Genomic DNA, 56,911 nt, shown 5'->3' with positions numbered 1-56,911 from the left:
GGCGGCCATGCGGGTGTGTGTGCGAGCCCGCACACGGCGTTTTGATCTGTGTAAAGTCAAAACGAGTTCAGCGCTGCGCCACGCGCTCGACCACGGGTTGCGGATCGGCGAAGGCCGGCGGGGCGAGGCCGTCGTCGAGCGCGGCGCGCAGGAGGCGCGGCAGCGTCTCTTCGTAGCGGCGGGCCGTGGAGGCGAAGAGAGGCGTCGGCCCGCCCTCGAACGGCGCCCGGTAGGCGGCACGGACCGGATAGAACGGCGTGCCCGGCCCGATCACCGCGGCCCAGAGGCTCTCGGGCATCGCGGCGGGCGGCGCGGGCTTGCGGCGGGCGGCGATCAGGACGACCTCCTGGCCGGCATAGGCGAGCGCCTCGGGCCGGCTGACGTCGCCGACCGGAAAACCCTGGCGGATGCGGTGGGCCCAGAAGGCGTGCTGGCCGCCGTCGGAATAGGTGGTGCGCACCGCCGCCGCCCCCTCCTCGACGATCTCGGCGATGCGGGCGTTCTCGTCCCGGTGCAGGGCCTGCGCAGCGGCCTCCTTGGCCGGGTCCTTCGACGGGGCGAACGCGTAGCGCCCGGCCGTAACGCCGACGACCGGCTCCTCGCCGGTGGCCTCGAAGCGGTCGGAGCCTTCCTTGAGCTGGCGCCAGAAGGGCATGTTCGGGTCGGTGCGGTGGCGGGCCATGTTGGCCGCCGTCATCCGGAACGGAAAGGCCTGGAACTGGAAGGCGCCCTGCCCGCCGGCGAACGCCTCGCGGGCGACGGCGAACAATTCGCCCGCGACCTGATCCGTCATGGCGAAGCACCCCATCGACGAGCAGATGCCGTGGACCATGATCGCCGAGCCGGTGGCGCCGTGGGCCCGGTCGTAGGCGTTGGGATAGCCGATGTCGAAGGAGAGGTAGTAGCGCGAGTTCGGGTTCATCTGGCTCTTGGCCACGGTGTAGAACCCCTCCGGCACCTGCCGGTCGCCGGTCCTCGTCTTCGGCCCGAGCTGCCCCGACCAGCGGCAGATCGGGTAGGTCTTGATCGGCACGTAGCGGCCGGCGCCGTTGCGCTTCCACAGCTCGATCTCGGATTCGCGCTTGTAGGCCCGCAGCAGGATCGGCGCCGCCGCATGCGTGCCCTTGGCCGCCATCTTCGCCAGGGTGTCGGCGGGGATCGGCTGGCTCGCCTTGTCGGCGCGGGCCGGGAGGGCGAGCGCCATCAGCGCGAGGAGGGCCGCGAGCAGGGTGCGGAAGGAGAGGCGCGTCAAGGCAGCGGGTGCGTCGGGAGAGAGCATGCACCGTCTCGGTCGAGACCGGCGAAAAAGGCCGGCGCCGCCCGCGGCGGCGTGGGTCCGATGCCTGCGCGACATTTGAGGCGGATTTACGGGGTGCGGTCACGCCCCGAACGCCTCGCGATCAGGCTGCGGCCTTGCGGCGTCCGCCGGTCTTACGGCCCTCGCCGGTCGCGCCCTTGCGCGGGGCCGGGGCGGGCGCCTCGGAGACGGTGGCGTCGTCGTCGGCGGCCTTGGGCGGAGGCTTGCGGCGCTGCTGGCCGAGGCCGAGATCCTTGGCGAGCGCCGAGCGGGCCGCCGAATAGTTTGCCGAGACGGTCGGGTAGTCGGACGGCAGGCCGTAGCGGCGACGATAGCCCTCGATGTCCAGGCCGTGCGTGGTCAGATGGCGCTTGAGCGTCTTGTAGGGCTTGCCGTCGATGAAGGAGATCAGCGCGTCCGGCGTGATCGACTTCTTGATCTGGGCGGACGAAGCCTTCTCGATCTCTTCTTCCTGCGGCGCCTGCGGCGGCGACAGGCTGGCGAGGGCCGAGTACACCCGCGTGATCAGGGCCGGCAACTCGGCCGACGGGAGAGCGTTGGCTGCGATGTAGTTCGCGACGAGATCGGCGGCGAGTTCGACACGATCGAGCCGAGACACCTGATGGCCGTGATGCGCGAGTGCGGCACGGTCCTGCTTGCGGGCCTGGCGGCGCTGGAGAATGGTCGGCCCGTCCGCGTCGCGCGGTTCGGAGGCGCGGTCGCGCTCCGCGCTCTGATTGAGCCACGAGATCCGCGGGCGCTCCCGTTCTGCCGCGGTGAAGCGATCCTCGGGGCGCAGGAGATCGTCGGAAACGTCGCTGGCCTTCTCGGAGAGCTGGCCGGGAAATGCTTCAAGCACGTTCACGTTCATCGTCTCCTATCGTACCGGACGCCGCAGCGGTCTCCGTCGTGAGATGCCGCGCGATCCGCTCGCGGTGACGCCGATCCGCGAGATTCGCATGACCGAACCAGCCGCTTCCAGAGAGAAGCTCCTTGCCGCAGGACCGGTCGGTCCCGATCGTGAGAGCGGCGAGGTTGTACATCAGGTCGTCGTCGTCGCTCGACTCCGCCACCCGGTTCGCCTCGCGCAGAAGGTACGAACCGGGACGCGCCCGGACGGCCAATGCGAGGTTATCCCGGACATCATCCGGCATGGTTGCGGCAAAACCCAGCCGCGCCCAGACGTATCCGCCGACATCGATGTCGGCGTGGACGTCGATGCGTGTGACGCCCAGCCCGTCATAGGCCTCAAGGCTTGCGCGGAGCATGCGGCGAGCCGCCCCGCCCCTGTGATGTTCGCCCAGCAGGAACAGCGTGTGCTCGACCGTCCAGGGGCTCCGCCGCCGCCGCCGCGAAAAGGTTCGTACGATGTGGACGCCGTCCTGTGCATCCTGGCTTCTAGCCGTCATCACGACCTTTACCGCGTGGCCGGGTCGATCCCACCTCACCGCCAGGGGAACGGTTTGCGGGATGCCAGCCACAAGATAACCCGTGATCCGCCGTGCCTTGGCCTCGTCGTGGAACAATCCACTCTGGAGGGCTTTAGAGGTCACATCGATCGTATCCAGGCCGGTCATAAGATGGCGCGGGGACGAATGCCCTGGCCAAGCCGCTGATGTGTCCGACAATCTGCCCTGCCCCGACCCGTCAAGCAATGATCACTGTGCAATCCGCGCGGCACGAGCGGACGCAATCTAGCTGTCTTGATTTCAGAGCAGTCGATGAAGTCTATTCTGAAAAACATCTATTTTGCTAATGCCGCAAATTTGGATTGTCAAGGCGGCAAGGGGCCGGTCTTGACCGGCGCCGTGTGGATGGCCGATGCGCTGTGGCACGGAGATCGATGGTGTGCCGGGTCATTTGGGCGGTGCAGTCGGCGCCGTCCGGCCGCTGCTCTCAGTGGAAGACACCGTCGGGCTTGGAAGCTTCCCGTCACGAAGCGGCTTCGGACAGCCGCAGGCCGTCGATCCCCGTCACCGTATTCCGCTCCACCCGGATCACCGCGTCGAACGGGGCCTGACGGCGGAGCGTCGCCTCGTCGGGCAGGCAGACGACGAGGCCGGCGCCCGCGCGGACGGCACGCAGGCGACTGATGCGGGCGGCGACCTCGTCGGGCTTGCGCTCGTCGAGCGTCAGGCCGACCACGAGGAGGTCGGGCCGGCGCACGAGGCAGCGCACGAACTCGATCGCCACCCGCTCGCGCGGGCCGATGGCGCCCTCCCCCAGCACCGCGCGCTGGCCTTGCGCCGCGCCCGCCGTCCCCGCCTCAATGCGGGTGGCGAGCCCGAGCCGGTAGACGGTGGGCTCCAGCCCCTGTTCGGCCAGCACCCGGCGCACCAGCGCCCGCACCCGCGCCTCGGCCCCGGCCTCCCCTTGGGTGATGCGGCCGAACAGCAGGTTCTCCTCCAGGCTCGCGGCGGCGGTGAGCCGGGCGGGATCGTAGAACTCGATCTTCTCGCGGTAGCGCGGGGGGAGGAGCGCGGCGAAGCTGTGGCGGGCGGCGACCAGCCGCTCTTCGAGGGCGGCGTCGATGAGGCCGAAGCGGTGGCGGGTCTCGTTGTAGCGCAAAGCCAGCCCGATCAGCCGCTCGCGGTCGCGCTGCCCGGCGGGGCCGCGGCGGAAGCCGCGCGCCTCCGGCTGGCGGGCGACGAGATCCTCGAAATAGCCGCGCTCGGCCGCCGGAAACAGCGAGAAGGTCTCGAACAGCGGATGGTCGTCGGGAAGGTCGGAAAAGATCTCGACGGTGGAGCGGGCGACCTGGAGGCCGACATCGGCCAGCGTCCGGGTCAGGTCCTCCGCCTCCAGCACGGCGCGCAGGTAGGGATGCGCCGCGAGCCGCGCGGGCGAGAAGGCCGGGCCGACCGCCTCGCCGAACAGCAGGTTCTCGCCGAGATCGGCCTGATGGTTGTAGCGGGCGGGGTCGAACGGCTCGACCAGCCGCTCCATGCCTTGTGCCGCCAGAGCCTCGCGCACCGCCCGGCGGGCGGCGACCACGGCGACCGCGGTGGCGGGGTCGTCCTCGGGATCGACCGAGGCTTCGAGGCCGCGCTCGTAGACGAAGGCGTCGAGCCCGGTGAGCTTGAGGATGGCGATGCGCTCGGCCAGCCCCGAGGCCTCGCGGTCGCCGCTGCGGGCGCCGTAGAGCAGGTTCTGCCGCAGCGTCCCCTCGATCAGGATCGCTTCCGAGCCGGCCAGCGCGATGCGGCGGGCCCGCTCGGCGGGGTCGAAGGCGCGCAAGGGGGTGCCGCCGTAGGTGAGCGCCCCCGCGGTCGGCTCGATCTGGCCGGCGAGCAGCGCGGCCAGCGCCCGCACCCCGCTGCCGCGCGGGCCGACGATGGCGATGTGGGCCGGCATCGGCAGGGCGAGGTCGACCCCGGTGAGCCGTTCGCCGCTCGCCGGATCGTAGGCGCCCACGCCCCTTGCCGCGAGCGCGCCCGAGGGCGGGAACGGCGCGAAGTCCCGCGCCTCGCCCGCTTGGCGCGGCTCCAGAGCCTCGACGATGGCCGCGATGTCGCGAAACAGCGGCGCCACCGCCCGGCGCTCGGCCCAGAGCCGCAGGCAGGCCGAGACGAGCAGCGCGGCGATGCCGAAGGCGCCCGCCGCCGCGGCGAGCGCGCCGGGGAGCACGTTGTCGGCCTCTGTCGCCGCCTCGCCCTGCCAGAGCGCCGTGGCGATGAGGAGCGCGGGCAGGATCACCACGAGGGCCAGCGCCGGGGCGCGGGCATAGGCGAGCCGCGCCTCGGCCCGGACCAGGGCGGAGCGGGCGGCGCGGGCGCGCAAGCCCAGGCGGCGGCGCTCGAACGCCGCCGCGCCGTGGGCGCGCACGGCGGGCATCCGGCGGATCAGATCGCGCAGGCCGCTTTCCGTGGCGGCGGTGTCGTCGCGCCGCAAGCCCAGGCGGGCGGCGGCGCGGCTCAGCAGCAGCGCGCGGGCGAGCCCCGTGGCGGCGAGCAGCAGCGCGACCACCGGCACGAGGCGGGGTGCGGCGAGTTCGGCCATCACCAGCGCCAGCAGGATCGCCGCGATCGTCAGCCCCGGCACGACGATGCCGACCGCCGACACCATCCCCATCCGGGCGAGCGCCCGGCCGACCAGAACGGGGAGCGCCCGCAAATCCTCCCGCGCGCCCGGCGGCGAGGCGAGGATGGCCTCCCGCGCCCGCGTCCGCAGCCGGGCGGTCGCCCGCGCCTGGACCGAGAAGCACAGCAGCGCCACGACGCCGCCGAGGGCCGCGAGCGCCAGCGCCGCGACGCTGAGCGCCGAGAGCGCCATCAGCGGCAGTTCGGACGGCGGCAAGAGCCAGCCGGGAAACAGCACCGGCGCCTCGTTGAGGTGATGGCCCGGCAGCGGCAGGGCGATGCGCAGGAACGGCAGCGCGTCGGGGCTCGAGCGGGTCAGCACGGCGATGAGGTCGCGCAGGCAGATCAGCACGAACAGCGCGAGCGGCGTCCCGAGGCCGACCGCGAGCCCGAGCGCCGCCGCGTGGCGCCGCGGCGAGGAGGCCCAGGCGAACAGGATCGGCTCACGCTGCATCGGCGCGCCTGACATCAAAACCGTTTGCGGCTGTTCGAGGGAGCATCGGCGGCTCGCGCGGCGGTTTCGGACAGACGGCGGGGGCGGGGCGCGCCCCTCTTCGCACGGATCGGCGGCGGCGCAAGTCCGGTGCGCCGGACGGCCTCATTGCAATCGGCCATGGCGGTTGCTCTTTGAGGTGCGCCGGGACACATCCCGCGGCGGGTCGCCGGCCCGATCCGTGCGGCTCTCCGTGCAACGCATTGCCATCCATCACCAGAAGAGGTCCGGTCCGGCGGTCATGACGCGGCGTCCGCCCTTCCCTCCCCCCGCGGCGGGTCTCGCCCCCTCGGCGGAGGAGCGCCTGCGCGGGGCGCCGGTCGTGTCGCCTTCCGTCACCGTGGCGGGGATCGGCGCGGCCGCCGCCCGCGCCGTGCTCGCGCCCGCCGGCCGCGCCCGGCGGCTCGCCCTCCCGGTGCTGCTCGCCGTCGTGGTTGCCTGGATTTTCTTCGCCGGGATGTTCCTCGGCGCCCGGGGGGCCCCGTTCGCCGCGGCGGGGTTCGGCTGGTGGGCGGGCCTCGCCTCGGGCTGCCTGACGATCTCGGCGCTGGTGCTGCTCGCCCGCGTCGACTGGCGCTGCGGCATCGGCCGGCTCGCCCAGACCGCCGCGCTCGCGGCCTGCGCCGTCGCGGCCCTGCATCCCGCCTCCGGCGACGGCATCGCCCTCCTGGGGCTCGCGGCTTGCGCCTTCGGCCTGTGGGCGGCGGCGTTGGTGCCCGATCTCGCCGCCCTGCGCGACCGGCCGGAGCTGCGCCGCATTCCCTGGCGGGCCCGGCTCACCCGCCGCGCCGCGATGGGCTGGCACGGCGAGGCGCGGCAATGGCTCGCCTGGGAGCGGGCCTGCCGGGCGATGGCGCTCGGCGGTATCCTCGCGGCCTTCGCCCTCCAGACCGACCTCGCCCTGACGCTCGCCGCGGGGAGCGACCGCCACGACACCCTGCTCCCCGTGGCCCTCGTGGTCGGTGCCGTGCTGTCGGCGTCGGGGCTCATCGCGACGCTCGCCGCCCTGCTGCGGCGCGAGCCCGGCTTCGACGGCTTCGTCACCGGACGCCATCTCGACATCCTCGGGCGCCTGATCCTGGCGCTGGGGCTCGCCGGGCTCTACTGCCACGTCACGGAAGCCGTGGTGGCGGGGCTCTACGGCTCGGCCCCCGAGCGTGCGCTCCTGGCCGAGCGGCTGGCCGGTGCCGGGGCGCCGGCCTTCTGGACGCTGATGCTCGTCGGCCTCCTGCCGACGCAGGCGCTCTGGGTCGGCGCGGCCCGGCGCAGCCCCGTGACCCTCGGCCTCGTCGGCGCGCTGGCCGCCCTCGGCGCGGGCGCCGGCCACGTCCTGATCGCGCCGGCCCAGCCCGTGGCGGGCTGGGCGGACGCCCTCCCCGGCCTGCTCGCGGCGCTCGCCGGGCCCGTCGCCCTGTTCGGGCTCGTCCTCCTCGCCGCCTTCCGCCTCGTGCCGGCGGTCTCGGTCGCCGAGATGCGCGGGCTCGCCCTCCTGCACAACCGAAGGCCCATGGCCCTGCCGGCCGCCCTCCCCTCGGAAACCGGCGGACCGCCGCCGCGGGCGGGGCTCGCCGCCGCCTTCGCCTCCGAGGCCGGGCTGGTCGAGGCCCTGCGCGGCCTCGGGCCCTCCGAAGCCCTGCATCTCGACGCCCACGGCCCCGCGCCGATGCCGGAATCCGCCGCCGCCCTGCACCGGGACGAGCGGGCCGTGCGGGAGACGGCGCTCGTCGGCGCCGCCCTCGCAAGCGTCGGCTTCCTCGGCGCCCACGCCGTGGGGCTCGCCGTGCAGAATCCCGACGGCCTCGCCGGGGTGCCGGTCCTCGCCTGGGCCAGGCTGGCGATCCCGGCGCTCTCCGCGGCGGCGACGGGCGCCGCCCTCGGGGCCGGCGCCGCCCTGGCGTGGCACCTGCGCCGTGCCGCATCCGAGCCCGGACCGCCGCCGGACTGGCGCGAGGTCTTCGTGCTCACCGTCCGGCCCGCCCTCCGGCCCGGCGAGAACGCCCCCTCCCCCGGTGCACTCGCCCGGCGCCTGTCGGCGCTGCCGGAGAAGGCCGGGCGCCCGCTGGCGCTCCGCCGGGCCGGCCCGGATCGGGGGGAGGCCCCATGAGCGTCGACGAGCGCGGCGCCGCCGCCCGCAAGGCGTCGGGGGCCAAGACCGCCCGCGGTTACTTCCTCGACCCGGCCCGGCGCCCGCTGGCCGCCCTCGTCGCCGGCGCCGCCTGCCTCGCGCTGGTCTGGTGGCTCGACGGGCCGGCCCGGCTCGCCCCGTCCTATCTCGCGGCCTGGACCTGCCTGCTCGCCCTGCCGGCGGGCGCGCTGCCCGTCGCCATCATGATCGAGCGGGCCGATGCGTGGCGCCCGCAGCCCGAGACCGCTCTTCTGGAAACCCTGCGCGGCCTGCTCGCCCTGATGCCGGTGGCCGCTTTGCTCGCCCTGCCGATCCCGTTCCTCGCCCCGCTGCTCTATCCCTGGACGCAAGGAAGCGACCCGCACGGATCCTTCGCCGCCCTGTGGTTCTCGGGGCCCGCCTTCGCGGGCAGGCTTCTCCTCTACTTCGCCCTGTGGATCGGCCTCGCGCTGCTGTTCGCCCGGCGCGGCGGCGAGCCCTGGGGCAAGGCCGGGCGGATCGACGACGGGCGGGCGGTGCTCGGGCTAGGGCTTCACACCGTCGTCGGGACGCTCGCCGCCGACGACCTCGTGATGGCGGTGGACGGGCGCTTCCACGCCGCCGCCTTCGGCCTGCTCGCCATGGCGGCGTGGTCGAGCCTCGCGCTCGCCGCCGCGATCCTGATCGCCCCGCCCGACATCGGCCCGGCCCGGCGCCGCCACGACCGGATGACGCCGCTCGCCGTGCTGCTCCTCGTCTCGGCGGGCCTGCACGCGGTGCAGTTCCTGATGCTCGGCTCCGACGCGAGTGCGGCGGCGTGGTACGGCGCCCGCGGCGGGACGGCGGGCCACGTGCTGGTGTTCGCCTCCGGGATCGTCGTGGCGCTCGCCGCCGCGCTGACCGTGCGGCCGGGCGAGAACCGCACCCGGCTCGTCGCGGCGCTGGCCGTCGCGGCCCATCTCGCCGAGATGGCGTGGTTCGTCACCCCCGCCTTCACCGGCGCCTTCCGCATCGGGATGACGGACCTGCTGGCGCTGGCCGGCGTCGCCGGGCTCGCGATGGGCCTGACCCCGCCCCTGCGGCGCCTGTTTCCGGGGCTCGCCGTCACCCCGGCCTGGCCCGGCCGCGAGGCCGCCGCGCGCTTCACTCAGAGGCGTTGAGCGGCTTTTTGCGCGGAAAAACTCTCCCTTTCCGCGGCGCGCGCTCTAAAGTCGCCCTCCCGTCAGGCTTTTCCCGCGCGACACCGAACAGACCCCGGCGACCCATGTGCGAACTGCTCGGAATGAGCGCGAACGTGCCGACCGACATCCGCTTCTCGTTCGCGGCGCTCGCCAAGCGCGGCGGCGAGACCGGCCCCCACGCCGACGGCTGGGGCATCACCTTCTACGAGGGCCGCGGCTGCCGCGCGTTCCACGATCCGGAGCCCAGCGCCCGCTCCGAACTCGCCAAGCTCCTGCGCCGCTATCCGATCAAGAGCCGCATCGTCGTCGCCCACGTGCGCAAGGCCAATCGCGGCCGGGTCAGCCTGGAGAACACCCACCCCTTCTCCCGCGAATTGTGGGGCCGGCGCTGGACCTTCGCCCATAACGGCCAGCTCAAGGGGGTGAAGCGGCTCACCCTCGGCGGCTTCGAGCCGATCGGCACCACCGACAGCGAGCATGCCTTCTGCTGGATGCTGTCGCAGCTGCAGGCACGCTTCCCCAAGCCGCCGCGCCCGGCCCGGCTCGAAGCCGTCATCGCCGAACTCGCCCGCGAGATGTCGGGCCTCGGCGTGTTCAACATGCTGCTCACCGACAGCCGCACCCTCTACGCCCATTGCGGCAAGCGCCTGTGCTACCTCACCCGCCGCGCGCCCTTCGGCACCGCGACCCTGATCGACGAGGACTGGCGGGTCGATTTCGCGCAGGAGACCACGCAGACCGACATCGTCACCGTGATCGCCACCCGCGCGCTCACCCGCGACGAGACCTGGACCGAGCTGTCGCGCGGCGACACCCTGGTCCTCACCGACGGCGACGTGCGGGTGATCGGGCACTGATCGGGGGGCGGCCGTCATTCCGGGGCGCCGCAAGCGAACCCGGACCCGAAGGGGCGCGCCGGAGGCGTGCAATCCACGACGGGCCGCGACACAGCACGCTGCCATGCATCTCGGGTGGGTTCCGGGTTCCGCTCCGCGGCCCCGGAATGACGGCGAGAGGTTCAATGACGGCGAGAGGTCTGGAGACCGCGCCGCTCGCTCGTCCGAGTTCGTGACATCCGCGAATTGACGACAATTCGGTAAAGGTTTCGCGATCCGGCGCCGCCTCGTCCGATTTGCCGCATCCTCGTGCCGGTGCGGCAGGGCCATCTCCTGAAAGGGTGTGGCCTCCACGCCCCAGACTGCGCAAGCGCAGCCGTATTCGGCGGCGCAAGGGTGCGCCGGGGCGTCCGATGCGCTACAACTATGTTAAAGCCGCGCTCGGACCTGCGATTGCCGCCCGAGACCCACGCCGTTCCAGTGATCGCCAGAGCCCGATGCACAACGACACCGACGCCACCCTGGATCGCCCCGCGATGACCGACGGCCGGCCCAAGCTCACCGATTCCATCCGCACCCATCTCGGCGACCACCTGCGCACCGTCTACGAGACGCTGGGTGCGGGCGAGGACACGCCCGTCCGCTTCTCCGACCTGATCGGCAAGCTCGAAGCCGCCCTCAAGGCGCAGGGCGAGCGGGTGGACCCGGAGTTCCGCAACGGCCTGCTCGCCGCCGTGCCGAGCTTGCGCGCCTTTGCCCTGTCGCTGACCTCGAACCCGGCCCGCTCCGACGACCTCGTGCAGGACACCCTGCTTAAGGGCTGGCAGCACCGTGCCCGGTTCCAGCCCGGCACCAACCTCAACGCGTGGCTCTTCACGATCCTGCGCAACATCTTCTACTCGGACCACCGCAAGCGCGTGCGCGAGGTCGAGGACCAGGACGGCTCCTACGCCGCGCGGCTGGCCACCGCCCCCCACCAGGGCGACCGGCTCGACGTGGAAGACCTCCAGACGGCGCTCGCCAAGCTGCCGCCGGACCAGCGCGAGGCGCTGGTGCTGGTCGGCGCCGAGGGCGTCTCCTACGAGGAGGCCGCCACCATCATGGGCTGCAAGGTCGGCACCGTGAAGAGCCGCGTCAGCCGCGCCCGCGGGCGCTTGGCCGAGCTGCTCGGCTACGACGAGGAGGACCTCTCCTCCGACCGGCTCATCCAGTCGGCGATGCCGGACGCCTGATCGGCGCGTTTCCTCGCCGACCCGTCTGCGAACGAGAAGAGGCCGCCTCCGGGCGGCCTCTTCTCGTTCATGCCGTGCTCGCTCCGTGCCACGCTTTGGTCAATCCGCACGGAGGCTGCTGCTTCCCCCTCTCCCCAACCGATCCCCGGCCCGCCCCGGATCGGCAAGCAAAGACCGAAGTCGGGCAGGTCCGACTTCGGGCGGGACAAGGCGGATGCGCATGACGGCGAGGCGATCCAGCGGCGCTACAGTGCCGGAGAGACGACGCGACCGCTGAAATCAGATCGGCGACCGTTGCATTGATCTGCAATTCTTCTCTCTTACGGCTCTCAAAGCACGAGCCGCCCGTCATCGGTTCGTCCCATCGCGATGGCGCGATGGGATGGTCCTTCGATTGGCCGGCGTCGGATCAGGCTGCGGCCTTGCGGCGTCCGCCGGTCTTGCGGCCCTCGCCGGTCGCGCCCTTGCGCGGGGCCGGGGCGGGCGCCTCGGAGACGGTGGCGTCGTCGGCGGCCGCCTTGGGCGAAGGCTTGCGGCGCTGCTGGCCGAGGCCGAGATCCTTGGCGAGGGCCGAGCGGGCCGCCGAATAGTTCGCCGAGACGGTCGGGTAGTCGGACGGCAGGCCGTAGCGGCGGCGATAGCCCTCGATGTCCAGGCCGTGCGTGGTCAGGTGGCGCTTGAGCGTCTTGTAGGGCTTGCCGTCGATGAAGGAGATCAGCGCGTCCGGCGTGATCGATTTCTTGATCTGGGTGGTCGAGGCCTTCTCGATCTCTTCTTCCTTGGGCGCCTGCGGCGCAGAAAGGCCGGTCAGGGCCGCGTGCACCTGCGTGATCAGGGCCGGAAGCTCGGCCGACGGGAGAGAGTTGTTCGAGACATAGGCCGAGACGAGATCGGCGGCGAGTTCGACACGATCGAGCTGAGACACCTGACTGGTTTCTGACATGCTGGAATTCCTGATTTGCCCCTCGTTCTTTGAAGTATAAGGATCAGCGCATAGTGCAAGTGGGTTTCGGGGTGTTTTCCCACGAAGTGACTGCAAAAATCGAGAAATCGTGTGAGGCCGTGCGGTGTTTCGAGCGATCTGCCCGTCCGCATCGGTCGATCCGAGACGTTCAAGGTGATGTGTCAGGTGATGTGCGCAAGCTGAGGTTTGATCGAGACGCGATGGCGACCCGGTTGATTCGGGTGGTTCACAGGATCGTGAAGAGGTCACGCCGAACAGAACCGGTCGAGGCGCGAACCTAGATCCCGAATGTCGATATTGGATGGATCGAGGGCGGTTCGCGACCGCGCGCCGACTGTCGTGGGGCGTCAGAATCCGAACGCGGCCTGCTGCGCGACGCGCGGGTCTCGCGCCTGGCTGTCCGCCGGACGCGAACGGGCTGGACGCGGCGTCTCCGGCTCGGGCAGGCTGCAGCGGTAGACCACGGCGTCCGGCGGTCCCAGCGTGGCGTGGAGCGGCACCGTCACGGTGTCGCCGGAGAAGCGCCAGTGGCGGGTGCCGCGGTCCCAGTAGAGCCACACCGTGGTGTCGTGGCCGCGCACGTCGAACACCGCCGCCCGCTTCGACAGGGCCCGCAGGGTCCGCGGCTCGTACAGGCCCTTGCGCCGATAGGTCTCGCGGGAGGCCGCGTCCTGCCGATCGACGAAGGTGTTCTGCACGATCTGAATCGTCGCCCCGGGCTTGCGCAGGAATTTTTTGAAATCGCTCAGGGACCGCAAGACCACGGGCATCGGCTTCATCCTGTCGTCAAGTCACGGACTCGCTCTTCATTGCGGGACGGAGCTTCAATGACTCGGATGACGGTTGTGTCCCCGGCCGAAAGACTCATGGGAGGGATATCCACCGGAATCGGGCGTCTTCCACAGGAGTCGTTCATTCTTTGCCGCAGGCGTCGGCGGTCGGTCCGCGGCCTTGGCGTGAGGCTCGGCTTGACCCGCGGGCGGGCCTCGGGCGTTTAGGCCGGATGCTGCTGTCCTTCTTCACGAGCCTGCGCGAGGCCCGCGTCCCGGTCACGCTGCGCGAGTACCTCACTCTGCTGCAGGCGATGGAGCGGGACCTGCCCGAGAAGCGCGTCGAGGCGTTCTACGTCCTCGCCCGCACGGTGCTGGTGAAGGACGAGGCCCATCTCGATCGGTTCGACCGGGTCTTTTCCACGGTCTTCAGGGGGTTGGAGACGCTGGACGAGGCGGTGGAGCCCGCGGCCATCCCCGAGGAATGGCTGAGGAAGCTCGCGGAAAAATACCTCACCGAGGAGGAGAAGGCCGAGTTGAAGGCGCTCGGCTGGGACAAGCTGTTCGAGACCCTGAAGCAGCGCTTCGCCGAACAGAAGGGGCGGCACCAGGGCGGCTCGAAATGGATCGGCACCGGCGGCACCTCCCCCTTCGGCGCCTACGGCTACAACCCCGAGGGCATCCGCATCGGCCAGGACGGCAACCGCCACTTCCGCGCGGTGAAGGTGTGGGACAAGCGCGAATTCAAGGACCTCGACGACAGCCGCGAACTCGGCACCCGCTCCATGCGGGTGGCGCTTCGCCGCCTGCGCCGCTTCGCCCGCACCGGGGCGGCCGACGAGCTCGACCTCGACGGCACCATCCGCGAGAGCGCCCGCAAGGGCTTCATCGACGTGAAACTCAGGCCGGAGCGGCGCAATGCCGTGAAGGTGCTGCTGTTCCTCGATGTCGGCGGCTCGATGGACTGGCACGTGGAACTGGCCGAGGAGCTTTTTTCCGCCGCCCGCTCCGAGTTCAAGCACTTCGCCCATTTCTACTTCCACAACTGCCCCTACGAGGCGGTGTGGACGGAAAACCATCGTCGCCACGACGAGCGCATCCCGCTCCTCGACGTGATCCGCACCTATCCGTCGGATTACCGGGTGGTGTTCGTGGGCGACGCCTCCATGAGCCCCTACGAGATCGCCCATCCGGGCGGCTCGGTCGAGCACTGGAACGAGGAGGCGGGCGCGGTCTGGCTCGAACGGGTGCTCGGCCATTTCCCGAAGGCGGTCTGGCTCAATCCCGTGCCGCCGGAGAACTGGCCCTACACCCAGTCGATCGGCATGGTTCGCCGCATCTTCTCCGACCGGATGTTCCCGCTGACGCTCGAAGGCCTCGACGGCGCCATGCGCGCGCTGCTGCGCTAAGTCCGGGTTCCCAAAGGACGAGTCCTTTGGCGGGGCACCGGGGCGGAGCCCCGGTTTCCCTCCCAAACCAGGGCTCTGCCCTGGACCCGCCAAAGGGCTCGCCCTTTGGGAACCCCTTACGAAGTCGATTTACCCCTGTCGCGCCGGGGTCGTCACCGTCAGGCCGTCGAGTTCGGGGCTCACGCGGATCTGGCAGGAGAGGCGCGAGGTGGCGCGCACGTCGGAGGCGAAGTCGAGCATGTCCTGCTCCATCGGCTCGGCCGGGCCGACCTTCTCGGCCCAGGCCTCGTCGACGTAGACGTGGCAGGTGGCGCAGGCGCAGGCCCCGCCGCATTCGGCGTCGATGCCGGGCACGTTGTTGCGGATCGCCGTCTCCATCACGGTCGAACCGACCTCGCCGTCGATCGTGCGGGCCGTACCGGCGTGATCGACGAAGGTGATCTTGGGCATGCCTGGCTCCAGGGGCGTCTTTCGCGCCGCGCGCGTTCCGACGGATGGCGACTGCTTGGGGGCCGACGCGCCAGAATGCAAGCCGTGAGATGGACGCGCGGGCCCGCGGAAAACGCGCCCGGCGGCGTCAGGTGCCGGGGTTCGCGCCGTCTTCTTCGATCAGCGCGAGCGTGGCCGCGACCGCGGCCGCCAGCTCCGGCCCGTCCGGCGCCGTGCCCTCCGCGCGCAGGCTCGCCTCCACGGCCGCGCTCGCGCCGGCGACGCGGCCCGCGCCGACGCCGAGCGCCGCCCCCTTCAGGGTATGGGCGAGATCGGCCCGCTCCGCCGCCGGTCCCTCGGCCAGGATGGCCGGCGTCAGGCGGCGGCACTGCTCGGCGAAGAGGCCCAGCACCTCCCGGGCGAGGTCGGCGTCGCCGAAGGTCTGGGCGGTCAGGTGCTCGCGGTCGATCAGGGGATGGCTCCTCATATCCGGTCTCGCACCGTCTCTCGCGGCTTCCTTGCGGCGGAACTCTTCGAGCCCGCGGCCCATACCCTGTGGGCGGCGGGGCCTATCCACAGCGCAGGGCCGCGCGGGGCGTACCGGTTTAACCTCCGGCGCGTCAGAACTCGATGCGGATACCCCCTGCCGGGCCCCGGCTTGGTAACCATTCCGTTAAGGTTTTATGGGGGCTCCGCCGGGTCCGCCTATCCGGGGCGGGACCCGCAGGACTAAGGTGCCCCGGTCAAACGGGTAATCCGTCTTCGCTGCGGAGGTCGCCATGGATACGTCCATGGGCGCTCCCAAGGCCGGACGGCGATGCGTAACGAGGCGTTCTGCATGGCCACCGACAAGAAGCTGAAAGATCCGGCGGAGGCGGCCCTCTCCGCGATCGAGCAGGCTTTGAATCTGGACATCCCGGCCGCGGGCGATGCCGCCCGCGTCGAGCCGCGGCTGCCCGATGTCGGCGACAACGATCCCCTGTCCGATCCGCTCGCCGAGACGAACGGGCGGCGCATCCCCCATCTCGACCTCGACGGCGCGGGCGATCTGCCGCCGCCCGAGCGCCGTTCCCGCCGCGAGGGCGGCCTCCTGCCGCCCGACCGCTCGCTGGTGGCCAACGACGACCGCCAGAACATCGGCATCCTGCAGCAGACCCTGCGGGTTCGCCCGTCGCGAAAACCCTACGTGTTCGCCGCCATCGCCTCGTTCCTGTGGCTCAACGGCCTCGTGGCGCTCGCCTGGAACCAGTCCGGCGGCGACCTGAAGGCGTTCGTGACGGGGCTCACCGCGCTCCAGGCCGCGGTGGTCGCCACCGCCATCGCCGGGCCGATCGTGCTGTTCCTCATCACCGCGATGCTGGCGGTGCGCGCCCACGAGATGCGCCTCGTCGCCCGCGCGGTCGGCGAGGTCGCCATTCGTCTCGCCGAGCCCGAGAGCTTCTCGACGGATGCCGTGCTGACCATGTCGCAGACGGTGCGCCGCGAGGTCGCCGCCATCGGCGACGGCGTCGAGCGGGCCCTGGCCCGCGCGGGCGAGCTGGAAACCCTGGTGCGCGGCGAGATCTCGACCCTGGAGCGGGCCTATTCGGACAACGAGATCCGCATCCGCAGCCTCGTCGACGAGCTGATCGCCCAGCGCGAGTCGATCGTCGCCAATGCCGATCGCGTGCGCGGTGCCATCGCCGGCAGCCACGAGAACCTGACCTCCGAACTCGACGGCGCGGCCGAGCGGATCGTCGCGGCCATCACCGGCGCGGGCGAGCGCGTCACCGGCGCGCTCGATTCCCGCAGCACTGCCATTACCGCGGCGCTCGGCGAGGTCGGCGAGCGGGTGGTCGGCAACGTCTCGACCCGCGGCGACGACCTCGTGCGCCAGTTGGAGGCCACCAGCGCGGGCGTGCGCGGCAGTCTGGAGACGATCGGCACGGGGCTGACCGCCTCGCTGCAGCAGCGCGCCGACGAGGTGACCCAGGCCTTCGAGCGCACCGGCGGAGCCCTCACCCGGACGCTGGCCGACAACGCCGGCACGGTGGCGAAGTCGCTGGCGGAGACCGGCACGACCCTGATCGAGGCGCTCGACCGCCAGGGCGGCGCCGTGCGCGAGACCTTCGAGCGCTCGGCCAAGGGCCTGGAGGAGACCTTCCTCTCCCGCGGCACGGAGCTGACCGATCGTTTCGCCGAGACCGGCGGTGCCATCACCGCGCGCTTCGCCGAGACCGGCGAGGGCCTGCGCCGGCAATTCGCCGCCACCGGCACCGGCATCGCCGAGGATATTTCCGCCCGCGGCGCCACGCTTCGTGCCGAGATCGAGACCGCCGGCACCGGTGTGTCCGAACTCATCGAGGGCCGCGGCCGCGAGGCTCAGGCCGCCTTGGCGATCGCCGCCGGCAGCGTCGCCCAGGACTTTTCCGCCCGCGCCGAGCGCACCCGCGAGGAACTGCTCGCCGCCGCCGCGAAGGCGGCCGAGACCGTCGACGGCCGCGGCGGCGAACTCGCCGGCCGGATCGAGGCCGCCGCGGGCCGCCTCGACGAGACCATCACGGTGCGCGGCACCGCGCTCGCCGCCGGCCTCGACGGCACCTCCGAGCGCGTCGCCGGCCTGATGACCGAGCGCGCCGCCGAGGCCGCCGGCCGGGTCGAGCAGGCCCTGAGCGGCCTGGGCCAGGCCTTCGCGGCCAATGCCGACCGCACCGCCGAGACCCTGCGCGCGACCGTCGAGCGCCTCGGCACCGATCTCATCGCCCGCGCCGGCAGCGCCGGCGACGGCCTCCGCCGCGGGGCCGAGGAGACCGCCGTCGCGCTGGATGCCAGCGTCGTGGAGGTCGAGAACCGCCTGCGCGCCGCCGCCGCCGCCGCCGCCGCGCTGCTGGCCGCCGGCTCGACCGAATCCGCCGACCGGCTCGTGCGCGTTTCCGACGAGACCTCGGGCGCCGCCCGCGCCCGCGCCGACGAGATGGCCGCCCGCCTCACGGAAGCCGGCGAGGCCCTGCGCCGCGCCGCCGACGAGGCCGCGGGCGCCGTCGCGTCCCGCTCGACCGACGTGGTCGCCGGCTTCCGCGGCGCCGCCGACGGCATCGGCGGCGAGCTGACCGCCCGCGCCGAGGCCACCGTGCAGTCCCTGCGCGACGCCCTGCACCGCGTCTCCGACGAGCTGTCCGCCCGCAGCGCCGAGGCCACCGGCGCCCTGGCACTCGCGGCCGGACACGCGGGCGGCGAGATCGCCACCCGCACCGACCAGTCGCTCCAGGCGCTCCGCGACGCCCTGCGTCAGACGGGCGAGGAGCTGTCCCTGCGCAGCACCGAGGCCACCGGCACGCTCTCGCTCGCGGCCGGTCAGGCCGGCGGCGAGATCGCGGCCCGCACCGAGCGGGCGACGGAGGAGCTGCGCGGCCTGCTGCGGCAGGTCACCGACGAGATCGCCGCCCGCGGCGCCGAGGCCACCGGGGCGCTCGCGCTCACGGCCGGTCAGGCCGGTGGCGCCTTCGGGGATCGCGCCGAGCGCGCGGCCCAGGAGTTGCGCGACCTGCTCCACCGGGTCGCGGGGGAGATCGCCGCCCGCGGCGACGAGGCGAGCGCCGCGCTTGCCCGCACCGCCGAGCAGGCCGGTGCCGAGATCGGCAGCCGCGCCGAGGGCTCGCTCCAGACCTTGCGCGAGACGATCGCCCGCCTCAGCGACGAACTGGCGGCCCGGAGCCACGAGGCGAGCGCCGCGCTTGCCCGCACCGCCGAGCAGGCCGGTGCCGAGATCGGCAGCCGCGCCGAGGGCTCGCTCCAGACCCTGCGCGAGACGATCGCCCGCCTCAGCGACGAACTGGCCGCCCGCAGCGGCGAGGCCAGCGCCGCGCTCGCCCGCACCGCCGAGCAGGTCGGCGGCGAGGTCGGCAGCCGCACCGAGGGCTCGCTTAACGCCATGCGCGACGCGCTCACCCGCCTCGCCGACGAGGTCGCCGCCCGCGGCGAGGCCGTCTCCGGCGGGATCGCCCGCACGGCGCAGGGTGTCGGTGCCGATCTCTCGGCCCGCCTCGGCGAGCTGGAAGGCGCCTTCGGCGACCACGGCCGCGGCGCCGTCGGCCTCATCGGCACGCATTCGGACGAGGCCCGCACCAAGCTGGAGGGGGCCGGCCGCGAGATCGTGCTCGCCATCACCGAGCACGCCGCCCGCGTCGGTGATGCGCTCCAGCGCAGCCACACCGCCTTCGCCGAGACCGCCGAGGGCCGCGCCCGCGCGGTGGACGAGGTGCTCGGCAACCGGCTCTCCGCGCTTCAGGACATCATCGCCCGCGGCGACATCCTCGCCGAGCGGATCGACGGCGGCGCCCGTGCGCTCGGCGAGACGGTCGACGGCCGCCTCTCCGAGATCGACCGCGCCATCACGGTCCAGGGCCAGTCGCTGGTTGCCGCCCTCGGCGACCGCGAACGCTCGGTGGCCGAGACGGTCGCCGCGCGGATCGCCGAGATCGAGACCCGCTCGGCCCGCCAGGCCGCCGAGATCGGCGAGACCTTCGCCGCGCTGGCCGGTCAGCTCGACGCCCGGCTCGGCGAGCGCGCCACCGCCCTCAACGAGGCGCTCGTGCTGCGCGCCGCCGAGATCGCCCGCACACTGTCGGAGGGCGACCGGACCCTCGGCGAGTCCCTCGACCGCCGCGCCGCCGAACTCGGCGGACATCTCGACCGCGCCGCGGGCGACCTCGTCCGCCGCCTCGACGAGGGCGCCGGCCGCCTCGACACCGGCGTGCTCGCCCGCCTCGGGTCCCTCGGCGCCGCCCTGGACGACCGCGCCCGCCAGCTCGACGAGAATTTCGGCCTCCAGGCGCTCGAAGCGGTGCGCCTGATCGAGACCCGCACCCGCGAGGTGGACGAGGCGCTGACCCGCCGCATCCGCGAGCTGGTCGGCCTGATGGAGACCCGCAGCACCGGCGCGGGCGAGGCCCTGACCGGCCAGATCGCGGCGATCGAGCGCCTGTTCGACGAGCGCGCCGAGCGCCTGTCGCGGCTGTTCGACGAGCGCGGCGGTTCGGTCGCGGCCGATCTCGACCGGCGCGGACAGGCCGTCGTGGACGGCCTCGGCACCCGGCTTTCCGAGATCGGCACCGCGCTCGATCAGGGCGGCGCCTCGCTCGGCGAGTTGCTCGACCGGCGCGGCACCACCCTGCTCGCCGGCCTGCGCGACCTCGTCGCCCAGACCGACGGCCTGCTCGGCGACGGCGGCGGGCGCCTGCGCGCCGCGCTCGACGCCCATCGCGACGAGATCCGTGCGCTCCTCGACGGGCGCGGCGAGGAGCTGCGCGGCCTCGTGGTCGAGGGCGCCGAGACCGTGCGCGGCCGCTTCGACCAGGGGCTCGCCGGCCTGCGCTCCGCGCTCGACGAGCGCGCCCACGCGGTCCAGGACGTCCTCGACGGCCGCACCGGCGAACTCCGCGCCCTGCTCGACAGCCGCACCACCGAGCTGCGCGGCCTCGTGGAAGGCAGCGAGGCCGGCATCCGCGGAGGCTTCGACGCGGCGCTCACCGCCCTGCGTCAGGCCCTCGACGAGCGCGCCCGCGAGGTTCAGGACGTGCTCGACGGTCGCACAGGCGAACTCCGTTCCCTGCTCGACAGCCGTACCACGGAGCTGCGCGGCCTCGTCGAGAGCGGCGAATCCGGCATCCGCGGCGGCCTCGAATCCGGCCTCGCCTCCTTCCGGCAGACCCTCGACGAGCGCGCGCGCACCGTTCAGGATCTGCTCGACAGCCGCACCGGCGAGATCCGCACGCTGCTCGACACCCATGCCGGCCACCTCGACGAGGCGTTCCAGGGCCGCATCCTGCCGCTGCAGGACACGCTCTCGGAGCGCACCCGCGCCTTCGTCGCCGCGCTCGAAGGCGGCCTGACCCGCGCCGCGGGCGAGGTCGATGCCCGCACGCAGGGCATCGCCAGCCTGTTCGACCAGCGCCTCGGCGTGCTGGGCGACCTCGTGGACGGCCGCGGCCTCCAGATCGCCCGCACCGTCGACACCCGGGCGCAGGAGCTGCGCGCCCTGTTCGACGAGATCCACGCCACCCTCGACACCCTGGTGGACGACCGCTCGACGGCGCTCACCGGCCGCCTCGACGCCCAGGCCAAGGCGATGGCCGCGGTGTTCGACGAGCGCATGAAGAGCCTCGACGGCTTGGTCGAGGGCCGAAGCAATGCCTTCGCCCAGCTCGTCGCGAACCAGTCCGACCTGCTCGGCCGGTCGGTGGACGAGCGCAGCGCCGCCTTCACCGCCCGCATCGACGCTCGCTTGCGCGCCTTCGCCACCGTGGTGGCCACCCGCGCCGACGCCCTCGCCGAGGCCTTCGACGAGCGCCAGGACGCCTATGCCGCCCTGGTCGACGGCGGCACCGCCCGCATGGTCGCGACGCTGGACGAGCGCACCAAGCGGCAGGCCGAGCTCGAAGCCGGCATGCGCGAGCGCCAGGACGCCTACGCCGCCCTGGTCGAGGCCGCGACCGCCCGGATCGCCGCCGCCCTCGACGAGCGCAGGGCCGGCCTCGATGCCGCCCTGACCGAGCGTCAGCAGGCGCTCGCCGCCCTGGTCGAGACCGGGACCGGCCGGATGGTCACGGTTCTGGACGAGCGGGCCAAGCGTCAGGCCGAGCTGGAGGCCGCCCTGCGCGAGCGCCACGACGGCTTCGCCGCTATGGTGGATGCCGCGACCGCTCGGATCGCCGCATCCCTCGACGAGCGTCAGGTGGGCCTCGACGAAGCCCTCGGCGCGCGTCAGCAGGCGCTCGCCGCCCTGGTCGAGACCGGGACCGGCCGGATGGTCAAGGTTCTGGACGAGCGGGCCAAGCGTCAGGCCGCCGCACTCGAGGACGGCACCGCCCGCATCGCCGCCTCGCTCGACGAGCGTCAGGCCGGCCTCGACGCCGCCCTCGGCGAGCGCCAGCAGGCCTTCGCCGCCCTGGTCGAGACCGGCACCGGTCGCATGGTCGCGGCGCTGGACGAGCGCGCCGAGCGGCAGGCGAGCCTCGAGGCGGATCTCGGCAAGCGCCACGAGGCCTTCGCGGCCCTGGTGGAGACCGGGACCGGCCGGATGGTCGCGGCGCTGGACGAGCGCGTCGAGCGCCACGCCGCCCTGGCCCAGGCCCATGCCGACGCGCTCGGCACGGTGCTCGACCAGCGCAACGCCGCGCTCTCGCGCCTGCTCGACGGCCCGGCCGCCGCGCTCGCCGCCTCGCTCGCCGAGCGCGAGGAGGCGCTGGACCGGCTCATCGCCGAGAAGGGCGCCCCGCTGGCCGAGACCCTGCGCGAGCGCACCGAGGCCCTGACGGCGCTGACCCGCCAATCGGCGGAGGCCCTGCGCGCGGCCCTCGACGAGGGGGCGACGACCTCCGTCGCCGCGCTGGCCGAGGCCGACGAGCGGGTGCGCAAAGGAGCGGGCGGCCTCGTCGCCCGGATCGAGCGCGCCAATGCCGGCCTGAAGGACCTCGTGACCGGGGCCGCCGACAACCTGGGCGCCGTCGAGCAGGGCCTCGGGGCCCGCGTCGAGCAGATCCAGACGGCCCTGGACCGGATCGCCGCCGAGACGAACACCGGCTCCGAGCGGGTCTCGGCCCAGGTCGCGGCGCTCCGCGAGGTCGCGCAGGGCGCGCTGCAGCAGGCGGCGGCGCTCGCCGAGACGCTCGATGCCCGCGGCAAGGCGCTGGCCGAGCGCACCGGCGCCCAGGTCTCGACGCTGACCGGCGCGGCCTCCGAGCTGGAGGCGGTCGAGGCGCGGCTCGCCGAGAGCCTCGCCGCCCGCCAGTCGGCGGTCGAGGCGGCGCTCGCCCGCATCGAGGAGCGCACCCAGGCGATCGAGGCCCATACCGGCCGCTTCGGCGGCGTGGTCGAGGAGACGCTGCGCACCGCCGAGACCCGCGCCAAGGAACTCGGCGACAGCCTGTCCCAGGCGGCCAAGACCGCGGGCGCAGCGGTGGCGGGCGACTTCGAGCGCCTGCGCACCGGCGCGGGCGAGGAGAGCACCCGCACCGCGGGCGCCGTGCGCGAGGCGATCGAGACGGCCTCCGCCCGGATGATGGAGAGCTTCGCCGCCGCCTCCGACCGCTTCGGCGAATCGGTCGCGCGGATGAGCGAGATGGCCGCCGAGATCCGCCGCGAACTCGACGCCACCCGCGCCGACCTCCAGCGCGGCGTGCTGGAACTGCCCCGCGAGACCCAGGACGCGACGAGCGAGATGCGCCGCGTCGTGGCCGAGCAGATCGACGCGCTCAACGAGCTGTCCGCCCTGGTGGCCCGCTCGAACCGCTCCGTCGACGTCGCCCAGCCCCGCGCGGCTGCGCAAGGGCGCACCGAGGCCGTCCGGGCCGCGGCCCCGCAAGCGCCTGCCCCGCAAGCCCCCGCCCCGCAAGCGCCTGCCCCGCAGGCCACGACTCCGCAGCCGGCCCGCGTCCCCGCGGCGCAGGCCCCGGCCCGTCCGCAGGCGGCCCCGGCCCAGGCACCCGTGCGGCCGACCGCGCAGGCGCCGGTCCAGGGTAAGCCCGGCACCCGCGAGAACCGCGGCTGGCTGTCGGATCTCCTGACCCGCGCCTCGATCGACGACGAGGACGCCGCCGCCCCGGCCCAGGCCGCGACGCCTGCCCCGGCTCCCGAGGCGCCGGCGGCGGTGGAGCGGATCTCGCTCGACGCGATCTCGACCGACATCGCCCGGATGGTCGATCACCAGGCCTCGGTCGAGTTCTGGCAGCGCTACCGCCGCGGCGAGTCCGACCTGTTCGACGGTCGCCTCTACACGGCGCCGGGTCGCCAGACCTTCGAGCAGATCCAGCGCCGCTACCGCGCCGACGCCGACTTCCGCCGCACGGTGGACCGCTATGTCGGCGAGTTCGAGCGCCTGCTCGGCGAGGTCACCAAGAACGACCGCGACACCCGCCGCGCCGACGCCTACCTCACCTCCGAGACCGGCAAGGTCTACACCATGCTGGCCCATGCCAGCGGCCGGTTCGACGAGGTGTGAGGCGAGGGCGCAGGTGAGACGACAGGAAGGGGGCCCTCGCGGCCCCCTTCTTCGTTTCGGCCCATGGTCCTCCCACCCACCGCCCTCCTTCGAGGGCGCTTCGCGGCACCTCAGGATGAGGGGGATGGGTGGGAGACGCGCCGGTCGGCGGTTCTCAGATCAACCCGAGCGCCACCAATTCCCGCCGCAGGCTCTCGGGCATGTCGGCGATGTCGCCCGCGCTCAGGCGGTCGAGGTCGGGCGGGGCGTCGGCGGGCTCGAGGTAGCGCCAGCCCTGGAACGGGCGGCAGGGGCGGGGGGCCACCGGCGTCACCGTGGGCTCGAGGACGAGGCGGCAGCGGTCGATGCCGTCGGGGCCGGTGAACGGCTCGATCGCCAGGATCGGCTGGCGGCAGCTCAGCGCGCCCTTCATCACCCAGTAGATCGAGCCCTGCCCGGCGATGGCGGCCGCGCGCTTCGGCACCATGCGGGTGACGTGGGACGGGCGCGGGTCGGCGCCGACGCTCAGGGCGACCTCGCGGTGCCCGGCGATCCGCGCCTCCAACTCCCCGATCGAGGCGGGGCCGACGCACAGCTTCAGGAGATGCAGGGCCATGGCCGGGTCGGTGACGGGATGAGGAAGGTCGGGCAGGGCGCCCGTGCGCTTACCCCGCCGCGATGCGTCCGGGAACCGTCATCCGCGTCGCGGTGGGGGAATGAGCCTGCGCCACGGGGAGTCGGAGTCCGTTGTTCGTCCGCCACCGTCATCCCGGGGCCGCGCAGCGGAACCCGGGATCCACCCGTGATGCGCGGCCATACGAGGCGTTGCGGCCCGTCGTGGATTGCACGCCTCCGGCGCGCCCCTTCGGGTCCGGGTTCGCCTTCGGCGACCCGGAATGACGGTGTGTGAGGTCGACGTGTCGGCGTCGCGTCTTCGAGGCTCCGTCCCGGCACCCCTGCCCTCACGCGAACAGCGCGATCTTCTCCTCGATGCTGAGTTCGTCGAGGTCGAGGAAGGCGGCGGCGAGGTCGTCCACTTGCGCCGGGGCCGGCGCGGAGGCCTTTTCCGCGATGGCGGTCGTCGGCTCGGCGGCCGGTCGGGCGATCTCGGCGGGCGTGTCGAACAGGTCGCCGAGGGCGGCTTCCGCCACGGCCTCTTCCGCGACGGCGACATCTTCGGCGTCCTGCGCCAGCAGCGCTTCGGCCAGGGCCGCCACCGCGCGATCCGCGTCGGTCTCGGACGCGTCCGGGGCCGGCGCAGAGGCCTCGGGCCGTTCCGCTTCGGCGACGACGGTGTCGGCAAAGGGCTCTTCGACCAGGGTCTCTTCGGCAAAGGCCGCTTCGGCCGCGGTCTCGATTTCGACCGCGGCCTCGGCGGCGAAGTCGACCGGAGCCGTCTCGCCCTCCCCGTCGAACGGGTCGGCCGGCACGAAGGCCAGATCCTCGTGCAGCGCCACCGCCGAGAGCGGCGGGCGCGATGGCGCGGATGGGGCCGCCGGGCTCTCCATGTCGAGGAAGCGGTCGACGTCGGTCTGGTCCAGCGCCGCGTTGAGGGTCGCGGCCGTGTCGCGGCGGATGCGGGCCTCGGCGTCGAGGTCCGGCACGCCGGTCTCGGAGCCCCAGATGCCGATCATGGAGGCGATCCGGTCCTCCAGGTAGCGCAGGGTGTGCACGATGCGGCTGGTGCGCTGCGCCGTCAGGTCCTGGAACGAGCAGGCGGTGTAGATTCCCGTCGCGTGCCGGTCGAGGTCGTCGCAGAGCGCGCCGTCGGCCCCGGTCTCGCGCAGCGTCCAGGCGGCCTCCTGCACGGCTTCCGCCGCGCCGAGGATGTCCGAGGTCGCCCGCTCGGTGGCGCGCACGATGGAATCGAGCGCTTCCGAGGCCACCGTCAGGCGGCTCTCGCCGTGGTCGGCGCCCGACAAAGCGGCCACCTCCGCCCGGGTGCGGGCGATGGCGTCGGCCATGTCCATCAGGTCGCCGCGGAAGCGGACCACATCCTCGCCGCCGCCGCGCTCGCCCGTCACCGCCGATTCGAGCCGGTGGATCGCGCCGAGCAGCACGTCGGTGTCGGCGTTGCGGTTGCGCCGCGCGTACTCCTCCAGGAACCAGCGGCCGCGCTCGGTCTCCCGGACGGCGGCCTCGATCAGGTCGTACTGCGACGCATCATGGGGCGTCAGGGAACGGGAACTCGACATCACACCCCGCAAGGACACGGGCACCCGCGAGAACCGCAGGCCCGCGACGATTGACGGACAGGCATGACCTTGACAGGTGTCGTTTAACGGCTGCTTACGCTATCGAAGGCCTCTCCCCCGGGACGCGCATCACGACGGGACCGGCGGCCCTTGTCCTCACCCCCTCCCGCAGAGCCCGATCCCGTGCGGCTCGGCCTGCTCTACGCGGTCGTCTTCGTCGAGATCGGCGTGGCGATGCCGTTCATGCCGGTCTGGCTCGGCGCGCTCGGGCTCGATCCGGGGCTGATCGGCCTCCTGCTGGCCCTGCCCATCGCCACCAAGATCGTGGCGACCCGCCCGCTCACCGGCCTGATCGACCGCGGCATCGCCCCGCGCACCCTGCTGGCGGCGGGCAGCCTGACGCTCGCCCTCACCTACGCCCTGATGCCGGCGGCGGCCGGCCTCGCGGTGTTCCTGCTGGCACTGCTCGTGGTGCTCAACGCCGCGGCGCAGGCGCCGCTGGTGCCGAGCATCGACTACCTGACGCTGGCCGCCGCCCGCCGGGCCCCGAAGACAATCGACTACGCCCGCATCCGGATGTTCGGTTCGGTGGCCTTCCTGCTCGCCAACCTCGCGGGCGGGGCGTTGCTGGGATGGCTCGGCGGGCAGGTGGCGGTGCCGCTGCTGCTGACCGGGCTCGCGCTGATCGCCGCGACCGTGGCGCTCGCGGCGGGCGAGCGGGCGGCGCCGCGCGAACGGCCGCCCGAGCGGATCGGCCCGCCCCCTCGCCTGCCGCGGCGGTTGTGGCTGACGATCGGCGCCGCGGCGCTGATCCAGGCGAGCCACGCGGCGATCTACGCCTTCGGCAGCCTGAGTTGGGCGGCGCACGGCGTCTCGGCGCCGTGGATCGGTGCGCTCTGGGCCATCGGCGTCGCCGCCGAGATCGCCTTGTTCGCCGGCCTCGCGCGCCTGCCCGCGCGCTGGCGCAGCCCGTTCCGGCTACTGGCGCTCGGCGGCATCGCCGCTTTGGTGCGGGCCGTGGGCTTGAGCGTGGCGGAGGGCGACCTCGCGTGGCTGGTGCCGCTGCAGATGCTGCACGCCCTCACCTTCGGGGCGACGCATCTCGGTGCGATGAACGCGGTCTCGGCTTTCGCCCCCGATGGGGCACGGGGGCGGGCGCAGGGCACGGTGGGCGCCTCGACCGCGCTGGTCTCGGCGCTGGCGACGCTCGCCTGCGGGCCGGTCTACGGCGTGCTCGGCGGCGGCGCGACCTTTTTGATGATGGCGCCGCTGGCGGTGAGCGGGCTTATCCTGATAAGGTTCGCTCATATGGACGCTAGTAGATAAATTTTGCAACCGAGCGGATAGCCCCCGTACCGGAAATTTTAAAATTGCGGTGTGCTCTGTGAGAATAAGCAGAAATCGAAATCTCGTATCCGACAGCGCGCTGGCATTTTTCTTGCGTAGCTTTGAGGAAATGACAGGTATAGTTGATGGGAATATTAGATATAGCGGATTTGGATTTAGAGAATTTTTCGAGATATTGCCGGACGCGTTTGTTGTGAGACCCGAAATAAGTCGCTCCGAATCCATAAAATTGTTTTCAAAAGCTTTGCGTGAGTGTCGGCATGCCGGAAAAATGAATGGAGATCATCTTATTGAAAGGGCGGAAGCAATACATAGGAGCTCGCTGGCCGTTCCTCAGGTAAAATTTGCACTTTGGACAAAGTTTAGAGCCACGAATATGGCTTCTCATCCTAGTTTCAGGCTGTGCTGGCACGGTGTTGAAGTCCGCTCCGCTGCGCGACTGCCAAAGCATCTTCGGCATAGCGATTATTTCTTTGGCGGGTTTGGCCGAATTTACCCCGACGAACCGCAAGGATTTGGCCACATAATCATGTACTGCGCTGACAGGACTGAGGCGCGTGCAGTTGAACGTATGATGGATACGCTTCAGCTTGTCACTGGATTGATTAATTTGTATGAGGTTTGGCAAGGGCGTACTCTTTGGGCGGGGCGAAATTGGACTGATGGAAGACTCTGGTTGGGGCCAAATCAGTTTGTGTTTCGCGAAAAAGAATTTCTTAGTGATAAAAATATTTTGTATAATACGGATTATGATGAGGAGTCTTGGAGACAAAATCCACTCTCAATGGATCGTGTCCTAAAAGTTGTACCAATTGTGCGTCGTGCTCTGAGTGCACTCAAAAATCATCCTCTCAATGATATGCTTTCACGTTCAGTGATGTTGCTTCAAGACGGATTTGTTGCTCGCGACAGTAATCATCGCCTCTTGCGGTATTGGTCTGCGCTTGAGCAGATTTACGTTGAATCTAACGACAAAATGCGTTCTAATGAAAAGATTCTTGATCGCGCAATTTTTGCTGAGGCCGAGCCGGAAATATGTAGGTGGAAATTGAGTCACATTGCTCGTCTTCGTAATAATTATGTTCACGCCGGCGGGTCAAGTGACGATTTAAATTATATGTCTCAGTTTTTGCGTGAAATGCTAGCGCGGCATATTAATCATTGGATTTTCAAAGGAATTAATCTAAAAAATCATAGAGAAATGTTGGATCTTGTCAGTATGAGTTCGGATCGAGACATGCTTCTTAATAGAAGAAAATTAATCAATAAGCGTTTAAAATATATCGATGATATAGTAAATACTTTCGAAGTCGATTGACGTTGCAGGTGCTGCGCTCGCGAAGGCCCTGTTCCGAGGGTATTGCGTTTCGATGTTGTCTAAGAGCATCTCTACTGATACGCGGTCCTCTCCTAACTTCATCTATCGCTGCTTGGCCGTTCTCCGCCAATCGAACCCCCGCTCCGCCAACCCCTGGAAGACGACGTAGAGCATCGGGATCAGGAACAGGCCGACGGTGGTGGCCGCGATCATGCCGGCGAAGATCGGGGTGCCGACGGCGCGGCGGCTGATCTCGGCGGCGCCCTCGGCGAAGACGAGGGGCACAAGGCCGAGGATGAAGGCGATCGAGGTCATCGCCACGGCGCGGAAGCGCACCGAGGCGCCGGCCACCGCCGCCTCGCGGATCGCGAGCCCGTCGGCGCGCTGCTTGCGGGCGAACTCGACGATGAGGATGCCGTTCTTGGCCGCCAGGGCCACCAGCACCACGAGGCCGACCTGGGCGTAGAGATCGAGCGAGAGGCCGGCGACCAGGATGCCGGCCAGCGCCCCGAGTACGCCGACGCTGACCGAGAGCAGCACCGGCACCGGGATCATCCAGCTCTCGTAGAGCCCGACGAGGAACAGGTAGGCGAAGACCAGCGACAGGCCGAGCACCAGCCCGGTCTGCCCCTGCGCCTGGGTCTCTTGATACGCGGTCCCGGTCCACTCGAAGCCGTAGCCGTCGGGCAGTGTCGCGTCCGAGACCGCCGCCATCGCCTTGAGCGCGGTGCCCGACGAGACCCGCGCGGCCGGGCTGCCCTCGATCGGGATCGAGCGGTAGTTGTTATAGCGCGTCAGCACCTGCTGGCCGCCGACGAAGCGGGCGGAGGCGAAGGAGCGGAGCGGCACCTCGTCGCCCTTGGCGTTCTTCACGTAGACCTGCCAGAGGTCCGAGACCTTGTCGCGGTCGCCCGCCTCGGCCTCGATGTTGACCTGCCACGTGCGGCCGAAGACGTTGAAGTTGTTGATGTAGGTGCCGCCGAAGGTGGCCTGGAGCGTGTCGAACACGTCGCCGAGGTTGACGCCGAGCACCGCGGCCTTGTCGCGGTCGATGTCGAGGAACAGCGACGGGTTGGCGGCGGTGTAGGTGGTGAACACGTCCGTGAGCCGCGGGTCGGCGTTGGCGGCGGCCATCAGCCCCTGCGCGACGCTGCCGAGTTCCTCCGGGCTCTGACCCTCGATCGCTTCGAGCGCATATTCGAAGCCGCCGCTGGTCGAGAGGCCGATGATCGGCGGCATGTTGAAGGCGATCACCTCGCCGCTGCGGATCGACTGCGATTCTTCGGTGATCCGGGCGATCAAGGCTTGCGCCGAGTCCTCCGGCCCGGTCCGTTCCGAGAACGGCTTCAGGTGGACCAGCATGAACGCCATGTTCGGGGCGTTCACCGTGTCGAGGTAGGAATAGCCGATCACCGAGTAGGTGTCGGCCACCTGCGGCATCGCCAGGATCTGCTTCTCCAGTGCCGTCACGGTCTCGGCGGTGCGCGACACCGAGGCGCCGTCGGGGAGCTGGACCGTGACGAAGAAGGCGCCCTGGTCCTCGGACGGCAGGAACCCGCTCGGCGTCAGCGCCGCGAGCACATAGATGCCGCCGCCGCAGGCCGCCACCAGCGCGAGGCCGACGAGGCTGACCCGGACGAACCGGGCGACGATGGTGGCGTAGCGGGCCTGCGTCCGCTCGATCGCCCGCTGCGTCAGGCCGGCGAGCCCGCTCGCGTGGCCGCCGCGGCGCAGCAGCACGGCGCAGAGCGCGGGCGAGAGCGTCAGCGCCACCAGCGCCGAGATCACCATGCTGGCCCCGATCGTGACCGCGCATTGCCGGAACAGCACGCCCGACAGGCCGGGGATGGCGGCGAGCGGCACGAACACCGAGAGCAGCACCAGGGTGATGGCGAGGATCGGCCCGGTGACCTCGCGCATGGCGAGCTTGGTGGCCTCCGGCACGGAGAGGTCGGGCCGCTCCTCCATCACGCGCTCGACGTTCTCGACCACGACGATGGCGTCGTCGACGACGATGCCGATGGCGAGCACCATGGCGAGCAGCGAGATGGTGTTGGCCGAGTATCCCAAAGCCAGGAGCACCGCGAAGGTGCCGATCAGGCTGACCGGCACGGCCAGCGCCGGGATCAGCGCGGCCCGCAGGCTGCCGAGGAACAGGTAGACGACCAGCACCACGAGCAGGAACGCCTCGGCGATGGTCAGCAGCACCTCGCGGATGGTCTGATCGACGAAGGTGGTGGCGTCGTAGACGACCTTGGACTTCACCCCCGGCGGGAAGCGCTTGCTCACCCGCTTCAGGGTCGCGTCCACCGCGTCCGCCGTCTGGACCGCGTTGGCGCCGGGCGCGAGCTGGATCGCGATGGCGACCGCGGGCTTGCCGTTGAGCCGGGCGATGGCGTCGAGGTTCTGCGCGCCCATCTCGACGCGGGCCACGTCCTTCACCCGCAGCACCGAGCCGTCGGGGTCGGCCCGCACGACGATGTCGCCGAACTCCTCCGCGGTCGAGAGCCGGCCCTTGGTCTGGACGTTGAACTGGAACTGCTGGTCGTTGCTGACGGGGCGCGCCCCGACCCGGCCGGCGGCGGCCTGGACGTTCTGGGCGTTGACGGCGTTGACGATCTCGGACGGCGCCATCTTGAGGTTGTTGAGGCGATCGACGTCGAACCAGATCCGCATCGAGTATTGCTGGTTCACGAACAGCGAGGCCTGGCCGACACCGGGCGTGCGGCTGAGTTCGTCCAGCACGCTGATGGTGGCGTAGTTCGTCAGGAACAGCGGGTCCTGGCTGCCGTCCTCGCTGTAGAGCATCAGGTATTGCAGGATCGCGGTGGCCTGCTTCTGCACCGTGACGCCCTCCTGCCGCACCTCCTGCGGCAGCTGGGCGAGGGCGGTCTGGACGCGGTTGTTGACGTTGACGGTGTCGATGTCCGGGTCGCTGCCGAGCTTGAACGACACGGTCAGGCTGTAGCTGCCGTCGTTGCCGCTCATCGACTTCATGTAGATCATCTTGTCGACGCCGATGACCGCGGCTTCCAGCGGCTGGGCGATGGCGGCCTCGACCACCTCCGCCGAGGCGCCCGGATAGGTCGCGCTGACCTGCACCTCCGGCGGCACGATCTGCGGGAACTGCGCGACCGGGATCTGGGCCATCGCCAGGAGGCCGGCCAGCGTCACGACGATGGCCGCCACCACGGCGAGCCGCGGGCGGTCGATGAAGATCGAGGAGATCATCGCGTGCTCCGAACCGTGTCCCGTCGAGCCGCGCGGCTCACCGGTTCGCGTCCTGCGGGGCGCCCGGCGCAGGGGAGGCGGCCACCGGTTCCCCGGCGCGGACGCGCTGGAGGTTGTCGGTCACGATGGTCTCGCCGTCCTTGAGGCCCGAGGTCACCGTGGTGCGGCTGCCGACCGGCTGGCCGAGGCCGACGTTGCGGCGCTCCGCCTTGCCGTCGGCGGCCACGACGTAGACGTAGTCGCCGCGCTGGTCGGTCAGCACCGCCGCGCGCGGGATCGTCACGAGGCGCACCGGCTCGGGGTTCTCGACGATCACCGTGACGAACTCGCCGTCGATGAGTTCGCGCACCGCGTGCCCGGCCTTGTTCTCCCCACGGGAGGGATTGGCGAAGACCCCGCGGATCGCAAAACTGTCGGTGGAGGAGGAGATGGTGTTGTCGGTGAAGTCGACGCGGCCGGTCTCCCCGTAGGTCCGCCCGTCGGGCAGGACGATCCGCAGCTTCAGGGAATCGAGGCCGCCGACCGAGGCGAGGCGGTGGCGCAGGTCGATCACCGTGCGGGTCGGGATCGTGAACAGCAGGTACATTGGGTCCTGGCTCACCACCGTCGTCAGCACGCCGGTGTCCGGCGAGACGAGGTTGCCCGCGGTGATCGCGGTGCGGCCGACCTTGCCGTCGATCGGCGAGGTGATCGTCGTGTAGCTCAGGTTGATCTGCGCGGTCTTCAGGTCGGCCTGCGCGCCCTGGAGCTGCCCCTGCAGCGAGCCTTCCTGGGATTGATCCTCATCGACCTTCTGCTGCAGGCCGGCGGGGCTGCGCATCAGCGAAGTCGAGCGGCCGAGGTTGAGGTCGGCGAGCTTGAGCTGGGCCTGGATGTTGGCGAGCGCCCCCTTCTTGGCCGCGAGGTCGGCCTCGAACGGCGCCGTCTCCAGCCGGTAGAGCACGTCGCCCTTGCGGACGTCCTGGCCTTCCGTGAACACGACGCTGTCGAGGAACGCGGTGACGCGGGCGACCGCCGAATAGCGCGACACCGCCTGGATGCGGCCGATGTATTTCTCAGACTCGGTCACCGCCTGCGCCGAGACCGACAGCGTGCCGACCGCAGGCGGCGCGCCCTTCGTCTCGGCGGCGAGTACCGGGCCTGAGAGAAGCAGGGCGAGGAGGAGCGTCCCGCGCGCCGAGCGCACGGCAGGGGCACGGCCAGGAACCGACATCGCAACCTCGCACCCGGCGCCTTCGCCGGACTTGTCGGAAGCGCTGGGCCCCCGGATGGCGGGCGTGCAAAGGCACTAGGGTTTATCAAAAGTCAACGAAGCCCACCCCGTTTGGCCCCCGATGCGGCGATGCGGTATAGACGCCGCATACGTAGTCCGACCCGTCCCGCAGGGACGCCAGCGGGAGTGATCCGTGCGGATCGAGAACGGCTCCGGTACGCTCGACGCCGCGGGCGCCGACCTCGACGGTTCCCGCGTGACCCTGCGCGGGCGCTGGACCGCCGACCAGGGGCCGGCGGTGGAGCGGGCGGCGGCCGGCATCGCGGCGCATGGCCGCGACCAGCCTCTGGTGATCGACCTCAGCAGCGTCCTGCGCCTCGACACGCTGGGCGCCTGGGTGCTGGAGCGGACCCGCGCCGAGATCGAGGGGTCGGGCTCGCGTCTCGCCTATGCAGGGGCGCGGCCCGAGCACCGCATCCTGCTCGGCGAGATGGGCCTGCGCGAGGCCGAGCCGAAGGCGCCCGACACCCGCAACTTGGGCGTCCGCGCGCTCGACGGGCTCGGCCGCCGCGTCGCCCGCGGCGGGGCCGAGGTGCTGGCCGGCATCGCCTTCCTCGGCGAAGTCGTCGCGGCCGCCGGGAGGGTCGCGCGCAGGCCAAAAACGTTCCGCACGGCGGCGCTGGTCAACCAACTCGAACAGGTCGCCTTCCGCGGCGTGCCGATCATCGTGCTGATCTCGTTCCTCGTCGGCGGCATCGTCGCGCAGCAGGGCATCTTCCAGCTCCAGCGCTTCGGCGCGCAGAGCTTCGTCGTGAACCTGATCGGCCTCTTGATCCTGCGCGAACTCGGCGTGCTGCTCACCTCGATCATGGTGGCGGGCCGCTCCGGCTCGGCGTTCACGGCCGAGATCGGCTCGATGCGGATGCGCGAGGAGGTCGATGCCCTGCGCGTCATGGGCCTCGACCCGATCGAGATCCTGATCCTGCCGCGCATCCTCGCGCTGGTGATCGGCCTGCCGATCCTGTCCTTCCTCGGCTCCCTCGCAGCACTCGCGGGCGGCGGGCTCACGGCCTCGCTCTACGGCGGGCTGACCGTCGACGGCTTCCTGTCGCGGCTCCAGGAGGCGGTGTCGTTCCACCATTTCGCCGTGGGGCTGATCAAGGCGCCGTTCATGGCGCTCACCATCGGCATCATCGCGACGATCGAGGGATTCGCGGTCGAGGGCTCGGCGGAATCGCTCGGCCGCCACGTCACCGCCTCAGTCGTCAAGTCTATCTTCATGGTGATCGTGCTGGATGGCCTCTTCGCGGTCTTCTTCGCCGCGATCAATTTTTGAACCCGCGCGGACGGACAGCTTGGCAGACATTTCCTCAGCCCGGCCCCAGATCGACGCGAACGAAGTGGACGCGGTCATCCGCGTCCGCGACCTCGTCGTGACCTTCGGCGAGCGCGCCGTGATGAAGGGGCTCGACCTCGACATCCGCCGCGGCGAGATTCTGGGGTTCGTCGGCCCGTCGGGGCAGGGCAAGTCGGTGCTGACCCGGACCATTCTCGGCCTCGTGCCGAAGCGCTCGGGTACGATTCAAATCTTCGGCGAGGACGTGGACGCGATCACGCTGGCCCGCCGCCGTCAGCTCGAGCAGCGCTGGGGCGTGCTGTTCCAGCAGGGCGCGCTGTTCTCGGGGCTCACCGTCAAGCAGAACATCCAGATGCCGATGCGCGAGCATCTGAAGCTCTCCGAGCGGCTGCTCGACGAGTTCGCAAGGCTCAAGATCGAGATGGTCGGCCTGAAGCCGGACGCGGCCGACAAGTACCCCTCGGAGCTGTCGGGCGGCATGATCAAGCGCGCCGCGCTCGCCCGCTCGCTGGCGCTCGATCCCGAGATCCTGTTCCTCGATGAGCCGACCTCGGGCCTCGACCCGATCGGCGCGGGCGAGTTCGACGACCTCGTCTCGACCCTCAAGCGCACGCTGGGGCTCACCGTCTTCATGGTCACCCACGACCTCGACAGCCTCTACACCGCCTGCGATCGCATCGCGGCCTTGGGCGACGGCAAGATCATCGCGGAAGGCACGATCCGGGAGATGCTGGACCACGACCATCCGTGGCTGCGCTCCTACTTCCACGGCAAGCGCGCCCGCGCGCTGGCGCCCGCCGCGCCGGCTCCGCAGCCGGCCTATGCGCATGCTTAGGACCAGCGCGCTCCTTCCGATCGGCGATGCCGATGCATCGCTGATCGCCCCCGCGCAAGGGGACAGGACGTGGGGGCGGCGGTCGTCCGCCGGACGTGCGTCGTCCGGCCATCGGTCGGGAGACGCACAACGCAGTGGAAGTGCGGTGCCGCACCGCCTGACCCCTCCGGATCGGGGAGAGAGCTAGTCCGATGGAGACCCGCGCGAACTACGTCCTGATCGGCGCCTTCACCATCGGCGTCGTGCTGGCCGCCTTCGGCTTCGTGTTCTGGCTCCAGGGCGGATCGCGGGGGCAGGCGAGCCAGGCGCTGCGCATCGTCTTCTCCGGCTCGGTCGGAGGCCTGGCCAAGGGCTCGACGGTGTCGTTCAACGGCATCAAGGTCGGCGAGGCGCTCGACGTGCGCCTGCTGCCGCAGGACCCGCGCCGTGTGGTCGCCGTGGTGCAGGTCGATCCCTCGACCCCCTTGCGCGCCGACACCCGCGCGCGGCTCGATTCCGCGATGCTGACCGGCGTCTCGCAGATCTCGCTGTCCGGCGGCAGCGCCGACGCGCCCCCGCTCAAGCCCGGCTCCGGCGACCAGATGCCGACGATCTTCGCCGATTCGAGCGACATCCAGGACATGATGGCCGCCGCCAAGCAGATCGCGCAGCGCGCCGACGACGTGCTTCAGCGCCTCGACAAGGTGGTGGCCGGCAACGAGGGCGCGATCACCCGCACGCTGGCCAATGTCGAATCCTTCTCGAAGACGCTGGCCGAGGCCGGTCCCTCGATCTCGGGCCTCGTCAAGGCGGTGGACGGGCAGCGCCTCAACCGGGTGATCGAGAACGCCGACACCTTCTCGACCGCGCTCGCCAAGGCCGGCCCCGACATCGAGGCGGGCCTGCACGACGCCCGCCAGCTCGCGGCCAAGCTCAGCGCCTCGGCCGACCGGATCGACGGCGTGCTCAAGGGCGCCGAGGGCTTCCTCGGCTCGGCCTCCGGCCAGCAGGGCGCGGGCACCTTCTCCGAGATCCAGAAGGCGGCGGTCTCGGTCCGCGAGGCCGGCATCGCCTTCCGGAACCTCTCGGAAAACCTCGACAAGCGCACCGCCAACATCTCGACGAGCTTCAACCGCCTGTCGGGGTCGAGCCGCCGCGAGGTCGAGGCGCTGGCGACCGACGGCCAGCGCACCCTCAACACCCTCAGCCGCGCCGCGCGCAGCCTGGAGCGCGATCCCTCGCAGGTGATCTTCGGCGGCAAGCCGTCGTTGCCGGAATACAACGGTGGCCGTTGAGTTGCCCCGGTGCGCCCGATGTGTCGGGACGCACTGCCGCGTTCGAGCGTTGCCGTAAGCTGGGCGTGGTAGGGTGGCTTCCCGCCCCCTGCCCCAGCGACGGACGGTGCCCGAGCGCATGATGCGAGTTCTCCTCCCCGCCTCCCCCGGCCGCGCGGCTGCGGCCGCTCTCGGCCTCGCGATGCTGGCGGCGCTCGGCGGCTGCGGCGGCGGCGCGACGCCGCTCACCTTCGACCTCGCCGCCCTCCCCGGCCAGCCCCGGGCGGGCGGCGCCGCGCGCGCGCTGGTGGTGTCGGAGCCCGTCGGCCTGCAGCCGATGGAGGCCGACCGCATCATCGTGCGCGAGCGCGGCGGCTCGCTGTCCTTCCTCGGCGGCGGCCAGTGGGCCGACCGGCTGCCGCGGCTGATCCAGACCCGGATCATCCAGAGCCTGGAGAATACCGGCCGTCTGCGCTCGGTCTCGCGCCCCGGCGACAAGATCCCGTCCGAATACCTGCTGGTCAGCGAGATCCGCGAGTTCGACATCGATTCCGGCTCGGGCGAGGCGGTGGTGGACCTTTCCGCCAAGCTGATCGCCGAGGGCAGCGGCCGCGTCGTCAACGCCCGCGTCTTCACCGCCCGCGTCCCCGTGCCCAAGGTCGACGCCCAGACCGCCGCCACCGGCCTCGACGCCGCTTTAAGCCAGGTGCTCGGCGATCTGGTGCGCTGGGTGAATTCCGGGCGGTAGGGACCGCCCGAAACGCGGCAGGCCCGGACCTGAGTCCGGGCCTGGAATTCTCCTCCCGTCGTGAGCCGCGTCAGGCGTTCCGCCGGTCCTCGTCCCGCATCTCGTTGCCGGCCTGCGGCGCGACCCAGCGCGGCAGCGCGGGCGCCGCGAGGGTGAGGCGCAGGAACGTCGCGCCGCGGCAGCCGTCCCACAGCGAGGCCGGAAGCAGCGCCGCGCCGTCGGTCCAGCGCGGACCGCCGTCGAACGCGTAGAAACCCTCGTTCAGGCGCGGGTCGTCGAGGGCGACCGTGCGGGCGCCGGTCAGGCCGTCGTCGATCGTCAGCCCGGCGAGCGGCAGGCCGAGGCGGCGCGCGTCGGTCGAGCCCGGCACGACATGGGCCGGCACGCTCGTCTCCGAGACGAGGCGCACGTCGCGGGCCCCGGCCGGCAGGACGAAGCGGGCGGTGAGACCCGCCACGTCCGGGCGGAGGGTCTCGCCGTCGGCGAGAATATGCAGCCCGGCGAAGGTGTCTTCGCGCTTGCGCCAACCGAGCGTCTCGGCGCGCTCCCCGAGCCGGGCGCGCACCAGATCGACCAGCGCGCCGTCCTCGTGGAACGGGCGGCAGTACGGGAGATCGCCCTCCGACCGGGCGTCCGGCGTCGCGGCGAGATCGGTGATGTCGGCCTCGGCGAAGAAGCGGCGGTTGCCGCAATCGAGGTAGCTCTCGGCCGGAAGGCCTTCGGCCAGCAGGATGTCGTGGCTGTCGAGTTCGACGTGCCAGTAGGTGACGCTCTCCACGTCGACTTGCACGATCGTGGTGCCGTTGATCAGCCGGCAGGCCGGGATCAGCACCTCGCCGAGCACGTCGACGGCGACCGCATGAGCCGGCGAGACGAGCAGGTCGCGGGCCGGGCGGCCCTCGCCGAAGGCGTGCGCGGCGATCCGCACGGGCATGAGGTCGGCGCGGCCGTCGCACGCGACGGTGCGGTGGCCGATCCAGCGGATCGGTCTGTCGACACCCGATGTCGTCGCCACGCGATCGCCGATCGTCAGATTCTCAATGGGGATATCGCCAAGATCCGTGTGTATCCGCGTTCCGCTCGCGAAGCACACCGTAAAGGCAGCTGTGCTCGTTGGAATGTTGTATGTGTATCCCGTATAAGTCGCATTGGAAAATGCGACGATATTGCCGTCCGGGACGGTTCTGGCAAAAACAGTAAAATTATTTGTGCTCTTTGCTAAATATACATACTGACTGCCATTGGCAGTGAAGACATCGTTGCCGATATCCCCCAGCTGTGATCGACTGTCGGTCCCGCCATTGCTGCTTCCAGGATCGTCGATGACGAACGGGCCTGCCCCATAAGGCTCGGTGTAGACGGAAAACTGATTGTTCCCATTGTCGGTGGCGCTGAACAATCGAGTGAAGCGATTGGTCGGTGGGGCTGTAGCCATGTCTGTTCTTTCAAAGCCCTAGACGTATTCTTTTGTTATCGGTGGAGCCCGCCTGCCGGCCCCGAATCGTCCATTTCAGGAATTAGCACTGTCTTGAGTTGATCCATGTGGCTGAGCAGCCACACGCGGATCGCTTCGAGATCGCGGGCCGGCGCCCTCGTTTGCCCAAGAGCTGATGGGCAACCGCTGATGGAAATGTCGATCAGGCGTCGATCGTGTAGCCGAGCCGCTCGATCAGCGGCGCCAGGATCGGCAGAGCCGGCTCCAGCTGGCGGCGGTAGTGCCGGTAGCGGTAGCGCGAGCGGTCGTAGAGCTTTTCCGTGACCTGCGCGTAGCTCGCCGTGCGGGCGTAGCGCGGATTGGCCTCGTGGTTGAGCACCGCGGGGTCGAAGGGCAGGCCGACGAAGTCGAACACGCCCCGCACCGTCGCCTTCTGGTCGTCGATCATGTCCTCGTAGCGAACGGTGCGGTAGTTCAGGTCCATGGCCGTTCGGTAATGCGCCACGAGCTCGGCCGAGAGCACGAGGTGCTCGGCGGCCGTCTCCAGGGCCGAGCCGCAATGGGCGCCGTGGGTGAAGGCGTTCGACATCGCCGAGACCATGATGTCGAGCGGGTGGCGGATCAGGTGCAGCAGGGGGGCACCCGGAAACATCAGCCCGATCAGCCCGAGATGGGTCTCGTTGAGCGGCATCTTGTCGGTGAAGAGGCGCGCGCCCTCGCGCAGCACGCCGAGCTGGCGCACCCGCTGGAGATAGTGGTCGCGCAAGGTGTCGAGGGCCTCGCGCCGGTCGCCCATCCAGAGCTCGGTGAGCGCGCCGGGATAGTCCCAGGGGCTGGCGAGCAGCCGGGGCGCCGCCGCGGCGATCTCGTGGACGAGGGTCAGCTCGTCGCCCGCCGCGACCAGGGGGCTCGCGGTGAGCGTCTGCTCCAGGAGCGTCGTGCCCGAGCGCGGGAAGCCGAGGATGAAGACCGGCTGCGGCACGTCGGTGCGCAGGCCCGCCCGCGGCAGCAGGTCGAGCCGCTCGCGGGTGAAGAACGCCCTCAGTTCGGCGGCCATCCCGGCGGCGTCCTCGCGCCGGTAGCCCCCGCCCGCGGCCTCGCGCATCTGCCGCTTGCCGGCCTCGAAATCGGCCCAGGCCTCGTCGTAGCGGCCGAGCCGGTCGAGCTGGCGCCCCCGCTCCAGCCGCTCGGCCGGGCGCAGCGGCCGGGTCCGCTCGGCGCGGTCGAGCAAGGCCACCGCCGCATCGGCGCGCTTGCGCCGCCCGAGGATCGCCGCCCGGACGAGCAGCATCGCCGGGCTCGGGGGCCCGAGCCGCTCCAGGCGGTCGAGCAGGGCGTCGGCCTCGTCGAGCCGGCGGTCGGCCTCCTCCAACTGCGCCCAGGCCAGAAGGGTCTGGCGGTTGTCGGGGGCGAGCGCGTCGGCCTCGCGGTAGAGGGCACGGGCCTCCTCGACCTTGCCCTGGTTCTTCAGGCAGGTGGCGAGGTTGGCGAGCACCAGGGGGATGCGCCGCCCGGCCAGTTCGAGGGCGCGGCGGCAATGGTACTCGCCGAGCGCCGGGCGATGCGCCTCGGTCATCGCCATGCCCATCAGGTTGTGGGCTTGGGGGTTGGCCGGGGCGAGGCGCACGCCCTGGCGGGCATGGCGCTCGGCCGCCTCGACGTTGCCGCGCCCGAGTTCGAGCAGGGCGAGCTTGTTGACCGGCCAGAAGTTGGCGGGCTCGACCGCGGCCAAGCGCTCCAAGAGCGCCGCCGCCGCTGCGTTTCCGCCCTGGCCGAGGCGGATCTCGGCCAGCACCGCCAGCGCCTCGGGCTGGTGCGGGGTCCGCTCCAGCACGGCGAGGCTCATCCGCTCGGCCCCCGCCCGGTCGCCGCCCCGCAGCGCCTGCGCCGCGGCCTGCGCCTCGCCCGCCAGCGCCGGATCGTCGGGCGGTCGCGTGCCCTCGGCCTCGGGCACGTAGGCGCAGCAGCGGGCGGCGGAGAGGCCGCTGCCGCAGTCGCAGGCGGGGTGATCCATTCGGCCGATCCGGTTTCCGAGCGGTGGCAGGAAGGGCCGGTCTAGGCGGTCCGGGCCGCCGGTCAATGTTCTTCCGCGCCGGCCGCGGCCGGCTTCGTCAGAACGACAGCTTCATGCCGGCCACGAAGGTGCGCGGTGCGCCCGCGTAGATCGAGCCCACCGTCGAGGCGAGCGCACCCCGGCCGTTCAGCAGGCCCGTGTCGCGGTTGAGCGTGTTGGCCAGCGGGTTGGCGGAGGCGACGTAGACCGTGTCCAGCACGTTGCGAACCTCGCCGTAGAGGTCGATCCGCTTGGCGTAGCCGTCCGGCAGCAGCGCCGAGTAATGGAGGTTGAGGTTGACGATCGCGTAGCCCGGAACCTTCAGGAGATTGGAATTGTCGGCGTAGTAGCCGCCCTGCGCCACCACCTCGGCGAAACCGCCGAGCCCCGCGAGCGGCCCCGTCGGCACGTCGTAGCCGAGGCGGGCGAGCAATTGATGGTCGGGCACGCCGGGGATGCGGTTTCCGGCCCGGTTGAACGGCCGCGTGACGTTCTCGAAGCCCGCCGGGAGTTCGGGGGCCACGCGCCGGACGCTGAGCTGCTCGACGTAGTCGATGTAGACCTGATCGTCGAAGGTGTAGGCGAGCACGCCGTTCCAGCCCGGCGCGAAGGCGTAGGTCGCGGCGAGTTCGATGCCGCGATGCTCCGAGGCGGGGGCGTTGAAGGTGTAGTTGGAGAGGCCCGCTCCTGGCGATTGCGAGACGAACTCGTTGCGGAAGAACTCGTAGAAGCCGGTCAGGCTGAGCCGCAGCCCCTCGACCGGCAGCCAGTCGGCGCCGAGGTCGAAGCCCAGATTTTCCTGCGTCTTCAGGCCGGTGTTGTTGCCGGGATCACCCGTCGAAGTAATGAACAGCGACGAGAACGAGGGCGTGGCGTAGCCGGTGGCGACCCGGCCGCGCAGCGCCCAGGTCGGGTCCGGCCGGTAGACCAGAGCGAGTTCTGGGGCGACGTTGAGGAAGCGGCGGTCGGCGAAGGACGGCGTCGTGACGAGCGCGCCGGTCAGCGTGTCGATCGAGAAGCTGCGGTTGCGCCCGCTGATCGTCGAATTTTCCGCCGAGATGCCGGTGACGGCCGTCCATTCGGGCGAGAGTTCGAGTTCCAGCCGCGCCCGGCCGCCGAGATTCGACTGCACCGCGTCCTGCAACGCCACGAGCGAGCCGAGCCGGGCCCCGCCGAAGGGGGTGAGGTTGTAGGTCGAGGCGGTGACGTCGACGGCGCTGTAGGAGAGCGCCACGTAGCCGATCGCCGGAAGACCCAAGAATTCGCCGCGGCGGGTGAGGTCGGTGAGCACGTTGTAGGAGGGCAGGCTGCCGCGGCCCGAGGAGGTGTAGAACGGCTGGTTGTAGTTGCGCTCGTCGAAGCCGACCTGGACCCGCCACGTCGTCTGCGCGTCGATGTCGTGCTCCCATCGGCCCGCCACGATGGTGCGCCGGTCGTTGCGGCGGAAGCCCGCCTGCGCGGCGGTGGCCGGAATGCCGCCGAGGGGGAACTTGGCGCAGCCGAGCGCGGCGGTATCCGCCGTGTCGCAGCGGCGCTGATACGGGTTGAGGGTGAAGTCGCGCAGCGAGGACCGGCCGGGGATGTTGGCGTCGATCTCGTTGTTGATCACCTTGAGGGTGAAGCGGTTGTCGGGCGTCGGCGTGTAGCTCGCCAGCAGGTTGACGGTCTGGGTGTCGTAGCTCGCATGCTGCTGGTAGCCGTTGCCGCGGACATCGCTGGCGAACAGGCTGACTTCGAACGGGCCGCTGGCGCCGCCGACGGTGAAATAGTTGCTGAGATAGCCGTAGCTGCCGACGTCGATGCCATACTCGTACCCATTGATCTCCCGACCCGTGCGGGTGCGGAAGGCCAGCGCGCCGCCGGTGGCGTAATTGCCGAACAGGGCCGATTGCGGGCCCCGAAACACGTCGATGCGGGAATAGGCGCGGGGATCTACGAGGTCGAAGCGCGAGGCGCCGTCGGCCTGCGTCACCGGAAAGCCGTCCTCCAGCACCACCATGTTGCGGGTCACGCCGGTGGAGCGGGCGTTGTTGCCGCGGATCGAGATCACCACGTCGCGCCCGCCGTTGCCCTGGCGCACGGTGACGCCGGGGCTGTCGAGCAGCACCGAGCCGATGCTGGTGGCGGGCCGGTTGGCGATGGCCTCGCGCCCGACCGCGGTGACGATCTGCCCGACCGGCTGCTCGATCGGCAGCGCCGCCGCACCGGGCGGCGCCGCCACGCCGAATTTTTTGCCGTTGGGTGGCGCCCCTCCGGAGCCGTTGCCACGGCCCTCGCCGGCCACCGAAAGTTCTTCGAGGGTGACGGATTCCGGGGCGGCCTGGGCGGCCAAGGGCAAGGCGAGCGGCTGGGCGGCGAGGAGGCAGAGGGCGGCGCGGCGGCGACGCAGGGGGGCGGGCATGACGGGCTCGTCGGAACGGAGGGAGCGGGGCGGCGCCGGAGGCGGCCGCGGATGGCGTGTCGGCGGGCGCGGGGCACGCGCCCGGCCGGATCAGGAGGTCTGGCCGGCCGGGCGCAGGGGGCGCGGGCGCAGCAGCGCGCGGGCGCCGAGGTCGAGGCCGATCAGGGCGAGGATGGCGAGCCCCGTGAGCGGAAACAGCGCGCCGAGGCCGAGCACGAGCCCGGTCACGCCCGCCATCACGCGGCGATCCCGTGGCAGCGGCGGCACGCCGAGCCGACCGGACGGGCGGCGCTTCCACCACATCACGCCGGCCGTGACCGAGAGCAGGATGGTGGCGAGGCAGAAGGCCAGCATCGCGAGCTGGTTCGCCCGGCCCAGGAACTCGCCCTTGTGCAGGCCGATGCCGAGCTGGATCGCCTGCCCCACCGGGCCGATGTCGCCAAAGTGCACGTCGACCAGGGGGCGGCCGGTATACTGGTCGAGGGAGACCATGCGCTGGGCCGTCACGTCGCGGGGATAGGCGGCAACCGCGTAGACGCCGGTCTCGCCGAGCGGCAGGGCGAGTTCGAAGCCCGCCGGCATCCCCATGTCACGCAGGATCGCCGCCGCCCTGTCGAGGCCGATGGCCGGGGCGGCCTGCGGCTGCGAGCGGGGGACGGGGGCGTCCTGCATCGTCCAGCCGGGCTCGTTCAGCACGGCGCGCATCGGCACGCCCGAGACCGGCCTGTCGGCCCAGAGCTGGCGCGGCTGGCCGAGGCCGGCGGCGTTCGACCACGCCCGCAGCTCCTGTCCCCACCAGCCCGACCAGGGCAGGCCCGTGAGCGCGAGGAACAGCAGGCCGGCGCCCGCGAACAGGCCGGTGACGGCGTGGAGATCGCGCCACCACACCCGCCGCCGCGGCGTCTCGCGGAGCGTCACCACGCCGCCCCGCTGCCCCCGCGGCCACCACAGATAGGTGCCGGTGACGACGAGGATGACGGCAAAGCCCGCCACGATCTCGACGACGCGATTCGCAACTGAGCCGAACAGGGTGAGACTGTGCAGCCGCCGCACCACGCCGGAGAATTCTTGCGCCGCGGGCATCGCATCGAGCACGTGGCCGCGATACGGATCGAGGAAGACGAGCGTTTTTTCCGCCCCGACATTCATCGTCACGAGCGCCGAGGCGGTCGGGCTACCGGGCTCGGTGTAGGAGACCGGCACGCCGTCGGGCACCGCCTGCATGGCGTTGTAGACGAGGCGATCCGGTCCGAGCGGGGTGCCGGCGGGCGTGACGATCGTGCGGTGGGCGAACGCCGTGGCGTCGATCTCGGGCTTGAACAGGTAGAGCGCGCCGGTAACGGCCAACAGGATCAGGAACGGCAGGCAGATCAGCCCGGCATAGAAATGCCAGCGCCAGACGGCGCGGTAGACGGCCTCGCGCAGGGAGGGGCGCACCTCGGCGCGCGCGGCGGCCGGGGCGGGGCCCTGGAACGGAACGGACATGGGACGGGAAGCCCGGAGACTGAGGGATCGGAAACGGATCGCTCAGGCGGCGGGGGGACCTCGCGGGCCGATGGCCGGATCGGGCGGGGCGCGGGCGCGGGCCTTTTCCGCGGGCGGCCACGGCGTGACTTGGGCGACCCGCGGCCAGATGGCGGCCGCCGCGGCGGCGAGCGTCGGCGGCAGGCCGAGCTGGGGCGCCTGCGCCTGCACGCAGCAGGCGTGATGGCAGGCCGGGCCCTGATCGCCGGACGAGCCCGCCCCCTCGACATGCTCGGCGCAGAGGACATCGCGGGCCAACGCCGGTGCGGTCGGCGCGAGCGCGGTGAGGAAGGCCTGCAGGACGAGCGCGTAGAGCGCGATCACCCCGATGATCGCGCGGCCGTTCACGAAGCGTGGCGGGCGCTGGCGCATGGCCGCACTTAAGGGGCGCTCCGGCGAACGGTCAACGGATTTGGGAGAGGGATCAGCCCCCGGCCTTCAGGCTCAGGTTGGCGATGAGCCGGGCGACGTCCTTCGGGTCGGCGCGCCAGAGGCCCGCCGGCTCGTCCTCTGGGGCGGGGACGAGGCCGACCCGCTCGGCAATGCCCACGCGCTCCGCGGCCGGAAGCCCGGCCTTGGTCAGCGCCTGGTCCCAGGCCTCGACGGCGGTGCGGGTGCCGGACTTGCAGGAGAGGTCGCCGAGCGGGCTCTCCTTCAGGATGTCGAAGCCGCACTCCGCCTGCACGGTGGCGCGGGCCGTCATCACCTGCCCCAGCGTGGTCGCGGCGAGCGAGCCCTCCTGCGCTTGAGCCGCGAGCGGCGCCATCAGGCACAGGGCGAGGGCGAGTGTTCCGCGTGCCGACATCCGTGTCCCTCCCTCCCCGCGGACCCCGTCCGCTTGGGGCGAAGGTGCCGGCTTTCAGGCGGTTTGTGAAGATTTCCTAAGAAGCCTTTCGCCCGCCGGACGTTTTGCCTCACGCCGACGAGGCGGCGCGCTTGAGGGCGAAGGCCGGTCGCCCGACGCTCTCGGAATCCGGATTGCGGACTTCGCGCATCCGCGGCGCATGGCCGTCGATCAAGAGCACCAGCACGGTCAACACGAACAGAACCTTGGAGGCCATGGCCTCAGAACCCTCACGCTTGTTGCGGTGCGGTATAGGCGCGAGCCTTGCGTTTGGCGCATGCGCTGGCGCACATGGCTCCGGGGTATGAGTCGGCCGGCGGCGGGGAAGGTGAACGAAGCGTTACGGCTTCCTGTGACCCGCGAGGCCGCAGCTGCGCCCCCTCGCCCCGCTGTGCGGGGAGAGGGCTTCGGCGACCTCGTCGTCGTCGAAGCGAGCCGGCAGGCGACGGTGAGGGGGCGGTTCGGGAGGAGCCTCTTCCGTCGAAGCCCCCTCACCGTCGCTACCGCTTGTCGCGACGACGACGAGGTCGTCGCGACCCTCTCCCCGCAAGCGGGGCGAGGGGATGCACGGCCTTGATGGGCTCACCCGGCGATGGCGTCGGAGCCCGCCGGCCAGTGCAGCGTCACCCGCAGGCCCCCCAGTTCCGAGCGGTCGAGCCGCAGCCCGGCGCCCGCGGCTTCGGCGAGGTCGCGGGCGATGGCGATGCCGAAGCCGGTGCCGGGGCGGGTCTCGTCCCAGCGGCGGCCGCGGGCGATGCCGGCGATCGCCGCCGCGCTCATGCCGGGGCCGTCGTCCTCGACGGTCAGGCGCCCGCCCTCTCCCTCCGGCCCGCCCGAGACGCGGATGCGGCGGTGGGCCCATTTGCGGGCATTGTCGAGGAGGTTGCCCAGGATCTCGGTGAGGTCGTCCTCGTCGCCGGGGAAGGCCAGCGTCTCGGGCAGCGCGATCTCCCAGCGCAGGGCCTCGCCGTCGGGCAGGCGCTTGAGGGCGCCGACGATCCGCTCCGCCACCGGGGTGGCCGAGCAGGCGCGCCGCCGCAGGCCCCCCGAGGCCGCCCGGGCGCGGGCGAGCGTGCGCTCGACCTGACGGGCCATGGCGCGGGCCTGCTCGGCGATGTCTTGCGATAAGGTAGGGTCGGACATGTCCGTGCGGCGGGCGAGCGCGTCGAGCACCGCGAGCGGGGTCTTGAGGCCGTGGGCCATGTCGGCGGCTTGGCGGCGGGCGCGCTCCAGGTCGCGCTCCTGCGCGTCGAGCAGGCGGTTGAGGTCGGCCACCAGCGGACGCACCTCTTCCGGAAATTTTTCCGGGAGGCGCGGGCGGGCGCCGGAATGGACGGCGGCCAAATCGGCCCGGAGTATCCGGAACGGCGCGAGCGCCCGGCGCACGAACAGGGCCATGGCCAGCGTCAGCGCCGCGAACAGGGCGACCAGCGAGGGCACCAGCAGGCGCAGGAAGGTGGCGCGGCTCTGGGCCAGATCGCGCCGGTCCTCCGCCACGGTGACGGCGAGCGCCGTCCGGCCGCCGTTGCCCGGAATCGTCACGCGTCGCGTCACCGCGATCAGCCGGCCGCCGTCCGGCCCGTCGAGATCGCCCACCGCCGGCTCGACCGCAATGTCCGGCACGGTGCCGAGGCCGCGGTCCCAGAGCGAGCGCGAGCGCAAGGCGTGGCCGCCGCCCTCGATCTGCCAGTAGAGCCCGCCATAGGGCGTGGAAAAGCGCGGATCGGGCGGCTCCTGCGGCAGAGTGAGCGCCCCGTCGCGACCGATTGCGACCTGTCCGGCAATGAGCTTGGCGACCCGGTCGAGCCCGTCGGCGGTGCGGGCGTCCAGCACCCGGTCGAGGATCACGGTCAGCCCGATGCCGGCCAGCGCCAGCGCGATGGCGATCAGGGCGGCGGCGGCCAATCCGAGGCGAAGCCGCAGCGAGTCGCGCTTCACGACCCCTCCGGGTCGGCCGGCACGAGGTAGCCGTGGCCGCGGCGGGTCTCGACCACGCCGGGGCCGAGCTTGCGCCGCAGCCGCGTCAGCAGCGCTTCGAGCGCGTTGGCCTCGCGGTCGCTGTCGCTGCCGTGGAGGTGGTCGAGCAGCTCGCCCGCGGGCACGACCTGCCCCTGGCGATGCAGCAGGAAGGCGAGCAGACGGTATTCCAGCGCCGTCAGGTCGATCTCGCGGCCCTCGATCGAGACCGCGCGGGTGCGGGTGTCGAGTTCGACGGCGCCCGCCCGCAGCACCGGCGAGGCGTGGCCGGCGGTGCGGCGCAGGATGGCCCGCAGCCGTGCCACCAGCTCCTCCATGCGGAAGGGCTTCTGCAGGTAGTCGTCGGCGCCCGCGTCGATCCCCTCGACGCGCTCGCGCCAGCCGTCGCGGGCGGTGAGGATCAGCACCGGCAGCCGCACGCCCGCCCCGCGCAGGCGGCGCAGCACGCCGAGCCCGTCGAGCCGCGGCAGGCCGAGGTCGAGCACCATGGCGTCGTAGGTCTCGGTCTCGGCCTTGAACCATGCCGCCTCGCCGTCGCCGACGCTCTCGGCGACGTAGCCGGCCCGCTCCAGCCCGGCCCGCAGGTCGGCGGCGATGCGCGGCTCGTCCTCGACGATCAGGATGCGCATGGATGGATTCCCGTGAGGGAGGGGTGGTTCTCGTAAGCCGATTGGGCGGCAGGAATGCGCGCCTCTCCTCCCCCTTGCGGGCAGGAGCCGGAGGTGGGGGTGGTGCAGATTGAGGCGTGAGCGGTGCCTTCTGCCCGACCCCCACCCCTGACCCCTCCCCGCAAGGGGGAGGGGAACGCGCCCAGTTCAATCGTCGTCGTCATCGTCGATGACCTTGAGGGAGCCGGCGTCGATCTTCACGTCGCGGCGGCGGCCGTCGGGGCCGAGGATACGCAGCTTGTAGAGCCAGCGCCCGTCGTCTCGCTTGAGATCGACCGCGACCACGTCCCCCGGCACGGCGGTCCTGGCGGCGGCGAGCACGGCGTCGAGGGGGCGGATCTCGCCCCGCTCCAGGGCGGCGCGGGCGCGCTCGCCGTCGCTGTCGGCATGCGCGGGCGCGGCAGCGAGGAGCAGGGCGGTCAGCAGGAGGTGGAACGGGCGCGGCATCGCTCGGAATCCGGGACCCGCGGAGGATGCCCCCTCCCCGCTGACGCGAGGCTGACGGGCGGCGTCAGGCCGGCGCGGGAGCCCACCTGCGAGAAGGCGGCACAGACGGCGCGCCGGCCCCGGCCGAGCCGCCCGTAACCCCTCTCGTGAAAGCGCCATCCGATGTCCCTGACCGCCACGATCGCCCTGCTCTACGCCGCCTGCCTCGTCGGCGCCATCGCCAGCCCGGCCGTTGCCAAGCCCACTGCACACAAGCCCACCGCACACAAGTCCACCGCACCCGCGCCGCGCCGCCGCCCGTGGCGCGCCCCGGTGGTTCTGGCATTGCCGCTCGCCGCCCTCGTACTCGGCGCCCCGGTCCGGCCGGCCCAGGCCGGCGAGGCCGCGACCCGGATCGCCGCCCTCGCCCTTCTGGCCCCCCTCGCCGCCCCGGTCGTCGCGCCGGACGTTTCCCTCACCGGTCCGGCCACGGTGATCGACGGCGCCACCCTCGCCGTCGGCGGGCGGCCGGTGCGGCTCCACGGCATCGCGGCGCCGACCCTCGACCAGACCTGCTTCGATGCGCAGGAGCGCGGCTATCCGTGCGGGCGCGTCGCGGCCGAGGCGCTCAGGGCCCGGATCGGTGACGCGTCGATCGCCTGCGAGGCGCAAGGCGCCGCGGAGGACGGAAGGCCCCGCGCCCGCTGCCGCCTCGGCGGCGACGACCTCGCCGCCTGGCTCGTCGAGAACGGCTACGCAGTGGCCGACCGGGGCGTCTCGGCCGACTACGCGGCGCAGGACGCGCGCGCCTGGGGCCGTCGCCGCGGCCTCTGGGCCGGCGTGTTCGACCTGCCGACCAAGGGCGCACGGACCGCGACCGCCGGTCTGTGAGGCCGGACCGGTTCCGGATCTCGGTTCCCGCAACGGTTGGGCCCCGACGACCGGATGATCTCGTCAGCTGTATCTTCGAGGCGACACGCGATCGGATGCGGCCCTGGCTCGCGGGCCGACGGTTGATTTCGTCTCTCTCCGCTCCGATCCTCGCCGCTCCCCTCACGTGTCGACAGCGACCATGCGCACGCGCGCCAAGATGGAGACGATCAACACCGAAGGCGGCGGCATCCCGGGTGGCGGTCCGGCGCCGATGTCGGTGCTTCCTCCGATTCCCCGGGTCGCCGTCGTCCGCCTCTGAGCGAACTGCGAACCGGTCTCGCTGCGGCGGGGGCGGGACAGGACCGCCCGGTCGTCCTGCTGATCCGCGACGTCCTCGATCTCGTCCCAGCCCTTTGGGCGTGCCGGCGGGTGGGTGCCGGAGCGGTGCCGCTGACCGGGCAGGCCGGATCGCGCGAACGCGGCCGGGACGACGCTCTCCTGCGCGAGGCCTTGGCTCGGCTCGATGCACCGGTCATCCGCTACGACGGGGACGAGATCCAGCGCCTCGACCTGCGCTACGTCCACGAGATCGCCGAGACCTGTCCCGCGGGGCCGGTCTTCGTCGGCGGCAGCTGCCAGGGCGTCCTCGTCGCGCTGCCGGTCGCCCAGCACCTGCGGCGGCGGGGGCGGCACGTGCCGCTGCCGCTGCGCGCGGGGGATGCGGCCGGGCTGAGCCTCGCCGTCACCGCCCTCCCCGGCCGCTACGAACGCCTCGTCGATCTCGTCGACGAGGGCTCGACCTGGCCCCTGCATCCGCAGGACGCCCCCTTCCGGCAGGCGGTGACGGTCGAGCCGTGACCGGAGCCGTCGGGCGCGGCGGCTCAGGCGGCCTTGTCGTCGGCCGCGGCCCGCACGTCGGCGGGGGTGGGGACGTAGGCGCACCAGAGGCAGCGGCCCCGCTCGGCCGCCTTCGGGTCGTTGCGCTGGGAGCAGACCGGACAGATCGTCAGCACGATCCGCTGGCCGCGCACATAGGCGAGGCCGCGGCCCAGGAAGGTGACGGCACCTTGGGGCATGGGAGCGATTCGGTTGTCGGCGCGGCGGAGACCGCCCTGTATCGGATCGCGCCGCGAAGGCGACGGTCCGCACGGCATGGCCCCGCCGCGCCGCAAGCATAGCCGGCTCTGCGAGCCGCGCGGTGCCGGCCGTCCGCACCATCGGCCCGGCCCGCGCGTTGACGGGGCGAACGCGAGGGAATCGTGGCAGGAGCCGTCATGTCGAAACTCTTCATCGCCCGGGTGCGCGGGGCGGCGGGCGAGCGCCCGCTCGTCACGGTGCGGGCCGCCGCCGAGGGCGAGGCCCGACTCTTCGTCGAGGCCGCCTATCCCGAGGACGAGGTGCTGGAGGTCGCCGAACCCGGCGAGTGGGTCAGCGATGCCGACACCGGAACCCGCTCCGGCGACGTGCGCGAGCATGCGGGCGTGGCCTGGCAGGCGCCGGCCGCCCGCGCGGATTAGGCCGAGGGTCAGGCCTTGTCCTGCCTGCCCGAGGACGTGCGCGCGCTCGCGCTGATGCTGCCCGAGGTCGTCGAGGGCGCGCATCGGGGTCATCCGGATTTCCGGGTCGGCGGGCGCATCTTCGCGACGCTCTGGACCGAGGAGGAGCGCGTCGTCCTACGGCTGACGCCGGAGCAGCAGGCCGCGGCCGTCGAGGCCGAGCCCGACGCCTGCGCTCCCGTCCCCGGGGCCTGGGGCGAGCGCGGTTGGACCAGCCTCGATCTTTTCGGAGTGGAGGAGGACTTCTTGCGCACGGGGCTGCTGGCGGCGTGGCGGGTCACGGCGCCCCCGGCGCTGGTGGCACGCACCGCCGTGCTGGCTCTCGATCCGTGACCTCGAGGCACGGAACCGCCGTGGCGGATGCCGGCTTGATCCCGACACATCCGGAAGGAGACCCTGGTGACGCGATCGGACAGCCCCAAGCCCGGCGACGACGAGACGGACCGCGACCCGCCGTCTCAGACTCCTGCTCAGACCCCTGCCCAGACGCCCGCCGAGCCGCTGCCGGAGGAGGATCTCGAGCAGGTCGAGGAGCAGCCGAGCTGAGGGCCTGGGCGCCCGTACGGGATGAACGGTGGTGCGAGGGGGAAGGAACGGGCTGTGGACGAGACGAGCACCGACGATCCGCCGAAACTCGCCGGCATCCTGACCTTCCCGCCGGAGGTCGTGGCAGCGCTGGACGCGCATTGCGCGGTCGAGCGCCTGCCGCGCGACAAGGCGGTCTGCGAGATCGTCGCCGAGTATCTGCGCCTTAAGGGCTACCTGCGGACCAAGCCCGCCTATCTCTGCCGCCCGCCCCGGGGCGGGCAGCCCGAGCAGGGGGGCTGAGGCCGCGATGGCGAGCGCGTTCAAGGGCCTCCATCTCGTTCCGCCTAGGCAGCCCCGACCGAGCCATGTCCGCGTCGCCGACGCGGAGGGCGGCGAGGCGACTCTGACCCTCGACGAATACGAGGCCCGCGCGGGCCAGCCGCCCTGGCAGAGCTTGCCCTGGCAGGGGGAGACCGGCCCGGTGCCCGACGACGGCGACAAGCACGGACCCGAGACCAGCCTGTGAGACCGTGTCCGGTCGATCGCCTTGCGATGACGGCGTGAGCCGGTGAGCCGAGCGGATCGATCGGACGCGGCAGGCTGCGGCGCCCGGCCCGATCCACCGGTCGGCAGGGCCATCGCTCGAAGGGCGATTGCACCGCATTCCGGGCGCGACGAGCGCCCCGCGGAGCGGGCCTCGGCGCGAGCCGAGGCGTCCGGCGGAGCGAGAAGCCAAGGCTGCGGAGGCGGCCGCCGGCGCTCGAGGCCGGGCAAGAAGCAGGACGATCGCTTCGAGCGAGGGCCCTGCCTCGGTCGGCGGCCCGCCTTGCCAATCGAAGCGCCCCTGAAGTACGAGCCGCGATCCGAATCGTGTCGAAAAGCCTGCTGCCGCGCAGCCGTATGCCGTCCGGCAGCGGGTGACGACATCGACATCACCCTGGCCGGAAGCCCGCGATGAACCAGCCTCCGGCCCAACCCGATCTCCGTCCAGGCCTGCCGAAGGCCGCCACCGGCATCGAGGGCTTCGACGCCGTCACCTTCGGCGGCCTGCCCGCGGGCCGGCCTTCCCTGGTCTGCGGCGCGGCCGGCTGCGGCAAGACCCTGTTCGCCACGACCTTCCTGGTCAACGGCGTGACCCGCTACGGCGAGCCCGGCGTGTTCATGAGCTTCGAGGAGCGGGCCGAGGATCTTTCCGCCAACGTCGCCTCGCTGGGCTACGATCTCGACGGCCTGATCGGGCAGGGAAAGCTCGCCATCGACCACGTCCGGATCGAGCGCTCCGAGATCGAGGAGACCGGCGCGTACGACCTCGAAGGTCTGTTCATCCGCCTCGGCTTCGCCGTCGATTCGGTCGGCGCCAAGCGCATCGTGCTCGACACGATCGAGACCCTGTTCTCCGGCTTCTCCGACGCCTCGGTGCTGCGGGCGGAGCTGCGCCGCCTGTTCGGCTGGATCAAGGAGCGCGGGCTCACCGCGATCATCACCGGCGAGCGCGGCGAGGGCCAGCTCACCCGCCAGGGGCTGGAGGAATACGTCTCCGACTGCGTGGTGCTGCTCGACAACCGGGTCGAGGACCAGATCACGACGCGCCGCCTGCGGGTGGTGAAGTACCGCGGCTCGGCCCACGGCACCAACGAGTACCCGTTCCTGATCGACGCCGAGGGCATCAGCGTTCTGCCGGTCACCTCGGCCGACCTCGACTACCCGGCGGGCGAGGGGGTGGTCGCGACCGGCATCGACGGCCTCGACGCCATGCTCGGCCCCGGCGGCTTCCACCGCGGCTCCGGCATCCTCGTGTCGGGCGAGGCCGGCACCGGCAAGACCATGATCTGCGCCAGCATGGTCGACGCGGCCTGCGCCCGGGGCGAGCGCTGCCTGTCGTTCGTCTTCGAGGAGAGCGGAGAACAGATCATCCGCAACGCCCGCTCGATCGGCGTCGACCTCGCCCGCCACGTCGCCGCGGGCCTCCTGCGCTTCGAGGCGGCGCGGCCGAGCCTCTACGGCCTGGAGATGCATCTCGCCCGGATGCAGCGGGACCTCGACCGGTTCGGGCCCGACCTCGTCGTGGTCGATCCGCTCTCGGCCCTGCGCGGGCCGGACGCCGAGCTTCAGACGACGATCCTGCGCATGGCCGACCTGCTCAAGGCCCGCGGCATCACCGCCGTGTTCACGAGCCTGCGCGAGGACGGCGGGCTCGGCCGCGACGGCGACATCGGCGTCTCCTCGCTGATGGATGCCTGGATCAGGCTCCTCAACGTCGAGGCCAACGGCGAGCGCTCGCGCACCCTCTACGTCATCAAGGCGCGGGGCATGAGCCACTCGAACCAAGTGCGCGAGTTCGCGATGTCGCGCGAGGGGCTCAGGCTCGTCGACGCCTATATCGGTCCCTCCGGCGTCCTGACCGGGACGGCGCGGGCGGTGCGGGAGGCGGAGGAAGCCGCCGAGGTCCTGCGGCGGCGGCAGGAGAACCGCCGCCGCCAGCGCGAGACCGAGCGCCGCCGCCGTTCGCTGGAGCGCCGGATCGAGGAGCTGCGCGCCGGCCTGGAGGCGGTGGCCGAGGAAGAGGCGATCCTTCTCGACGAGGAGGAGCGGCGCGAAGCCGCGCTGGCGAGCGAGCGGCGCGACCTCGCCGCCCGGCGGGGAGCAGGCCGATGAACGAGACCGAAACCGGCGCGCCGTGCGAGGCCGAGGACGGCCGCTACCGCCTGCGCCTCTACGTGGCGGGGCAGACGGCCAAGTCGCTTGCCGCCATGGCCAACCTCAAGCGCTTCTGCGAGGCGCATCTCGCGGGCCGCTACGAGATCGAGCTGGTCGATCTGATGAAGAACCCGCAGCTCGCCGCGGGCGACCAGATCCTGGCGATCCCGACCCTGGTGCGCCGCCTACCCGCGCCGCTCAAGCGCATCATCGGCGACCTCTCCAACACCGAGAAGGTGCTGGTGGGCCTCGACATCCGGCCCGACCTTGACCGCGAGGCGGGCCTGACCTGATGGCGCCCGACCGCATCCGCCTGCGCCTCTACGTGGCCGGCACCTCGCCGCGCTCGGCGCGCACCATCGGAGACGTCCGGCGCCTGTGCGAGGGGCCGCTCGCCGGTGCCTGCGACCTCGAGGTCGTGGACATCTACCAGCAGCCCGGCCTCGCCGGCCGCGACGGCGTCGTCGCGGCGCCGACCCTGATCCGGCTCAGCCCCCCTCCCGCCCGGCGCGCGGCGGGCGACCTGACCGACGGGCGCCGCGTCCTCGAAGCGCTCGGGCTCGCCGGTACGGAGCCTGACATGGGGCCCGGCACGGGGGCTGGCATGAGGCCCGGCCCGCAAGCGCCCGCCCTGGTCGCCCAGCAGCAACAGCAGCCGCAGGCCGCATCGCCCGAAGCGGGAGGCGCCGATGTCGCCTGAGCCCGCCCCGGCCGGCGCGGCGCCCGAGCCGCAGGCCGACCTCCACGCGCGCATCCGCGAACTGGAGACGCGGCTGGACGAGACCGAGGACACGCTCGCGGCGATCCGCCGGGGCGATTTCGACGCCATCGTGGTCGAGGGGCCCTCGGGCGAGCGGCTGGTCTACACCCTGGAGAACGCCGACCGGCCCTATCGCGTGCTGATCGAGCAGATCCAGGAGGGCGCCTTCACGCTGGGGCCCGACGGCACTCTGCTCTATTGCAACCGGCGGCTGGCCGAGATGCTGAGGCTCCCCCAGGAGCGGCTGATCGGCCAGCCGCTCGCCCGCTTCGCCGCCGAGGACCAGGACGAGCCGCTCGCCGCACTCCAGCGCGCGGCGGTCCGGGCGCCCGCCCGCGGGGAGGTGTGCCTGCGCGACGGCGACGGGACCGATCGGCCGGGCTACCTCTCGCTGAGCCGCCTCGACGGCGACGGCGACAGCGCCCTCCTCTGCGGCGTGCTCACCGACCTCACCGCCGAGCGGGTGCGCCTGCGCGAACTCGCCGAGGCCAACGGGCGCCTGCGCGCGGAAGTCGCCGAGCGCGAGCGGATCGAGGATGCCCTGCGGCAATCGCAGAAGATGGAGGCCGTGGGCCAACTCACCGGCGGCGTGGCCCACGACTTCAACAACCTGCTCACCGTCATCAAGTCCTCGACCGACCTGCTGAAGCGCCCGGACCTGCCCGAGGAGCGCCGCCGCCGCTACGTCGAGGCGATCTCCGACACGGTGGGACGCGCCGCCAAGCTCACCGGCCAGCTCCTGGCCTTCGCCCGGCGCCAAGCCCTCAAGCCCGAGGTGTTCGATGCCGGCCGCGGCGTCGCGGCGGTGGCCGACATGGTCGGCACGCTGACGGGCGCGCGCATCCAGGTGAAGACCCAGATCGATCCCTGCTTCGACGCGGCCGGCGCGCCCTATGCCTGCCTCGTCGAGGCCGATCCGAGCCAGTTCGACACGGCGCTCGTCAACATGGTGGTCAACGCCCGCGACGCCATGGACGGCGAGGGCACGCTGACGATCCGCGTCGGCCACGCCGACCGCATCCCGGCCTTGCGCACTCACCCCGAAGTGGTCGGCGACTTCGTGGCGGTGTCGATCGGCGATACCGGCTCGGGCATCGCACCGGCCGACCTCAACCGCATCTTCGAGCCGTTCTTCACGACGAAGGGCGTCGGCCAGGGCACGGGCCTCGGCCTGTCCCAGGTGTTCGGCTTCGCCAAGCAGTCCGGCGGCGACATCGCCGTCGAGAGTGTTTTGGCCGAAGGCACCACCTTCACCCTGTTCCTGCCCCGCGCCAGGGTCGCCCCGACGCAAGTCGAGGCGCCGGACGAGCCCGAGCCGCTGGCGCCCGGCCACGGCACCTGCGTGCTCGTGGTCGAGGACAACCGCGAGGTCGGCGCCTTCGCGACCCAGGCCCTGGCCGAACTCGGCTACGGCACCGTCTGGGCCATGGATGCGGATCAGGCGCTGGCCGAACTGGAGAGTACCCCCGAGCGCTTCGACGTGGTCTTCACCGACGTGGTGATGCCGGGCATGAACGGCGTCGACCTCGCCCGGGCGATCCACGTGCGCCGCCCGGACCTGCCGGTGGTGCTCTCGTCGGGCTACAGCCACGTGCTGGCCGAGGACGGCCACCACGGTTTTCCGTTGTTGCACAAGCCGTATTCGGTCGAGGATCTGTCGCGGATTCTGCGCCGCGCGGCGCGACGGAAGGGGGCGCGGCGGGGCTGAGCCCGCCTGCCCTCTCCTCCACCGTCATTCCGGGGCGCGTAGCGAACCCGGAATCCACCTGTGATGCGCTGCTTCACGAAACGTCGCGGCCAGTCGTGGATTCCGGGTTCGCCTGCGGCGCCCCGGAATTGTCTGTTGGGGCTCTGCTAGAAAGAGGCTGTCCCGCAGCCGCGGGGTGCCTGGTCCGGGTGGCCACCCGGACCAGGCGCGGGGC

General features: G+C 71.7%; 46 protein-coding genes. 23 read left to right on the top strand and 23 right to left on the bottom strand.

The features are described from left to right. Window positions 1–67 precede the first annotated feature (67 nt). From HNR00_RS21925 to HNR00_RS21910, 4 genes are all read right to left on the bottom strand, one after another. A complete protein-coding gene (locus HNR00_RS21925) occupies window positions 68–1,279 on the bottom strand; it encodes a L,D-transpeptidase family protein (protein WP_376770404.1) in 1,212 nt (403 codons plus the stop codon). A gap of 121 nt (window positions 1,280–1,400) precedes the next feature. Further along, on the bottom strand, window positions 1,401–1,916 hold the full coding sequence (locus HNR00_RS21920; protein ID WP_312886103.1) for a Ros/MucR family transcriptional regulator: 516 nt from the start codon (window positions 1,914–1,916) through the stop codon (window positions 1,401–1,403). 232 nt (window positions 1,917–2,148) lie between these two features. Beyond that, on the bottom strand, window positions 2,149–2,874 hold the full coding sequence (locus HNR00_RS21915; protein ID WP_183573072.1) for a hypothetical protein: 726 nt from the start codon (window positions 2,872–2,874) through the stop codon (window positions 2,149–2,151). Between the two features lie 355 nt (window positions 2,875–3,229). Next, complete coding sequence (locus HNR00_RS21910) at window positions 3,230–5,830, bottom strand: ABC transporter ATP-binding protein (RefSeq protein ID WP_183573070.1); 2,601 nt, start codon at window positions 5,828–5,830, stop codon at window positions 3,230–3,232. A gap of 280 nt (window positions 5,831–6,110) precedes the next feature. Between HNR00_RS21910 and HNR00_RS21905 the strand changes: the two genes are divergently transcribed. The 4 genes from HNR00_RS21905 to HNR00_RS21890 all read left to right on the top strand — a co-directional run bounded on the left by HNR00_RS21905 (window position 6,111) and on the right by HNR00_RS21890 (window position 11,222). After that, window positions 6,111–7,973 (top strand): quinol:electron acceptor oxidoreductase subunit ActD, encoded by a 1,863-nt coding sequence (locus HNR00_RS21905; protein WP_183573068.1) that lies wholly within the window; start codon window positions 6,111–6,113, stop codon window positions 7,971–7,973. Next, window positions 7,970–9,133: a hypothetical protein gene (locus tag HNR00_RS21900; protein WP_183573066.1), complete on the top strand. Its 1,164-nt coding sequence runs from the start codon at window positions 7,970–7,972 to the stop codon at window positions 9,131–9,133. The genes HNR00_RS21905 and HNR00_RS21900 overlap by 4 nt, the downstream gene beginning before the upstream one ends. Window positions 9,134–9,237: 104 nt before the next feature. After that, window positions 9,238–10,011, top strand: coding sequence for a class II glutamine amidotransferase (locus HNR00_RS21895; protein ID WP_183573062.1), 774 nt, complete (start codon window positions 9,238–9,240; stop codon window positions 10,009–10,011). A 476-nt stretch (window positions 10,012–10,487) separates the two neighbouring features. After that, on the top strand, window positions 10,488–11,222 hold the full coding sequence (locus HNR00_RS21890) for a sigma-70 family RNA polymerase sigma factor (protein ID WP_183573060.1): 735 nt from the start codon (window positions 10,488–10,490) through the stop codon (window positions 11,220–11,222). A 409-nt stretch (window positions 11,223–11,631) separates the two neighbouring features. Here HNR00_RS21890 and HNR00_RS21885 read toward each other — a convergent pair whose 3' ends face one another. Then, window positions 11,632–12,165: a Ros/MucR family transcriptional regulator gene (locus HNR00_RS21885; protein ID WP_183573058.1), complete on the bottom strand. Its 534-nt coding sequence runs from the start codon at window positions 12,163–12,165 to the stop codon at window positions 11,632–11,634. Window positions 12,166–12,533: 368 nt separating this feature from the next. Further along, window positions 12,534–12,956, bottom strand: coding sequence for a hypothetical protein (locus tag HNR00_RS21880; RefSeq protein WP_183573056.1), 423 nt, complete (start codon window positions 12,954–12,956; stop codon window positions 12,534–12,536). A 233-nt stretch (window positions 12,957–13,189) separates the two neighbouring features. Here HNR00_RS21880 and HNR00_RS21875 point away from each other — a divergent pair, with 233 nt between their 5' ends. After that, window positions 13,190–14,365: a vWA domain-containing protein gene (locus HNR00_RS21875; RefSeq protein WP_183573055.1), complete on the top strand. Its 1,176-nt coding sequence runs from the start codon at window positions 13,190–13,192 to the stop codon at window positions 14,363–14,365. Window positions 14,366–14,494: 129 nt separating this feature from the next. Here HNR00_RS21875 and HNR00_RS21870 read toward each other — a convergent pair whose 3' ends face one another. Together HNR00_RS21870 and HNR00_RS21865 are read right to left on the bottom strand one after the other, a co-directional pair. Next, window positions 14,495–14,815: a 2Fe-2S iron-sulfur cluster-binding protein gene (locus HNR00_RS21870; protein ID WP_183573052.1), complete on the bottom strand. Its 321-nt coding sequence runs from the start codon at window positions 14,813–14,815 to the stop codon at window positions 14,495–14,497. 127 nt (window positions 14,816–14,942) lie between these two features. Then, entirely contained in the window at window positions 14,943–15,281 is a 339-nt protein-coding gene (locus HNR00_RS21865; RefSeq protein WP_183573050.1) for an Hpt domain-containing protein, read from the bottom strand. Window positions 15,282–15,632: 351 nt separating this feature from the next. On the opposite strand from HNR00_RS21865, the gene HNR00_RS21860 reads away from it, so the two are divergent. Further along, window positions 15,633–23,771, top strand: a complete 8,139-nt coding sequence (locus HNR00_RS21860; RefSeq protein ID WP_183573048.1) for an apolipoprotein A-IV repeat region-like domain-containing protein — start codon at window positions 15,633–15,635, stop codon at window positions 23,769–23,771. Window positions 23,772–23,925: 154 nt separating this feature from the next. Here the strand turns inward: HNR00_RS21860 and HNR00_RS21855 are convergent, their stop codons facing one another. After that, entirely contained in the window at window positions 23,926–24,366 is a 441-nt protein-coding gene (locus tag HNR00_RS21855) for a DUF1489 family protein (RefSeq protein ID WP_183573045.1), read from the bottom strand. Window positions 24,367–24,712: 346 nt separating this feature from the next. Continuing rightward, window positions 24,713–25,945: a hypothetical protein gene (locus HNR00_RS21850; protein ID WP_183573043.1), complete on the bottom strand. Its 1,233-nt coding sequence runs from the start codon at window positions 25,943–25,945 to the stop codon at window positions 24,713–24,715. A 150-nt stretch (window positions 25,946–26,095) separates the two neighbouring features. Between HNR00_RS21850 and HNR00_RS21845 the strand changes: the two genes are divergently transcribed. Both HNR00_RS21845 and HNR00_RS21840 read left to right on the top strand, forming a co-directional pair. Beyond that, on the top strand, window positions 26,096–27,271 hold the full coding sequence (locus tag HNR00_RS21845) for an MFS transporter (protein ID WP_183573041.1): 1,176 nt from the start codon (window positions 26,096–26,098) through the stop codon (window positions 27,269–27,271). Between the two features lie 112 nt (window positions 27,272–27,383). Further along, complete coding sequence (locus HNR00_RS21840; RefSeq protein WP_183573039.1) at window positions 27,384–28,610, top strand: hypothetical protein; 1,227 nt, start codon at window positions 27,384–27,386, stop codon at window positions 28,608–28,610. Window positions 28,611–28,712: 102 nt separating this feature from the next. Here the strand turns inward: HNR00_RS21840 and HNR00_RS21835 are convergent, their stop codons facing one another. Both HNR00_RS21835 and HNR00_RS21830 read right to left on the bottom strand, forming a co-directional pair. Further along, window positions 28,713–31,841 carry an efflux RND transporter permease subunit gene (locus HNR00_RS21835; protein ID WP_183573037.1) on the bottom strand — a complete coding sequence of 1,043 codons (3,129 nt, stop codon included), beginning with the start codon at window positions 31,839–31,841 and terminating at the stop codon, window positions 28,713–28,715. Window positions 31,842–31,878: 37 nt separating this feature from the next. After that, complete coding sequence (locus HNR00_RS21830) at window positions 31,879–33,054, bottom strand: efflux RND transporter periplasmic adaptor subunit (RefSeq protein WP_183573035.1); 1,176 nt, start codon at window positions 33,052–33,054, stop codon at window positions 31,879–31,881. 193 nt (window positions 33,055–33,247) lie between these two features. Between HNR00_RS21830 and HNR00_RS21825 the strand changes: the two genes are divergently transcribed. From HNR00_RS21825 to HNR00_RS21810, 4 genes are all read left to right on the top strand, one after another. Next, window positions 33,248–34,390, top strand: a complete 1,143-nt coding sequence (locus HNR00_RS21825; protein ID WP_183573033.1) for an ABC transporter permease — start codon at window positions 33,248–33,250, stop codon at window positions 34,388–34,390. A gap of 121 nt (window positions 34,391–34,511) precedes the next feature. After that, entirely contained in the window at window positions 34,512–35,246 is a 735-nt protein-coding gene (locus tag HNR00_RS21820) for an ABC transporter ATP-binding protein (RefSeq protein WP_312886102.1), read from the top strand. Between the two features lie 191 nt (window positions 35,247–35,437). Continuing rightward, the gene (locus tag HNR00_RS21815) at window positions 35,438–36,520 is read left to right on the top strand and encodes an MlaD family protein (RefSeq protein ID WP_183573031.1); all 1,083 of its coding nucleotides are present in this window, start codon (window positions 35,438–35,440) and stop codon (window positions 36,518–36,520) included. A gap of 118 nt (window positions 36,521–36,638) precedes the next feature. Further along, complete coding sequence (locus tag HNR00_RS21810; protein ID WP_183573029.1) at window positions 36,639–37,247, top strand: ABC-type transport auxiliary lipoprotein family protein; 609 nt, start codon at window positions 36,639–36,641, stop codon at window positions 37,245–37,247. Between the two features lie 70 nt (window positions 37,248–37,317). Here the strand turns inward: HNR00_RS21810 and HNR00_RS21805 are convergent, their stop codons facing one another. The 10 genes from HNR00_RS21805 to HNR00_RS21760 form a co-directional block, all read right to left on the bottom strand. Beyond that, window positions 37,318–38,682: a Hint domain-containing protein gene (locus tag HNR00_RS21805; RefSeq protein WP_183573027.1), complete on the bottom strand. Its 1,365-nt coding sequence runs from the start codon at window positions 38,680–38,682 to the stop codon at window positions 37,318–37,320. Between the two features lie 202 nt (window positions 38,683–38,884). Further along, on the bottom strand, window positions 38,885–40,696 hold the full coding sequence (locus HNR00_RS21800) for a tetratricopeptide repeat-containing sulfotransferase family protein (RefSeq protein WP_183573025.1): 1,812 nt from the start codon (window positions 40,694–40,696) through the stop codon (window positions 38,885–38,887). Between the two features lie 97 nt (window positions 40,697–40,793). Further along, window positions 40,794–43,136 (bottom strand): TonB-dependent receptor family protein, encoded by a 2,343-nt coding sequence (locus HNR00_RS21795; protein ID WP_183573023.1) that lies wholly within the window; start codon window positions 43,134–43,136, stop codon window positions 40,794–40,796. 90 nt (window positions 43,137–43,226) lie between these two features. Next, on the bottom strand, window positions 43,227–44,621 hold the full coding sequence (locus HNR00_RS21790; RefSeq protein WP_183573021.1) for a PepSY-associated TM helix domain-containing protein: 1,395 nt from the start codon (window positions 44,619–44,621) through the stop codon (window positions 43,227–43,229). Between the two features lie 42 nt (window positions 44,622–44,663). Further along, window positions 44,664–45,032 (bottom strand): hypothetical protein, encoded by a 369-nt coding sequence (locus HNR00_RS21785; RefSeq protein ID WP_183573019.1) that lies wholly within the window; start codon window positions 45,030–45,032, stop codon window positions 44,664–44,666. 52 nt (window positions 45,033–45,084) lie between these two features. Then, window positions 45,085–45,465 carry a hypothetical protein gene (locus tag HNR00_RS21780; protein ID WP_183573017.1) on the bottom strand — a complete coding sequence of 127 codons (381 nt, stop codon included), beginning with the start codon at window positions 45,463–45,465 and terminating at the stop codon, window positions 45,085–45,087. 109 nt (window positions 45,466–45,574) lie between these two features. Continuing rightward, window positions 45,575–45,721 carry a hypothetical protein gene (locus tag HNR00_RS21775; RefSeq protein WP_183573015.1) on the bottom strand — a complete coding sequence of 49 codons (147 nt, stop codon included), beginning with the start codon at window positions 45,719–45,721 and terminating at the stop codon, window positions 45,575–45,577. 365 nt (window positions 45,722–46,086) lie between these two features. Beyond that, window positions 46,087–47,442 (bottom strand): sensor histidine kinase, encoded by a 1,356-nt coding sequence (locus tag HNR00_RS21770; protein WP_183573013.1) that lies wholly within the window; start codon window positions 47,440–47,442, stop codon window positions 46,087–46,089. After that, entirely contained in the window at window positions 47,439–48,110 is a 672-nt protein-coding gene (locus HNR00_RS21765) for a response regulator transcription factor (RefSeq protein ID WP_183573011.1), read from the bottom strand. Before HNR00_RS21765 ends, HNR00_RS21770 begins: the two co-directional genes overlap by 4 nt. A gap of 186 nt (window positions 48,111–48,296) precedes the next feature. After that, window positions 48,297–48,596 carry a PepSY domain-containing protein gene (locus tag HNR00_RS21760; protein ID WP_183573009.1) on the bottom strand — a complete coding sequence of 100 codons (300 nt, stop codon included), beginning with the start codon at window positions 48,594–48,596 and terminating at the stop codon, window positions 48,297–48,299. A 162-nt stretch (window positions 48,597–48,758) separates the two neighbouring features. Here HNR00_RS21760 and HNR00_RS21755 point away from each other — a divergent pair, with 162 nt between their 5' ends. Then, complete coding sequence (locus HNR00_RS21755) at window positions 48,759–49,466, top strand: thermonuclease family protein (RefSeq protein WP_183573007.1); 708 nt, start codon at window positions 48,759–48,761, stop codon at window positions 49,464–49,466. Between the two features lie 411 nt (window positions 49,467–49,877). After that, window positions 49,878–50,306 (top strand): hypothetical protein, encoded by a 429-nt coding sequence (locus tag HNR00_RS21750; protein WP_183573005.1) that lies wholly within the window; start codon window positions 49,878–49,880, stop codon window positions 50,304–50,306. 23 nt (window positions 50,307–50,329) lie between these two features. Here HNR00_RS21750 and HNR00_RS21745 read toward each other — a convergent pair whose 3' ends face one another. Then, on the bottom strand, window positions 50,330–50,524 hold the full coding sequence (locus HNR00_RS21745; protein ID WP_183573003.1) for a hypothetical protein: 195 nt from the start codon (window positions 50,522–50,524) through the stop codon (window positions 50,330–50,332). A 198-nt stretch (window positions 50,525–50,722) separates the two neighbouring features. Here HNR00_RS21745 and HNR00_RS21740 point away from each other — a divergent pair, with 198 nt between their 5' ends. The 9 genes from HNR00_RS21740 to HNR00_RS21700 all read left to right on the top strand — a co-directional run bounded on the left by HNR00_RS21740 (window position 50,723) and on the right by HNR00_RS21700 (window position 56,697). Next, window positions 50,723–50,965, top strand: coding sequence for a hypothetical protein (locus HNR00_RS21740; protein ID WP_183573001.1), 243 nt, complete (start codon window positions 50,723–50,725; stop codon window positions 50,963–50,965). 15 nt (window positions 50,966–50,980) lie between these two features. Beyond that, a complete protein-coding gene (locus HNR00_RS21735; protein ID WP_183572999.1) occupies window positions 50,981–51,337 on the top strand; it encodes an MmcQ/YjbR family DNA-binding protein in 357 nt (118 codons plus the stop codon). Between the two features lie 66 nt (window positions 51,338–51,403). Beyond that, window positions 51,404–51,550, top strand: a complete 147-nt coding sequence (locus HNR00_RS21730) for a hypothetical protein (RefSeq protein ID WP_183572997.1) — start codon at window positions 51,404–51,406, stop codon at window positions 51,548–51,550. A gap of 21 nt (window positions 51,551–51,571) precedes the next feature. After that, window positions 51,572–51,832 carry a hypothetical protein gene (locus HNR00_RS21725; RefSeq protein ID WP_183572995.1) on the top strand — a complete coding sequence of 87 codons (261 nt, stop codon included), beginning with the start codon at window positions 51,572–51,574 and terminating at the stop codon, window positions 51,830–51,832. Between the two features lie 7 nt (window positions 51,833–51,839). Then, the gene (locus tag HNR00_RS21720; RefSeq protein WP_183572993.1) at window positions 51,840–52,058 is read left to right on the top strand and encodes a hypothetical protein; all 219 of its coding nucleotides are present in this window, start codon (window positions 51,840–51,842) and stop codon (window positions 52,056–52,058) included. A gap of 428 nt (window positions 52,059–52,486) precedes the next feature. Continuing rightward, the gene (kaiC, locus tag HNR00_RS21715) at window positions 52,487–54,187 is read left to right on the top strand and encodes a circadian clock protein KaiC (RefSeq protein ID WP_183572991.1); all 1,701 of its coding nucleotides are present in this window, start codon (window positions 52,487–52,489) and stop codon (window positions 54,185–54,187) included. Beyond that, window positions 54,184–54,522, top strand: a complete 339-nt coding sequence (locus HNR00_RS21710; RefSeq protein WP_183572989.1) for a circadian clock KaiB family protein — start codon at window positions 54,184–54,186, stop codon at window positions 54,520–54,522. The genes kaiC and HNR00_RS21710 overlap by 4 nt, the downstream gene beginning before the upstream one ends. Then, on the top strand, window positions 54,522–54,929 hold the full coding sequence (locus tag HNR00_RS21705) for a circadian clock KaiB family protein (protein WP_183572987.1): 408 nt from the start codon (window positions 54,522–54,524) through the stop codon (window positions 54,927–54,929). The genes HNR00_RS21710 and HNR00_RS21705 overlap by 1 nt, the downstream gene beginning before the upstream one ends. Further along, a complete protein-coding gene (locus HNR00_RS21700) occupies window positions 54,919–56,697 on the top strand; it encodes an ATP-binding protein (RefSeq protein ID WP_183572985.1) in 1,779 nt (592 codons plus the stop codon). Before HNR00_RS21705 ends, HNR00_RS21700 begins: the two co-directional genes overlap by 11 nt. Window positions 56,698–56,911 lie beyond the last annotated feature (214 nt).

This window comes from Methylorubrum rhodinum, assembly GCF_014199935.1.
Lineage (GTDB): Bacteria > Pseudomonadota > Alphaproteobacteria > Rhizobiales > Beijerinckiaceae > Methylobacterium > Methylobacterium rhodinum.
This window is presented reverse-complemented; position numbering and strand designations above follow the sequence as displayed.

Excerpts from the sequence above, each read along its gene's own strand:
- HNR00_RS21900 (WP_183573066.1), top strand. The coding sequence starts at position 7,970 with ATGAGCGTCGACGAGCGCGGCGCCGCCGCCCGCAAGGCGTCGGGGGCC.
- HNR00_RS21915 (WP_183573072.1), bottom strand. The coding sequence starts at position 2,874 with ATGACCGGCCTGGATACGATCGATGTGACCTCTAAAGCCCTCCAGAGT.
- HNR00_RS21720 (WP_183572993.1), top strand. The coding sequence starts at position 51,840 with ATGGCGAGCGCGTTCAAGGGCCTCCATCTCGTTCCGCCTAGGCAGCCC.
- HNR00_RS21710 (WP_183572989.1), top strand. The coding sequence starts at position 54,184 with ATGAACGAGACCGAAACCGGCGCGCCGTGCGAGGCCGAGGACGGCCGC.
- HNR00_RS21800 (WP_183573025.1), bottom strand. The coding sequence starts at position 40,696 with ATGGATCACCCCGCCTGCGACTGCGGCAGCGGCCTCTCCGCCGCCCGC.
- HNR00_RS21860 (WP_183573048.1), top strand. The coding sequence starts at position 15,633 with ATGGCCACCGACAAGAAGCTGAAAGATCCGGCGGAGGCGGCCCTCTCC.
- HNR00_RS21850 (WP_183573043.1), bottom strand. The coding sequence starts at position 25,945 with ATGTCGAGTTCCCGTTCCCTGACGCCCCATGATGCGTCGCAGTACGAC.
- HNR00_RS21725 (WP_183572995.1), top strand. The coding sequence starts at position 51,572 with ATGAACGGTGGTGCGAGGGGGAAGGAACGGGCTGTGGACGAGACGAGC.
- HNR00_RS21815 (WP_183573031.1), top strand. The coding sequence starts at position 35,438 with ATGGAGACCCGCGCGAACTACGTCCTGATCGGCGCCTTCACCATCGGC.
- HNR00_RS21790 (WP_183573021.1), bottom strand. The coding sequence starts at position 44,621 with ATGTCCGTTCCGTTCCAGGGCCCCGCCCCGGCCGCCGCGCGCGCCGAG.
- HNR00_RS21810 (WP_183573029.1), top strand. The coding sequence starts at position 36,639 with ATGATGCGAGTTCTCCTCCCCGCCTCCCCCGGCCGCGCGGCTGCGGCC.
- HNR00_RS21895 (WP_183573062.1), top strand. The coding sequence starts at position 9,238 with ATGTGCGAACTGCTCGGAATGAGCGCGAACGTGCCGACCGACATCCGC.
- HNR00_RS21870 (WP_183573052.1), bottom strand. The coding sequence starts at position 14,815 with ATGCCCAAGATCACCTTCGTCGATCACGCCGGTACGGCCCGCACGATC.
- HNR00_RS21910 (WP_183573070.1), bottom strand. The coding sequence starts at position 5,830 with ATGCAGCGTGAGCCGATCCTGTTCGCCTGGGCCTCCTCGCCGCGGCGC.
- HNR00_RS21875 (WP_183573055.1), top strand. The coding sequence starts at position 13,190 with ATGCTGCTGTCCTTCTTCACGAGCCTGCGCGAGGCCCGCGTCCCGGTC.
- HNR00_RS21880 (WP_183573056.1), bottom strand. The coding sequence starts at position 12,956 with ATGCCCGTGGTCTTGCGGTCCCTGAGCGATTTCAAAAAATTCCTGCGC.
- HNR00_RS21760 (WP_183573009.1), bottom strand. The coding sequence starts at position 48,596 with ATGCCGCGCCCGTTCCACCTCCTGCTGACCGCCCTGCTCCTCGCTGCC.
- HNR00_RS21835 (WP_183573037.1), bottom strand. The coding sequence starts at position 31,841 with ATGATCTCCTCGATCTTCATCGACCGCCCGCGGCTCGCCGTGGTGGCG.
- HNR00_RS21745 (WP_183573003.1), bottom strand. The coding sequence starts at position 50,524 with ATGCCCCAAGGTGCCGTCACCTTCCTGGGCCGCGGCCTCGCCTATGTG.
- HNR00_RS21925 (WP_376770404.1), bottom strand. The coding sequence starts at position 1,279 with ATGCTCTCTCCCGACGCACCCGCTGCCTTGACGCGCCTCTCCTTCCGC.
- HNR00_RS21740 (WP_183573001.1), top strand. The coding sequence starts at position 50,723 with ATGTCGAAACTCTTCATCGCCCGGGTGCGCGGGGCGGCGGGCGAGCGC.
- HNR00_RS21755 (WP_183573007.1), top strand. The coding sequence starts at position 48,759 with ATGTCCCTGACCGCCACGATCGCCCTGCTCTACGCCGCCTGCCTCGTC.
- HNR00_RS21775 (WP_183573015.1), bottom strand. The coding sequence starts at position 45,721 with ATGGCCTCCAAGGTTCTGTTCGTGTTGACCGTGCTGGTGCTCTTGATC.
- HNR00_RS21785 (WP_183573019.1), bottom strand. The coding sequence starts at position 45,032 with ATGCGCCAGCGCCCGCCACGCTTCGTGAACGGCCGCGCGATCATCGGG.
- HNR00_RS21705 (WP_183572987.1), top strand. The coding sequence starts at position 54,522 with ATGGCGCCCGACCGCATCCGCCTGCGCCTCTACGTGGCCGGCACCTCG.
- HNR00_RS21780 (WP_183573017.1), bottom strand. The coding sequence starts at position 45,465 with ATGTCGGCACGCGGAACACTCGCCCTCGCCCTGTGCCTGATGGCGCCG.
- HNR00_RS21700 (WP_183572985.1), top strand. The coding sequence starts at position 54,919 with ATGTCGCCTGAGCCCGCCCCGGCCGGCGCGGCGCCCGAGCCGCAGGCC.
- HNR00_RS21885 (WP_183573058.1), bottom strand. The coding sequence starts at position 12,165 with ATGTCAGAAACCAGTCAGGTGTCTCAGCTCGATCGTGTCGAACTCGCC.
- HNR00_RS21905 (WP_183573068.1), top strand. The coding sequence starts at position 6,111 with ATGACGCGGCGTCCGCCCTTCCCTCCCCCCGCGGCGGGTCTCGCCCCC.
- HNR00_RS21805 (WP_183573027.1), bottom strand. The coding sequence starts at position 38,682 with ATGGCTACAGCCCCACCGACCAATCGCTTCACTCGATTGTTCAGCGCC.
- HNR00_RS21855 (WP_183573045.1), bottom strand. The coding sequence starts at position 24,366 with ATGGCCCTGCATCTCCTGAAGCTGTGCGTCGGCCCCGCCTCGATCGGG.
- HNR00_RS21830 (WP_183573035.1), bottom strand. The coding sequence starts at position 33,054 with ATGTCGGTTCCTGGCCGTGCCCCTGCCGTGCGCTCGGCGCGCGGGACG.
- kaiC (WP_183572991.1), top strand. The coding sequence starts at position 52,487 with ATGAACCAGCCTCCGGCCCAACCCGATCTCCGTCCAGGCCTGCCGAAG.
- HNR00_RS21820 (WP_312886102.1), top strand. The coding sequence starts at position 34,512 with ATGAAGGGGCTCGACCTCGACATCCGCCGCGGCGAGATTCTGGGGTTC.
- HNR00_RS21890 (WP_183573060.1), top strand. The coding sequence starts at position 10,488 with ATGCACAACGACACCGACGCCACCCTGGATCGCCCCGCGATGACCGAC.
- HNR00_RS21865 (WP_183573050.1), bottom strand. The coding sequence starts at position 15,281 with ATGAGGAGCCATCCCCTGATCGACCGCGAGCACCTGACCGCCCAGACC.
- HNR00_RS21795 (WP_183573023.1), bottom strand. The coding sequence starts at position 43,136 with ATGCCCGCCCCCCTGCGTCGCCGCCGCGCCGCCCTCTGCCTCCTCGCC.
- HNR00_RS21765 (WP_183573011.1), bottom strand. The coding sequence starts at position 48,110 with ATGCGCATCCTGATCGTCGAGGACGAGCCGCGCATCGCCGCCGACCTG.